We start from the raw sequence: 57,671 nt of genomic DNA on the forward strand, positions 1-57,671 counted from the left end.
GATACCTTTACCGTAGCCACCAAAATGCCCATCATGTTTTTAAAAAAAGAAGAGGATCAGCAGCGCATCTTCGATGAACAACTCGAAAAATGTGGTGTGGAGTACTTCGATTACTACCTGCTGCACAATCTCAATGTGTCCCACTACCAGATCGCGCAGAAGTTTCACAGCTTCGACTTTATCAGCCAGAAAAAGCAGAGGGGAAGATCCGCCATATCGGTTTTTCTTTCCACGACAGTGCCCAGCTGCTCGACGAGATCCTGACCGCTCACCCCGAGGTGGAATTCGTGCAGCTGCAGCTCAACTATCTCGATTGGGACAATCCCAGCATTCAGTCGGGCGCCTGCTACCAGGTAGCGCAAAAGCACGGCAAGCCGGTCATCGTTATGGAGCCGGTAAAAGGCGGTACGCTGGCCGAAGTGCCCCCCAGTGCCAAAGAGCTCTTCACCCGCTTTGCGCCGCAAAACTCGGTCCCGTCATGGGCCATCCGCTTTGCCGCCAGCTTAGAGGGGGTCATGGTGGTGCTCAGCGGCATGTCCAGCCTGCCGCAGCTGCTCGATAATACCGGCTATATGCAGCAGTTTATTCCCCTCAGCGATGAAGAGCAGGCGGTGGTGCGCCAGGCAGTAGACCTGATCAATGCCGCCATCGCCGTCCCCTGTACCGGCTGTCGCTACTGCGTCGACGGCTGCCCTAAACAGATCCCCATCCCCCAGTATTTTGCCCTCTATAACGCTGAGAAGCAGGCCCTCAATAAGGGATTTTCCACCCAACAGGTCTACTATAATAACTATACCAAAACAGCCGGCAAAGCCTCCGACTGTATCGGCTGCAAACAGTGTGAGCGCAGCTGTCCCCAGCATATCGAGATCGTGCGCCACCTGAAAGAAGTGGCGGCAACTTTCGAAAAATAAGCAGACCTGACCAACTATCTGATAAGAGGCGGCATTCCTTAGGGGGTGCCGCCTCTTGTATGCGCGCACAGATTGCGCATAGATAGAGGTATACAATACAGCCATTTTAAGGTCTCACTCGGCGGCTTGGGTGGTCTTGAGAGGGATACTGGTGATGCAAAAGGACAAAAAGCACAGCCTTGACATCAGCGTCAGATCGTTTGTCACTGCACCCATTATGCTGCTGGTGCCCATGGTGGCCACCTATGCACTGACGCTGCTTATTCCCATCGGCAGCTATCAGCAGCAAATGCAGGTGGGGCAACAGGTGATGGTGGCGGATACCTACCATCAGGTAGCAGGGAGGACTGCTCTTTTGGAGGTGACTGCTGTCGCCGCTTTTCGTATTGACGGCTCAAGGCGGTGACACCATTTTGGCTATCATCGCCTTTCTGCTCATCGTGGGCGGCACCTTCCACATCCTCGGCCAGGGCGGGATCATCTCCTATATGCTGAAAAAGATCGTGTGGCGTTACCGAGAGCCGGTAGTACACATTGCTGTGCTGTATCACCCTGTTTTTTATGGCGCTGGGGGCACTGGTGGGCAGCTTTGAGGAATGTGTGCCGCTGGTGCCTATTGCTGTGGCACTGGCGGTGTCAGTGGTGGGGATAGCCTTACCGGTATGAGCATAAGTCTGCTGGCGGTGGGCTGCGGGTATTTTTCCGGTGTCTACCACCCAGTTACGTGGGGGTAGCGCAAAGATCGGCTGGGCTACCGCTATTTTTCAGTATCAGCTTGCGGCTGCTCACCTTTTGCTCTTCTGTCTGGTTCTGTCTATCTTTCTGGTGCGCTGTGCTAAAAAGGCCAGAAAGCCCGCCCCGGGCAGTGCAGCGGCGCCACTTTTTTCTGCCAGTGGCAGATGGAACGGGGCCTGCGGACCTTCGTCGGCACATTGGCCGGCGGTGTAGCGCTCATTTTGCTCTCGCCTTTTTTCGGCGCTGCAAGTAGCGCTCATACCGTTCGTCGCGCTTGTATTTCTGGTGGTCGGTGTGCTGCCCACCAAGCCGTGCAGTATCGGCTGGGATCGGTTGGAGGGCACGATTCGCGGCGGGGCCGTAAGTATCTTGCCGGCAGTATTGCTGATCCTGATGGCCAGCTCCGCCAAATGCACCTTGACCGAGGACAAGGTGCTCGATACGGTGCTGCACCGGTCCACCGGACTGATGCAGCAGCTCCCCATAGGGGTGGCGGTGCTCTTCTTGTACCGCATCGCGCTGGTAATGGACTTTTTTATCGCTTCCGATTTAGCCAAAGCCTTTTTACTCATGCGCCTATGGCCAATCTGTGCAGTATCTCGCGGCAGCTCACCGTACTGGCTGATGCTTACGGCGATGGTTTTTCCAATGTGTTTTATGCCACGAACCCGGTGCTGCTTATCAGCTTGGGGCTGGCCGGGGTCAGCGATGGTCGCTGGGCTCGCTGGAGCGGTAAATTCCAGCAGGTAGTGCTGGAATTTACCGGCGGCCTAGTGGTCTGTTGCTATGGGGGCAGACAGTGGGGTATGCGTAAAAAATCAAAAGGCGCTTTACCCACCGGAGCAGAGCGCCTTTTGCCCTGTTTTGAGCGTTGCTGATAAGATATCGATCACCTAAAAGACGGCGTAGTCCTGATTCGGTGGAGTTTTGCGTGATAAGGTGCTAAAAAGTTCATAAAGTAGCCCTTGTAATCTACCGGATACAGGCATACAATGAAACCAGAAATTGGAAACACCTCGCCGATCCGGGGACCACCGCGAAAAGGAGGTATCACGATGGAATTCAAAAAAATGTATCCGCAATGTATGGCGTTGGGGCGAATTTACAAGATCGTCTCGCTGCGCGTACATGTGACCGGTGCAACTGCCGCCGAGTTGCAGTTTGCCGAACAGCACCCCTATCTGGCCAACACACAAATGCTGCTCTTTGCCAGAAAGCTGGGCCGCATGACCACCGATATCGATGACATCGTGGCCGACCTGCTGCTGGTGGTAGATCCCGGCGACTGGCGGGAGCTGCAGGGCCAGCCCCTGCCTCCGCCGCTGCAGCAGGCGTGGTACCAGGGGTATGTCGCCGCTTGACGGTGGCAGATCAAATGCAGTCAGGGCCCGCTCCCCAAAATGGGGAGCGGGCCCTGACTATTGAGCGTTTTAGCAGATTTTTTTGATAGCTGTGCAAAGTGGCGCTACCGGTATAAAATAGGGCATACTTACCGGTAATTCCATATCTGCTAAAACAGGGCGACAAAAAGCGACTGTTTATCTTATAATTTTTTAAGAATTGGCAAAATATCTGGCATGTCAACAGGCAAAATGCTATGATAGTAAGGCAGACATGGCTGCGATCGGCCAAGATCGGGTCTGCCGCCCGGCTATTTGGAAGTAGCGGGGCACTAATTGAGTAATGGAGTATGAAAAAGGCATGAAAGAGAAGAGGACTTTGCGCTTTATTTTTGCCCTGTGGGTGGCTAAAGCCATGAAGTTGGCCCTAAAGCTGCTGGGCCGTAACGGCACCTACCTGCCGGGCAACACCGCTATCCGCCTGTGCCCCAACTTTTTGGGGCAGGTGGGCAAACCAAAAACCGTCATCGGCGTTACCGGCACCAACGGCAAGACCACGGTTTCCAACCTGGTGGGTGATGTACTAGAAAAAAGTGGGTATACCCCCATCGGCAACCGGTTCGGCTCCAACACCAACGCCGGTATCGCCACCGTACTGCTAGATAGCTGTGGGCTTTTGGGCGGCAGCAAAAAAGAGCTGGCCGTGCTGGAGATCGATGAGCGCATGGCCCCGAAGATACTGCCCTATGTACATCTCGACTACCTGGTCATCACCAACCTGTTCCGCGACTCGTACAAGCGCAACGCCCACGTAGACTTTATCTCCTCGATCTTGCAGAGCAATATCGCCCCCGATACCAAGCTCATCTTAAACGGCGAGGATCTGGTCAGCAATCACCTGTGCCCGCAAAACAGCCGGGTGTATTTTGGCATTGCCGCCGGCGACGCCAAGAGTACCAGTCAGGGTAATATCATTCACGATATCCTGGTCTGCCCGCAGTGTGGGGCCAAGCTCCAGTTCGAGTATATCCGCTATAATCACATCGGCCGCGCCCACTGCCCCAACTGCGATTTCGGCTCGCCCGATCTCGATTATGCGGTGCAGGATATCGACTATCAGCGCCACCTGCTACAGATCGATACGCCTTCTGGCCGGCAGACCTATCGGCTGGTGGGCGACAACATCACCGACATCTACAACACCGTCACCGCCGTGGCGCTCCTGTCCGAGCTGGGTCTCAGCCAGCAAAAGATCACCGCCGCCTTCGATGCCATGCAGATCGTCAAGACCCGTTTTGAGGAGGACATCGTGGGCGATAAGCGGGTGGTGATGATGCTGGCCAAAGGCCAAAACCCCATCGCCTGCTCCCGTGTGTTCGACTTTGTGCGCCATCAACCGGGTAAAAAGGCGGTGGTGCTGCTCAACTACGATTACTTCGACAAACAGGAGACCTCCGAGAATATCGCCTGGCTGTTCGACACTGATTTTGAGTTTTTAGATCACCCCGATATAAACCAGGTGCTCTGCGTAGGGGTGCGGGCGCTGGATTACCAGCTGCGCTGCCTTATGGCCGGCATACCCGCCGACCGGGCACAGGCCTGTCCGCAGGATGAACGGGCTGCCGATATGCTGCGGCTCGACGAGGTAGACACCGTATTCATCCTAAATGATCTGTATACCTACGATGTGTCGGTGGCGCTGCAAAAAAAGATACTGGAAAAACTGCAGAAAGGGGTGGCCTGAGATGAAGATCGAAGTTCTGTTCCCCGAAATGTGCAATCTGTTCGGCGACTCCAGCAACATGAAGTACCTGCAGCAGTGTTTGCCCCAGGCCGAGTTCGTCTATACTCCGTTTGACAGCGAACCGGCTTTTGTCACCGAGGAGGTGGCGCTGGTCTATATCGGCGCCATGACCGAGCGCGCCCAGCAGAAGATCGCTGATAAACTGCAGCCCTACCAAGCGCGCATCTGTCAGCTCATCGATGGGCAGAAGACCATCTTTTTAGCCACTGGAAACGCCTGCGAGGTGTTTTTCGATTACATGGAGAACGAGGATGGCACCCGCGATCAGGGGTTGGGCATTTTCGCCGGCTTTTATGCCAAGCGCGACCTGTTTCACCGCTATAATGGTCTGGTATGGGGCACCTTCGAGGACATGGATATCATCGGCTTTAAGACCCAGTTCACCATGGCTTACGGCGACAACGAAAATTGCGCTTTCATGCCGGTCAACCGGGGCATCGGCCTCAACAAACAGTCTCGGTTAGAAGGGGTGCGCCGCGGCAGCTTTTACGGTACCTATTTGGTGGGACCACTGCTGGTGCTCAACCCGCCCTTTACCCGCTACCTGCTTGGCAAAATGGGAGTAGAACAGCCGCAGCTGGCCTACCCTGAAGTAGTGGAGCAAGCCTATCAGCAGCGCCTGGCCGAGTTTAAAGATCCCAAAGTACAGTACGAATAAAAAAGCACAGTAAGAAGCGGCAGCTCTGTACTCAGCAGAGCTGCCGCTTCTTTTCGGTCTCAGCACAAAAAATCTAAAAAGGAAATAACATAACGACTGGCAGAGCCTATGCGCGCTGTGTGGCTCTGCCGGCGGGTAGCTAATAGACCCGCCAATATCTATGCGATGGCGGCTGCTGGCAGCAAATAGATAGAGTGGTATCTGCATGCCTCTTCTCTCCCGGTCGTCTGTGCCGGCACCGGCTGCCGCGGCCACCTTGTTTTAGCATGCGAGTACCGGCCGCGCAGTGCAGGTGATCGCTGCACTTTGTCTCCACTGCGCTGCAGACGCCGGTCTGCTGCTCTGACAGCAGTATACTACCTGGAGCCCGCTCCAGGTCAAGGCCCCGCGCGCATCGTTTGCAAAAAGGTTGCGGTCTCCTCACAATTTATTAAAAAACAGGGCAAGGACCAGCGGCTCCTGCCGCCCGATCTCCGCCCTGTGGTGGTCTGTCTTTATTTGTTTTGCCGGCTGTGCCGGCGCACTGTAAACGGGTGTGGCCGCACTTTATGCGTGGTGATGTCCACCGCAGTTACACTGGCCGGTACCGGTGGGCTGCAAGCTGCCGTCGAGGTAGCCGCTCACCACCTGGTGGATGTCGCCGGTCACGCCGCCCAGCACCAAAATGCCAACAGCGGCCAGCTTGTCCCGGGCGCCTTGGCCCATGCCGCCGCAGATGACCAGGTCCACGCCATTTTGCTTGAGCATATCGCCCAGCTGATTGTGGTCGTGCACCGGGTTGATCACGGTACGGGTACCGGTCACCTGTCGGTCATCCGAGATAGAAAACAGGGTAAAATCGCGGGTCTTGCCAAAATGGGCCGAGACCTGTCCGTCTAAAGTGGGGATCGCAATGGTCATTGTCTCTAGGCCTCCTCTTTGATCAACTTTTCAGCTACGTCGCAGGCGCGCTGCAAATAGGGCATCTGCACGTACTCTACCCGGCCGGCATCGCACAGGGCGGGCACCGCGGGGTCGATGGGCAGCTGGGCCAGCAGCGGAATGCCAAACTGGTCGGCCACGTGCTGGGTGCGTCCCTCGCCGAAGATGTGGATCTTCTTGCCGCAGTCCGGGCACTCCACATAGCTCATGTTTTCGATCAGTCCCAGGGTGGGGATGTGCATGGCGCCGGCCATGTTTAGCGCCTTCGACACGATCATCGACACCAGGTCCTGCGGGGTGGTGACCACCATCACGCCGTCGACGGGGATCGACTGGAACACCGTCAGCGGCACGTCACCGGTTCCCGGCGGCAGGTCGACAAACATAAAATCTACGTCTTTCCAGATCACGTCGGTCCAAAACTGTTTGACTACGCCGGCCAGCACCGGACCGCGCCAGATGACCGGGGTGTCCTCGGTCTCCAGCAGCATGTTCGACGAGATGACCTGGGTACCTTTCTCGCTGACTGCGGGGTAGATACCGATCTCGTCGGAATAGGCGCGCTGATGGATGCCAAATACCTTGGGAATAGAGGGGCCGGTGATGTCGGCGTCCAGCACGGCGGTCTTATAGCCGCGGCGGGCCATCTCCACCGCCAGCATCGAGGTGACCAGGCTCTTGCCTACGCCGCCTTTGCCGCTGGCAACGGCGATCACTTTTTTAATAGAGCTCAGCTGATGGGGCTTCTCCAAAAAGCTGGCCGGGTCCTGTTTGCGGGAGGGACAGTTCTCGCCGCAGGAGGAACAGTCGTGGGTACAATTCTGTTCTGCCATAGTTTCATCTCCATTTTTTTACATCTCCTGCCGGCTAAAGCATCGGCAGGGGCAAGACGGCCGGTCAGAGACCCTGCCGCCCGATCTACCTCATCTGGCAAAAGGTACAGTTTTTACACATCTTTTGGCAGCCGCGGCCCTCCCGCACCAGTTCGTACTGGCCGCCCTCGATATACAGGGCCCGGGCATTGATCAGCGCGTCGGCCACCTTTTGGCGGGCCGCCGCCAAAATGCGCTGATAGGTCCCGCGGGAGATGTTCATCTCGGCCGCACCGGCTAATTGGTCCAGCCCTTCCAGGTCAGATAGGCGCAGGGCCTCGGCCTCCTCCAGCGTGATGCGCAGGGGCGTGCCCTCTGCTACGGCCGGGCCAAACTGACGGCAAGCCGGCTCAAAACAGACCCGGCGGCACTTCTTTACCGGCGGCATAGCACTCCCCCCTTATCCGTGTAAACTGCAAAATGTGCGTAGTGTGCATATGCACACTACGCACATTATACGCCGCTGCCAGATCGAAGTCAATAGGCCTGGTAGAGCCAGTTATTGGTCGCCTTTCTTCTTTTTGATCACCGCAAACACGACTCCGGCCACAATGACCACTCCGGCCACGATCAGCGCGATCACCACCGGCGACAGCCCTTTCTGCGCTGCCGCCTCGTCGCCGGTGGCCACACCGGCAGCCAGCACGCCGCTAAACAATGCCGGGCAGGCGCACCCCAGCGCCACCAGCAGGCCCATCCATCTCTTTTTCATATTGGTATCCTCCTCAATAAAAGCAGGCCCCTTCTCGTATGTCTACCAGTATAGCATCTGCCGGCATCCGGCGCAACGGCCGTGGGAACACTGCGGCCAAAAGCCGTCCATCACGCGATAAGAGGCGGTCACATCCAAATAGAAAAAGAGCCTCGGGGAGGAGACTCTTTTTCTATTTGGATGGGTGGGAAAAGAAGAGAGTGCCACCCTGCCGCATACAGGTATCGCTCTCCTGACAGGATCTCTCTAACTTTGGGGCGATATCGGGCGGCAGGCAGCCGCTTTATATACGGTAGGTTTTTACCGGTGTTTTGGGGTGCCGAACGGGGCTTTTATACGCTAAACAGCAGTTCTTCGTAGGTGGGGTAGGGCCAGCTGGTGCGGGGCAGCAGCGTCTCCATCTCGTCGGCTACCGCCCGCATCTCCTGCATGGCGGCAAACACGCTTCGGCGGTAGTGCTGGGCCAGCTCCAGCGAGTCGCTGCAGTTGCCGCCCTCCAGCAGTGCACTGTCCAGCCGCTCAACTTTGCGATAAAGGCAGTCGCTCAGCGCGCAGAGCTGGCGCAGAGTATCCTGCTCATAGGTGCAGGGCAAGCCGCCGTCTACCGCCTTTTTGGCCGCGATAGCTGCCGACAGAGTAGAGGTATAGCAGCTCACAGCCGGCAAAATATCCCGTTTGGCCATCTCCAGCATAGTCAGCGCCTCAATGCCCAACACCTTGGTGTACTCTTCCAGCATGATCTCGTAGCGGGCGCGCAGCTCACATGCAGAAAACACCTTGTGCCGGGTGTACAGCGCAACATTTTTGGGGGCTACCAATGCCGGCAGCGCGTCGGCGGTCGATTTTAAGTTCGACAGCCCGCGCCGCTCGGCCTCGTCGCTCCAGTCGCCGGTGTAGCCGTTGCCGCCAAACAAGATGCGGCCGTGTTCTTTTAAAGTGGTACGCAACAGGCTGTTGAGGGCGGTGTCAAAGTCATCGGCCTCCTCCAGCGTATCGGCAAAGCGGCACAGCGCCTCGGCCACGATGGTATTGAGTACCGTGTTGGGCCCCGAGGGGGAGATCGCCGAGCCCGGCATGCGGAATTCGAACTTATTGCCGGTAAAGGCAAACGGAGAGGTGCGGTTGCGGTCGGTGGTATCCTGTGGGATCTTAGGCAGCACGTGCACACCGGTGCGCATCACGCTGCGCTCGCTCTGCACATACCGCTCACCGCGCTCAATGGCCCCCAGTACTGCCGACAGTTCGTCGCCCACAAACATCGAGATGATGGCCGGAGGCGCCTCGTTGCCGCCCAGCCGGTGGTCGTTGCCCGCCGTGGCCACCGCGGCCCGCAACAGGTCCTGGTACTCGTCCACCGCCAAGATCACTGCACACAAAAACAGCAGGAACTGGGCATTTTCGTGGGGGGTGTCGCCCGGGTCGAGCAGGTTGATACCGGTATTGGTCGTCAGCGACCAGTTGTTGTGCTTGCCCGAGCCGTTGATACCGGCAAACGGTTTTTCGTGCAGCAGGCAGCACATACCGTGCCGGTCGGCCACCTTTTTCATATACTCCATCACCAGCTGGTTCTGGTCGGCGGCGATGTTGGCAGTGGTAAACACCGGGGCCAGCTCGTGCTGGGCGGGGGCCACTTCGTTGTGCTCAGTCTTGGCAAAAATGCCAAGCCTCCACAATTCCCGGTCCAAATCGGCCATAAAGGCGGCTACCCGCGGCTTTAGAGCGCCAAAGTAGTGGTCGTCCAGCTCCTGTCCCTTGGGCGGCTTGGCGCCAAACAGTGTGCGCCCGGTAAAGCGCAGGTCCGGCCGCCGCCAGTAGAGCGCCTTATCGATGAGAAAATACTCCTGCTCACAGCCCACCGTGGTGTTTACCCGGCGCACATCGTCGTTGCCAAACAGCTTCATTATGCGCATGGCCTGCCGGTTGAGCGCCTCCATCGAGCGCAGCAGCGGTGTTTTTTTGTCCAGTGCATGGCCGCCGTACGAGCAAAAAGCGGTGGGGATGCAGAGCGTGTCGTCTTTGATAAAGGCGTAGGAGGTCGGGTCCCAGGCGGTGTAGCCCCGGGCCTCAAAGGTGGCCCGCAGCCCGCCGGAGGGAAAGCTGGAGGCGTCGGGCTCACCTTTGATGAGCTCTCTGCCCGAAAACTCCAAGATTGGGCGCCCCGATATCCCGTCGGGGGCCAAAAAACTCTCGTGCTTTTCGGCCGTGATGCCGGTCATGGGCTGAAACCAGTGGGTAAAATGGGTGGCCCCCTTTTCGGTAGCCCAATCTTTCATGGCGTTGGCCACTACATTGGCCACGCTGCGGTCTAAACTCCGCCCGTCGCAAATGGTCCGCTGCAGAGCCCGGTAGGTCTCTTGGGGCAGTCGCTCGCGCATAGCGCTGTCGCCAAAAACCATACTGCCAAAAGTATCGCTGATATGCGCCATCGAAATTCCTCCTCGTGTGTCGCCGGCGCCTGCTTGCCGCTCTCCCCACGCAAAAAAGGCGCCGGGGCCATGCGGCCCGCAGCGCCTTTGCTGTTTTTCCATGGATGCAGTATAAACCCCGTCCGGCGCGTTGTCAACAGTTTTTTGTAGCAAAATTTCGCTATCCCTAAAGACCGTCACCCGCCCCTTTTAGGTAAAAGGCGCCGTCACTATTACACAGTTTTTTCGCATTTTTGTTGTGCAGACTTATTGACAACCGATCTTGCGGGCGGTATACTTCTGATATCGTGAATAATGTGTGGACAAAGGTGTTCATCTTAGAGGGGCAGCAGTGGCCGGTGCCCCCTGGGTGAGCACTCTTTTTTTGTGGATATAGCGCCGCTGCCGGCGGTTCATATGCAGTGTGTCGGGCAGCGCCCCGGTACAGAAAGGCGGGTAGAGAATGGATTATACCGTGCAGGAGATCTTGCAGTTCGTCGAGGAAAACGACGTCAAATTCGTGCGGCTGGCATTTTGTGATATGTTCGGCTCTCTTAAAAATATTGCCATCATGGCCGGCGAATTGCCCCGTGCCTTTGCCGACGGCATCAGCTTCGACGCCTCGGCAGTAGAGGGCTTTATGAACGTCGAGGAATCCGACCTGTTTTTGTTTCCCGACCCGTCCACCATGGCCATTTTGCCATGGAGACCCCAGCAGGGGCGGGTACTGCGCTTTTACTGTGATATCCGTCACCCCGACGGCCGCACCTTCGACGGCGACGGCCGGGCGCTGCTGAGGCGGGCGGTGGCCGATCTCGAACAGGCCGGTTACCGCTGCCAGATCGGGGCCGAGTGCGAGTTTTACCTGTTCGAGACCGACGAACACCAAAACCCCACCGGTACCCCCCACGATCGCGCCGGCTATTTCGATACCGCCCCCATGGACCGGGGGGAGAACATCCGCCGCGAGATCTGCCTCACCATGGAGGAGATGGGCCTGCGCCCCGAGAGCTCTCACCACGAGCAGGGTCCGGGCCAAAACGAGGTGGATTTTGCCTATACCGGTGCCCTGACCGCCGCCGACAATCTGGTCACCTTCAAGTCGCTGGTGCGGGTGCTGGCCGCGCAAAACGGCCTGTATGCCTCCTTTATGCCCAAGCCGCTCAAAAAGCACAGCGGCAGCGGCCTGCACGTGAATATGTCGCTGCAAAAAGACGGGCAAAATATCTTTGTCCCCGCCGGCCAGGGGCATTCTCCCCAAGCCGAGAGCTTTATCGCCGGCATTCTGGACCGCATCGCCGAGATCACGCTCTTTTGCAATCCGCTCACCAATTCCTATCGGCGCCTGGGCGCTTTCGAGGCCCCCAAATACATCAGCTGGTCGCACCAGAACCGCTCTCAGCTCATTCGCATCCCCGCCGCGCAGGGCGAGAAGGCGCGCATGGAGCTGCGCTCGCCCGATCCGTCCTGCAACCCCTACGTGGTGTTTGCCCTGCTCATCTGGGCGGGCTTGGAGGGGATCGTACAGCAAAAGCCGCTGGGCGCCCCACTCGATCTAAACACCTACAGTGCCGACAAAGCGGCCCTGAGCGGTGTGCAGCCGCTGCCCGACAGCTTGGGCCGGGCGCTGCAGCTGGCCCAACAGTCCGATTTTGTGCGCGCGCACCTGCCGGCGCGGATGATCCGCCAAATGGTAGATGCCAAGCGCCGCAGCTGGGAGGGCTGCACCAGCGCCGAGGACCGCGACCGGTACGAGCGCGACCGCTACTTCTACTATATTTAAGGGCGGTCAGCCAGCTAAAAAGGGGGGAACAGCAGATGCAGGCACTCATCGTATCCGGCGCCGACGCCCAGCGCGCCCAACCGCTCGGCGCACTGCTCAAAACAGCCGGTTATGCGCGCATCTTGGTGGCCGGTTCCGGCGGTGCCGCCCGGCGGCAGCTGGATCAGGCCGAGTTCGATCTGGTGCTCATCTGCGCCCCGCTGCCCGACGAGTACGGCCACGAGCTGGCCATACAGCTGGCCGAGAGCAGTACCGGCGGGGTAGTGCTGGCGGTCCGGCGGGAGGAGTACGGCGATATCGCCCCCCGGGTAGAGCCCTACGGTGTACTGGTGGCCGACAGCCCGCTGAGCCGGCCGCAATTTTTGCGGGTGCTGCGCATGGCCGCCGGCCAGCGCTACCGCCTGCAGGGCCTGCACCGCGAAAACGTAAAATTGCACGGTCGTATCCAGGAGATCCGATTGGTCGACCGTGCCAAATGCGCCCTGATCCAATACCTGGATATGACCGAGCCCCAGGCCCACCGCTATATCGAAAAACAGGCTATGGATCTGCGCATCACCCGCGGCCAGGTGGCCAAAAACATCCTCAAGACCTACGAGAACTGAGCGGCAGAAAGTCCGCACGGCCATAAAGGAGGGAAGCGACCATGCAGCTGCCGTTTGTCAAAATGCACGGCTGTGGCAACGACTATATCTATTTCGATTGTCTGAAACACACAGTGCCAAAACCGGCTTCGCTGGCCAAACAGCTGTCCGACCGCCACTTTGGCATCGGCGGCGACGGCATCGTGCTCATCTGTCCCTCTTCTGTGGCCGCCGCCCGCATGCGCATGTACAACGCCGACGGCAGTGAGGGGAAAATGTGCGGCAACGCCATCCGCTGTGTGGGCAAATACCTCTACGACAGCGGCTACTGCAAAAAGCGGCAGATCACAGTCGAGACCGCCAGCGGTATAAAGACACTGCAGATGCAGATCGTCGGTTCTAGGGCGGTGGGGGCCACCGTCGATATGGGCCCCCCGGTCTGGCGGCCCGAGCAGATCCCGGTCGATCTGCCCGGTGCACGGGTAGTGGGCACGCCGGTCAAGGTGGGGGGCCGCCGGTACGAGATCACCTGCCTCTCTATGGGCAACCCCCACTGCGTGGTGTTCCTGCCCGCCGTCGAGCAGCTCGATCTGGTCTCTCTGGGGCGAGATTTCGAGCGCAGCGGGCTATTCCCGCAGGGCGTCAACACCGAGTTCGTGCAGGTGCTGGGGCCTGATCTGCTGCGCATGCGGGTACACGAGCGGGGCAGCGGCGAAACGCTGGCCTGCGGCACCGGCGCCTGTGCGGCGGTGTGTGCGGCGGTGGCCGCCGGCCTGTGCGCCCGCAATACCGAGGTACAGGTGCAGCTGCGCGGCGGCGCGCTCACCGTGCGCTATGCGCCCGAGACGGTGTATATGACCGGCCCGGCAGAAGTGGCTTTCACCGGCACCGCAGAGGTATGAGCCGGTGCTCTACCGCCCAATATAACAAAGAGCCAAGCAGGCAGGGAGGAAAAGAGAAGATGGAGACAAAGTATATTTTCGTGACCGGCGGCGTGGTTTCCGGCCTGGGCAAAGGTATCACCGCCGCCTCGCTGGGCCGGCTGCTCAAGGCGCGGGGCCTGCAGGTGGCCGCCCAAAAGCTCGACCCCTATATAAATGTAGATCCCGGCACCATGAGTCCCTATCAGCACGGGGAGGTGTTCGTCACCGAAGACGGGGCCGAGACCGATCTCGACCTGGGCCACTACGAGCGGTTTATCGATGAGGATCTCAATCGCTTTTCCAATCTCACCACCGGCAAGGTGTACTGGAACGTGCTCAACAAGGAGCGCCGTGGCCAGTACCTGGGTGAGACTGTGCAGGTCATCCCCCACATCACCTCCGAGATCAAAGATTTTATCTACGCGGTAGGCCGCTCCTCATCGGCCGATGTGGTCATCACCGAGATCGGCGGCACCATCGGCGATATCGAGAGTCAGCCCTTTTTAGAGGCCATTCGCCAGGTCTCACTGGAGGTGGGGCCGCAAAACAGCCTGTTCATCCACGTCACACTGGTACCCTACCTGCGGTCCTCCGGCGAGCACAAGTCAAAGCCCACCCAGCACTCGGTCAAACAGCTCATGGGGGTGGGTATCCTGCCCGGGGTCATCGTACTGCGCTCCGACGAGCCGCTGGGCCCCGGTATCAAAGAGAAGATATCGCTGTTTTGCAATGTCGAGCCCGACTGCGTGCTCGAAAACGTCACGCTGCCCCACCTCTACCAGGCCCCCATCATGCTCGAGCAGCAGCATTTTTCCGACATCGTCTGCCGCAAACTGCACATCACCGCCCCCGCCCCCGATCTGGGCGACTGGCAGCAGATGTTAGACCGCATCGCCGCCCGCTGCGAAAAGGTCACCATCGCCCTGGTGGGCAAATACATCAAGCTGCACGATGCGTACCTCTCGGTCGTCGAGGCGCTGGCTCATGCCGGTTACGAAAATGCCGCTGAGGTCGAGATACGCTGGCTGGAAGCCGAGGAGATAACCGACCGCACCGCCGGTGAAAAGCTGCGGGGCTGCGACGGCATCCTGGTGCCCGGCGGCTTCGGCGACCGGGGTATCGAGGGGATGGTCGCCGCCGCCAAATACGCCCGCAAAAACAACATCCCCTACCTGGGTATCTGTCTGGGTATGCAGATCGCCGCCATCGAATTTGCCCGCCATGTGCTGCAGCTCGACGGGGCCAACTCCAGCGAGTTTTACCCCGATGGCCCTCACTCGGTCATCGATCTCATGCCCGACCAGCACGGCGACCTGCCCAAAGGCGGCACTATGCGTCTGGGCGCCTATCCCTGCCAGCTCTCGCCCGGCAGTCAGCTCATGCGCGCCTACGGCCAGCAGCTCATCAGCGAGCGCCACCGCCACCGGTACGAGTTCGCTAACCACTACCGCGAACAGTACGAGTCGGCCGGTATGCTCATTACCGGTACCTCGCCCGACGGCCGCCTGGTCGAGGCCGTCGAGATCCCCGCCCACCCGTTTTACGTAGGGGTGCAATTCCACCCCGAATTTAAGAGCCGCCCCAACCACGCCCACCCCATTTTTCGCGCCTTTGTCGAGGCGGCCCTACGCCGACAAAAAGCGCGGTAGCATACAGTAAACAGTAAACAGCAAACAGCACATGCCCTGCGGGCCGGAACCCGCCTACATATACCGCAGAGAGGGGAGCAACATGAAACTCAACCAGGGATACCGCCATCTACAAAACAGCTACTTCTTTTCCTCTATTGTCAAAAAGACCGAGGACTACCGCGCCCAAGATCCCAAAGCCGATATCATTCGTCTGGGTGTGGGCGATGTGAGTATCCCCCTGTGCCCGGCGGTGGTGCACGCCATGCAGCAAGCGGTACAAGAGATGGGCCGCAAAGGCACTTTTCACGGTTACGGGCCCGAGCAGGGGTACGACTTTTTGCGCAGCGCCATAAGGGGCTACTACCGCCGCTACGGGGTGCGGCTCGAGATGGACGAGATCTTTGTCAGCGACGGGGCCAACAGCGATCTGGGCAACATTCTCGATCTGTTCGACCGCGATAACACCGTCCTTATCCCAAACCCGGTATATCCGGTGTACGAGGACACCAACATCATGGCTGGCCGCAAGATCCTCTACATGCACGCCAGTGAGCAAAATGGCTTTTTACCGCTGCCGGACAAGAGCATACAGGCCGATATCATCTACCTGTGTTCGCCCGGCAATCCCACCGGGGCGGTCTATTCCCGCGCGCAACTCGAAAAATGGGTGGATTACGCCAACGACATGGGTGCTATCATCATCTTCGACGCCGCCTACGAGTCGTTCATCGCCACCCCCGACCTGCCCCACAGCATCTTCGAGATCCGCGGGGCCAAGACCTGTGCCATCGAGATCTGTTCGCTGTCAAAAACGGCGGGCTTTACCGGCACCCGCTGTGGCTATACGGTGGTGCCCCGCCGATTGGTACGTGAGGGGCTGGAGCTGCGGCGCATGTGGCTGCGCCGGCAGACCACCAAATTTAACGGCGTCTCCTACATCGTGCAGCGCGGGGCCGAGGCGGTATTCTCTCCCGAGGGGATCGAGCAGACCCGCTCGGCCATCGCCTACTACCGCGAAAACGGCCGCATCATCAAGAGCGCGCTCGAAGAGCTCGGCATCTGGCACGTGGGCGGCGAGCACTCGCCGTACGTATGGCTCAAGTGTCCCAGCGGTATGGGCTCCTGGGCGTATTTCGAATATCTGCTGCACACCTGCCATATCGTCAGCACGCCGGGGGCCGGTTTTGGCAGCAGCGGTGAGGGTTATCTGCGGCTTTCCTCCTTTGCCGGCCGCGACGATACGGTCCGCGCTATGGAGCGCTTTATACAAAAGGGGATACCCGGGCAAAGCGCGGGACAGTGAAAATAGACCGGGCAGACAGCCGATCGGCTGTCTGCCCGGTCTATCTATATAGGCGGCGTTGTACAAAACATAGGGATTTGCATAAATCACGGTTTGTAGTATACTGATTATACGAAACATACAAGTTGTGATGATTTGGGGGAAAGCATATGGAGCAGTATATCATGGCTCTGGATCAGGGGACCACCAGTTCGCGCTGCATCCTGTTTGACCGTCAGGGCCGAGTGTGCAGTGTGGCCCAAAAGGAGTATCGGCAGATCTACCCCCAGCCGGGCTGGGTGGAGCACGATCCCATGGATATCTGGTCCACACAGGTCGGTGTGGCGGGGGAGGCACTCTATAAGATCGGCGCCCAGAGCGAGCAGATCGCCGCCATCGGCATCACCAACCAGCGCGAGAGCACCATCGTCTGGGACCGCCAGACCGGCGAGCCGGTTTATAATGCCATCGTCTGGCAGTGCCGCCGCACCGCCGACTACTGCGCCCAGCTCGAACAAGACGGCTGCGGCGAGATGATCCGCCGCAAGACCGGCCTGCCCATCGACCCCTATTTTTCCGGTACCAAGATCCGCTGGATACTCGAAAACGTGCCCGGCGCCCGCGAGCGGGCCCAGCGGGGCGAGCTGCTGTTCGGCACCGTCGACAGCTGGCTCATCTGGCGGCTGTCGGGCAAAAAGGTGCATGTGACCGACTACTCCAACGCCTCGCGCACCATGCTTTTTGACATCCACACTCTGCAGTGGGACCCCGAGATACTGGCGCTGCTGGACATTCCCGCCAGCATGCTGCCGCAGCCAAAGCCCTCCAGCTGGGTCTACGGCCACACCGACCCGCGCATCTTCGGCGGCAAGATCCCCATCGCCGGTGCTGCGGGCGATCAGCAGGCGGCCCTGTTTGGGCAGGCCTGCTTTGCCGGCGGCGACGCCAAAAACACCTACGGCACCGGCTGCTTTTTGCTGATGAATACCGGCGAGAGACCGGTGGCCTCACAAAACGGGCTCATCACCACCGTCGCCTGGGGGCTCGGCGACCGGGTCACCTACGCGCTGGAGGGCTCTATCTTTGTGGGCGGCGCAGTGGTACAGTGGCTGCGCGACGAGATGAAACTGGTCGAATCCGCCGCCGACACCGCCTATTTCGCCTCCAAGGTCGAGGACACCGGCGGGGTGTATCTGGTGCCGGCCTTCACCGGCCTGGGCGCCCCCCACTGGGACCCCTATGCCCGTGGAGCCATCGTCGGCATCACCCGCGGCACCGGCAAAAACCACATCATCCGCGCCGCGCTCGAGTCTATCGCCTACCAGGTGCACGACGTGCTGCAGGCTATGGAAGCCGATAGCGGCATGCACTTAAGCCAGCTAAAAGTAGATGGCGGCGCCTCGCAAAACGACTTTTTGCTCCAGTTCCAGGCCGATGTGCTGGCCCGCCCCATCTGCCGCCCTACCTGTACCGAGACCACGGCCCTGGGTGCGGCCTACCTGGCCGGCCTGGCAGTCGGCTACTGGAAAAACGAGCAGGAGATCGTGCGCAACTGGCAGGTCCAGCGCAGCTTTTACCCCGCTATGGAGCCCGAGCGGCGGCAAAAGCTGTTGACCGGCTGGCAGCGGGCGGTAGGCCGCTCTCTGCAGTGGGAAAATAAACAGCAGCCGAAAACAAAAACATAGAAATTGCGATATATGCGACAAATTTCGCCATGTCTCTACAAAAAATGCGTCTATGATAGAGAGGCAGGAAATGTCGCCCGGGGCAGCGCTCTGTACCCGCCCATGATCACCGAGAAGGGAGCACTATGCAAACACTCAAAAACCGCGTCGGAAGAAACATCAAATCGCTGCGCAAGACCCGCGATCTCACCCAGGAAGACCTGGCCTATCGAGCCAAGATCGAACCGCGCCGCATCAGTCTGATCGAGTCGGGTAAGGCCAATCCCACCCTGGATACCATGTATCGGCTGGCCACTGCGCTGGGGGTAGATGCCAGTATTCTGTTTGGACGCAACCTCACTTTTGAGTGGGATGCCCGGGAGGAGCGCATTATGGACGAGTACCGCCAGATGAGCGAAAAAGACCGCCTGTTCATCGAGACCACCATCACCCACCTGCTGGAAAAAGACCCCGACTAATATCAAGATCGGTCATCCAGTCGGCAGCAGTGTTCGATATCTGCGAGCGGGGCGGCACCAAAGTGCCGCCCCGCTCTTTTAGATATACTTTAAAACTTGGCCAAAAAATCTACTGCGAACTGGGCATACAGTGCCGCCCCGGTGATCAGTGCGTCCTCATCCATCTGGAATTTTTCATGGTGGTGGGGGTAGGTAGACCCCTTTTCCTCGCTGCGGATGCCCACAAATGCCAAGCAGCCCGGTACCTCTTGCAGGTAGTACGAGAAGTCCTCGCCGCCGGTGATGCGCTCAAAGTGGTACAGTGCCTTTTCGCCGCACAGCGCACGCACCGCATCGGCGGCAATGGCCGAGCAGGTCTCATCGTTTACGGTGGGCCCCAGCAGCGGGGTGTAGTCTAGCCGGGCGGTGGCGCCGTAAGCCATAGCGGTAGAGGTGGCGATCTGCTCGATCATGGCCGGGAAATCCCGGCATATCTCGCTGCTAAAGGTGCGGGTAGTGCCGGTCAGCTTGGCCTCGCCGGCCAGCACGTTCCAGCGGCTGCCCCCCTCTACGGTGCCCACCGTCACTACCGCCGACTCCAGCGGGTCGGTGCGGCGGCTGGCGATCTGCTGCAGGTTCATTACCACCGCTGCTGCCGCCAGCACCGCATCCGCGCCCTGATGGGGCATCGAGCCGTGCCCGCTCTTGCCGGTGATAGTCAGTTCAAACCGATCGGCCGAGGCCATGCGCGGCCCGGCCTCTACCGAGATCTTGCCGGTGGGGATATCCGACCACAGGTGGATGCCAAAGCAGCCATCCACCCCTTCCAGCGCCCCGGCGGCGATCATCGCCTTGGCCCCCAGCCCTACCTCTTCGCCGGGCTGAAAAAACAGTTTTACCGTGCCGGCCAGCTGCTCCTCTACCTCCTGCAGAAGTTTGGCCGCCGTCAGCAGCATGGCCATGTGGCCGTCGTGGCCGCAGGCGTGCATCATGCCCGGCTGCTGCGAACAAAAATCGAGCCCGGTCTCCTCGGTCACGGTCAGGGCGTCCATGTCGGCCCGCAGCATCACCGTCTTGCCGTCGCCCCGGCCCAGGGTAGCCACCACGCCGGTGCCCGCCACCACCTGGTGGCGGATCCCCATATCCCGCAGCTCCTGGCAGATCTTAGCGCAGGTCCAGGTCTCCTGCATGCTCGCCTCGGGGTGCTGGTGAAAGGTGCGGCGCATGGCTACGGCATAGTCGCTGTAGGCGGGGGCGATCTCTTTAATGGTCTTCATAAGGTCTCCTTTGTCTAACGGTAAGTGCCGCGGCGGGCGTCAAAGTAAGCAGAGTATTATGCTACAGTATACGGGATGCCGCCGCCGCTGTAAATCACCGGCAGCGATTTTTTCCCACCCGCACAAAATGTGGCGCCAAACAGGAAAGGAAATCGTCTATTCGCAGGAGAAATACCTGCCAGCTCTGTCCTTTTTTAGCCGGTAAAAAAACCACCAGCCGCTGTCGGCTGATGGCTTTTGATATCGATACTTCTATAGCAGTTGGTCACATTCGGCCGCTGCCGGCTCCTTTTTGCCCACGGTCTGTACTTTGCCGATCAAAAATGAGCTGATCGTCACTGTGATCAGCGAGTAGGCGATGCGCCCCAGCGGAATGTAGCTCAACGACAGCAGCAGCACCGCCAAGTCGGTAGACAGGTAACAGCGCGAGATGGGCCAGCGCAGCTTTTTAGCCAGCACCATGGCCAGCGCGTCGTCGCCGCCGCAGGCGCCGCCCACCCGCACGGCCAGGCCCACGCCCACCCCTACGAATACGGCGCCAAGCACCGCTGCCACCAGCGGGTGTGCCGACAGGTCCGGCAGCAGCGGGGGAAACATCTCGTACACCCCGTACGAGAGCGCAAACGAGCAGGTAGCCACCAGCGAGTAGCGGGCGAACGCGCCGCCCAACACCTTGTAGCCGACGGCATAGCAGATGATGTCCATCACCAGTTCACCCACCGCCGGCGAAATACCAAACCAGCGGTCTAGCAGCAGGGTCATGCCCAAAACGCCGCCCTCGGTAATACCCGCCTGGCGGTGCACATTATAAATGCCGAAAGCCAAGATCGCGGCCCCCAGCATGATCGTCAAATAATTTTTCCACTCCCGGCGGAAGTTCATGCCCGTACTCCTTTTCGGTGGTATAGCGGGCAGAAGTCTCCCACCCGCCACGATTGTAGCACAGCGGCATGATAAAGTCAAATGGTCCCATATCATACCTTTTCTCTGTGCCAAGCGTTATTTTTTCCCTCTGCACGCAGCTGAGCACAAAAATATGCGCCGCCGTATTGCGCGGCACCGCGTATGCGCGCTATAGTAAGAGAAACTATATAGCGAGAGAGGCGGCAGAGAGATGATGAGACGATACGGGGTAGAATACGAGTTGGGTGTGCCCGATCCACAGCTGCGGCGGCTGGGCGACGCGGTGGGCCTGCAGGCGGCGGTGGGCACCGGCAGTCAGCCGGCAGCGAGCGATTTCGACGCGCTGCGGCCCTGGAGCGGCCTGCGCCGCTGTAATCTGTCCGACGACGGCCGGGTGCTCGCCTATGCCGGTCAACCGGCGTACCGGGATGACGGCACCGGCGGCCAGGTGATGGTCGAGATCCCGCGCTTTTACCAGCTCTACGAGCAGAGAGATGGCTGTGCCCGCTGGTGGGTGTCGCCCGACCCGGTGCCCGGTTACCGGCTGTCGCCGGCGTTCGTGCGGCCCGACGGCACACAGCGCAGCGCGGTGTATGTGGGGGCGTACCTCTGCTGCGACGACGAAAAAGGCGTCGTCGCCACCGTGTCCAGCCGCGCCGGCGGCTATGGCCGCATCCGCACCGACCGCCCCACCTGGCGCGCGCTCTGCCGCCGCCGCGGCCCCGGCTGGGAAATGGGCGATATCACCTATCTCTGCGACCTGCTGCAGCCGCTGTTTGTGGTGGAGTTCGCCACCTTAAACGGCCAGTCGGTGCTGCGGGGCATCTGCGATATGCCCTACAGTGACCGCTGGCCCATCGAACAGGTGGCCGATGGCGGCCGCCAGCTGTGGGTCGATGCCGACTATGCCTGTCAGTTCGTGCTGGGTCAGGGGGTAGCTGTGGGGCCTCAGTTGGGCGACAACGCCGCCATCCCCCACGCCACCGTCACCGCCATCGAACAAAAGCCGCAGGGCCTCTGCCGTGTCACCCTAGACTGCGGCGGACCGGCCGCATCGGGCATGCTGCTATATACCTCAGTCTGGAAAAACGGGGGCGCCGACGGGGTGGCGGCTTCCTCCGGCTCCCTCTACGGCCCGTCGAGCGGCCGGTCGCCCATCGTGTACCGGGGCATCGAAAATCCCTACGGCAACACCTGGGAGTGGCTCGACGGCGTCAACATCGCCGATCGGCAGGCCTATGTGTGTACCGACCCCCGCCATTACGACGATATCACCACCACCGGCCCCTACCAAAAGGTGGCCTACCGCAATGCGGCCGAGGACGAGTCCTACATCACCGCCCAGGGGTACGACCCGGCACTGCCCTCTGCCCGCTTTCCCACCGCCTGTACCGGCGGCAGCGCCAGTACCTATTACAGCGACTGCTACTGGCAGCGCCCGGGCCTGCGGGCCGTCATTTTTGGCGGCAGCTGGTATAATGGCAGCTATGCCGGCCCATTTTGCTTTAGCGGCTGGAGCGCCAGCGACATGATCCACGTCAATACCAGCGCCCGTCGACCGGCGGCGCCTGTCGCCATATCGCCACTTTTTGGTCGTATAGGGCGGGGTCTACCATCGCCCGGTAGCTTGCCTCCACCTCTACAAGAAGCGTCTCGTCGTCGGCATCGCCGGCACAGGGCAGGTATAAAATGTAGTAATTTACCCCAAACAGCCGGGTGTATACACCGGTGTAGCGGCAGCCGCCCCGCTGGTAAAAGCGTATGCGTCGGGTGGCCTGCTGGGGGTCAGGGGCGCTCTGCGGCTGCTCCACCTCAAAAAATATGCCCTGCAGGTCGGCCATCTGCCGGCGCAGGTCGGCCAGCAGCTGGCCGCCTATCCCGCCGCCGCGCATCTGGGGCACTACGGCAAAGTAATCTAAAAAGCCAAAACGGCGCCCCGGCAGCACCGACAGCAGTGCGTAGCCGCACAGCGCATCTTCCCGGTAAAAGCCCACCACCCGGTAAATGCCCCGGTCCACCGCCCGGTGGATCTGCCCCAAAGGCTTGCGCTCGTCGGGGGGAAAATCCCGGCACAGGTGCTCCTGGTACAACTGGTCGATCTGTTCGCCCCGCAGCGATCTGCTCTGCATAGTTCCTCCTCGTGTCACAGGTGTGTAGTACAAAATAAGACCATATAGATCTTGCTAGTGATGATACCACAGCGCACCGCTGTCGTCAACTGCCCAGCTGACAGCTGGAAGAAGTTGTGCTATACTTATATTTTATGGGAGAAAATCAGCGTATTTGCGCAGTTTGCGCGTGAAAGAGGGGATTTTTCATGTCCACATCAGGCACTGCCGCCTCCCGGCGGATGACGGCCCACTACGCCGGCTTACAGGGCACCTATTGGATGGTATTCTGCGCCATCCTCAGTTTTGCCTCGGTCTTTTTGCTCTCGCGAGACTTTGACAACACCCAGATCGGCGTAGTGCTGGCACTGGCCAACGCCTTTGGCGCCCTGCTGCAACCGGCAGTGGCCGCGCTGGCCGACCGCGCCCGCAGGGTGCCGCTGCGGCACATCGTGGCGCTGGTGGCCTTTATCACCGCGGCGCTCTCGGGGGTGCTGCTCATCATCCCCCACACCTTCTATATCACCATGGCTCTGTTTTGCCTGGTAGGTACGCTCATGTTCGTCATCCAGCCCCTGCTCAACGCCTTGGGCTTCGTGTACGAAAAGCTGGGTATCACCATCGACTTTGGCATCGCCCGCGGGGTGGGCTCGGTGGCGTTTGCCGCCGCCTCTTATCTGCTGGGGCTGCTGGTGGCCCGCTTTGGGGCCGATGTGCTGCCGGTCACTTTTATGGCCCTGTATCTACTCATCATGGTGCTGGCACTGGCCTTCCGGGCGCCGGGCCGTCCGGCCGCCGCCGCGTCCCCCCAGCAGGCCGCCGCTGTCCCGCCGCAGTCCGGCGGGCTGCTGCACTTCTTTAAAAAATACCCCGCTTTTACCGCCTTTATGTTGGGCTGCACCTGTGTATTCATCTTCCACACCATGCTCAATAACTTCTTGCTGCAGATCGTCACCTATATGGGCGGAGCCGAGACCCAGTTCAGCAGCGCGCTCACGCTGGCGGCAGTGCTGGAGCTGCCGGCTATGCTGCTGTTCTCGCGGCTGGTAAAGCGGGTGCGCTGCGATACGCTCATGCGGGTGTCACTGGTGTTTTTCCTGCTCAAAGCCGCCACCTTGGCGCTGGCCGGCAGCGTGGCGGGGGTCTATGTCAGCCAGTGCTGCCAGATCGGCGCCTATGCGCTGTTCATACCCGCCTCGGTCTACTATGCCAACGACCTGATGGAAGAGCCCGACAAGGTCAAAGGACAGGCGGTCATGACGGTGACCAACACGCTGGGCGGTGTGTTCGGCTCGCTTTTGGGCGGCTGGCTCATCGACCAGTTCGGCATCCGCATCATGCTGTACTGCGGGGTGGGCATCACCCTGCTGGGGGTGCTGGTGTCTAATATCTTTATCCAGCGCACCGGCCGTCCCCACCAGCCCGCGGCCGATACCGCCGCCTAAAAGCACATTACGAAAGAGGGTCTTGCTGCTCCATGCTGTTTTCTAATCGCGATTTAAAAAAGCTTATCCTGCCGCTGCTGGTCGAACAGCTGCTGGCCGTGTCGGTGGGCATGATCGATATCATCATGGTCTCCAGCGTCGGCGAAACGGCTGTCTCCGGCGTCTCGCTGGTCGATACCATCGGCGTGCTCATCATCTATATGCTCTCGGCGCTGGCCACCGGCGGCGCCGTCATCTCCGCCCAACACCTGGGCCGCAAAGATAACGACGGCGCCAACATGGCCGCCAATCAGCTGCTGCTCTCCACTACGGTGCTGTCGATCGTCATCATGGCCGCCGCCCTGCTGGCCCGCCGCCCGCTCCTAAATCTCATCTTCGGCAACGTCGAACCGGCCATCATGCAGGATGCGCTCACCTACTTTCAGATCACCGCTCTGTCCTATCCGTTTTTGGCCATCTATAATAGCTGCGCCGCCCTGTACCGGTCCATGGGCAACTCCAAGGTCTCCATGAAGACCTCTATCCTCATGAACGGCATCAACATCGTCGGCAACGCCATCTGCGTGTACGGCCTGCACATGGGGGTGGCCGGGGTGGCTTGGCCCACACTGCTGTCGCGGGCAGTGGCGGCGCTCTGTATGCTGCTGCTCATCAAAAACCCACAAAACACCATCCATATCGACGAGCACTTTCGCCTGGGCTTTCACCCGGCGGTCATCCGCAAGATCTTTAGTATCGGCATCCCCAACGGGCTGGAAAACGCCATGTTCCAGCTGGGCAAGATCCTGGTGGCCAGCCTCATCGCCACCTTCGGCACCACCGCTATCGCCGCCAATGCCGTCTCCAACACAGTGGCCACTTTTCAGATCATCCCCGGCTCAGCCATCGGTCTGGCGGTCATCACCGTAGTGGGTCAATGCGCCGGTGCGGGCGATTACCAGCAGGCCCGCCACTACACCAAAAAACTGCTCAAGGTCACCCATCTGGGCCTCTTGGGTCTCAATCTGCTCATCGTGCTCGTTATGCCGTTTATCCTAAAGCTCTACAGTCTGTCCAGCGCCACCGGCGAGCTGGCCAGGCAAATACTCGTCTTCCACGCTGTGGCCTGTACGGTCATCTGGCCCTCGGCCTTTATTTTGCCCAATGCGCTGCGGGCTTCCAGTGATATCAAGTTCACCATGGTCACCTCCATCCTCTCCATGTGGCTGTGCCGCATCGCCATGAGCTACGTGCTGGGCAAATACCTGGGCCTGGGCGTGTTCGGGGTATGGGTAGCCATGGTTCTCGATTGGGTGGTGCGCGCCATCTGCTTCTGGGTGCGCTACCGGGGCGCAAAATGGCAGCACCAGGTCTAGCGGCACAAATTGCATATACAGGCGTAAAAAAGAGAGGGGCGGTCCCTGTACCGCCCCTCTCTTTTTGCGCGTTTTTTACGCCCACGCGGCCTGGAAAAAGCGCCCGCCGCCTTTTTCCAGCTGCTGTTTTACCAGCGGCAGGCAAAAACTCTCACCGCCCCCGCTCTGCAGCGCCGCCTCTCGGCAGGCCGCCAAAAAGCGCAGCGTCTCCCTCTCGTCCAGACCGCGGTCGCAGCTGTACACCAGTCCGGCCATCACCGCATCGCGGTAAAAGGTGTAGCCCGCCGTACGTCCCACCGCCGGTGCGTAAACGGTATAGCCGGCACCGTCTGCCAGGCACAGCGTGCCGTCGGGCAGCGGCAGCACCGCCCGCCGAGCGCCCATTTGCATTAGTTGTCGGGCCAGCTCCCGCACGGTGCCCAAGTCGCTGCCGTCTGTCCGCTCGGCCCCGGCGGCGATACAGGCGATCTCCGGCGGTATGAGCACGGTGTGAAAGCGGTCCAGCAGCCCGATATATACCCCGGTGCGAGAGTAGGAGGTAGCGTGTAAAAACAGCGGTCTGTCACCCCACGCCGCCGTCAGGTAGCTCAGGGTCTCGGCACTCAGCTTGTCCTCGATAACGATCTGCGCCGCCTGGCTCAACACCGGTGCCTGCTGGCGCAAAAATCCCGGCGTGATCTGCTGGGCGATGTTGCGCGAGCGCAGCCCGGTGAGCACCTGCTGACCGCCGGGGTCCTGCACCTCCACGATGAGCGAGGTGCTGGCCCCCTCCAGAACCAGCGAGCTGTCAGTCACAATGCCCTGATCGCGGCACTCCTGCAAAATACTGCGGCCAAAAATGTCGCCGGCGATTGCGGCGATCATCCGCGGCGCACAGCCTAACCGCACCAGCAGTTCCGACACATTTTTGGCACAGCCGCCGTAGCGTACCGCCACCCGGCTGTCCTCAAAAATACGGCCGGCACACAGTGGTTCCGCCAGGTCTTGGGGCTGGGGCGTGGCGATAATATCCATATTTACCGCCCCGACCACCAGCGGGTAGCGCTCCCGGGCAATAATATAACCCCGCCCCCGCAAGATACCCTTTTTGGTCATGTTGTTGATGTATACCGATACCGATGAGCGGGTGATGCCCAGCATATCGGCGATCTGGTTCTGCGAGATCGTGGGGTCCTTCTCAATAATATGCAGGATCTCCGTCTCTCTGTCTGTCATGTCATACACCTCAGTATCGATAGCCGTCCCCACCGGGCCGCCCCATTTTTGCTTTCAGTATAGCATGTTTGGCCCCGAACAGCCAACTATAGCTGCCTTTGGCCGACCATTTGTGTACCTGCTGCAAAAGGGAAGAGAAATGTTGGCGGTTCTGGCACTTGACAGTAGCGTATGCTGTGCTAATATAGTAATTGCTTATTTAAACCAGCAGATGCTGTAGAGGGAGGGACTTTTATGCAGGTGCAAAAGATCGACCTGTTTCGGCTCAACTGTGCAGATACGCTCTGCCCGGTGGGCTGCCGGGTGTACACCGATACCGGCCTCTTTGGCGACGGTGAAGCTGCCCTCGGCTACGGGCGCGGTAGCTTCGCCGCGCTGGGGGCCCTGCGCGATCTGGCGCCGCTGGTACTAAAGGCCAGCCCGCTGGCTCACGAGCAGGTGTGGGAGCGGCTGTACCGGCACAGCTTTTGGGCACAAAACGGCGGCCCGGCGGTGTTCGCCGCGATCTCCGCTATCGATATGGCTCTGTGGGATATCCGCGGCAAATACTTTGGTGCGCCGGTGTGGCAGCTGCTGGGCGGTGTCAAACGACCGCTGCGGGCCTATGCCTCCCAGCTGCAGACCGGTTGGAAGTCCCACCGTCAGAGCGCCCGCACTCCGCAGCAGTACGCCGAGAACGCGCTGGCAGCGCTGGAGGACGGCTATACCGCCCTGAAGATAGATTTTTTAGAGATCGCGCCCGACGGCGGCCCCTTTGACCGCCGTGCGCTGCACGGTCCGCTGTCCCGATCTGTGGTGCGCCTGTTTTACGATCGGGTGGCGGCGGTGCGGCGGGCGGTGGGGGAGGAGATCGACCTCATCATCGAAAATCACGGCAACACCGATACGCCGGCCGCTGTCCAACTGGCCCAGGCGGTGCGCGAGCTGGGCATCTGGTTTTTAGAGGAGGGAAATACCCCCACCCCCCAACTGCTGCGCCAGCTGCACGCCGGGGCCGGGCTGCCTATCGCCCACGGCGAGCGCATCTACACCCGCTGGCAGTACGCCCCCTACCTGGCCGATGGCTCGATCCAGATCATCCAACCCGATATCGGCACCGCCGGCGGCATTACCGAGGTCAAAAAGATCTGCGATATGGCGGCGACCAGTGATGTGGCGGTGCAGCTGCATGTCTGCGGCACCGGTCTCTCTACCGCCGCCGCCCTCCAGCTAGAGGCAGCGCTGCCAAACTTTTTGGTCCACGAGCACCACATCCTGCAAGAGCGCCCTCAAAACAGGGCGCTTACCCTGTACCCGGCGTCGCCGGTACAGGGGGCGTTTTTGCCGCCCGATCGCCCGGGCCTGGGTGACAGCTGGTCGCCGCTGGCCATGGCCGACGGCCTGCACTACACCGTACAGTAAAGGGGAGAGCATAGTGAGCACAGTGAGTCACATACTGGGCATCGGGGCTGCCAACGTCGATGTCAGCGGGCACCCGCACAGCAGCCCCGTCCTGCGCGATTCCAACATGGGGCAGGTACACACCGCGGTGGGTGGCGTCACCCACAATATTCTGGCCAATTTGGCGCTGCTGGGGGCTGGGGTGCAGCAGCTCTCAGCGGTGGGCGACGATCTCTATGGCCGCGCTGTGCTGTCCGACTTGCGCGCCCGCGGCATCGATAGCCAGCAGGTGGCGGTGTTGCCGGCGTGCCACACCGCCACCCACCTAGTGGTGCTCGACGAGCAGGGCGATATGCTGGTGGCAGTCTCCGATCTGTCCATTTACCGCCAGCTGGGCCCAGAATTGCTCACCGCCGCTCAGCACGACATCGAGCGCGCCGATTGGCTGGTCTGTGACGGCAGCCTGCCCGAGGCGCTCATGGCCGTTATCTCCCGGCAAATAGCCCCCCAAAAACCGGTACTGTGGGACCCGGTCTCCACCCAAAACGCCCGCCGCCTGCGGCCCTATTTAAACGGCCTGCACACCGTCACCCCCAATGTCTACGAGCTGGCGGCGCTTACCGGGCTGCCGGTTGGCGATCGCCGTCAGCTGCAGTTGGCAGCCCAGCGCCTGTTAGATATCGGGGTACAGGCGGTGGTGGTCACGCTGGGCGCACGCGGCTGTTACTACTGCGACCGCGCTGGAAACAGTCTGTTTCGCCATCTGCCGCCAGCCAAACAGGTACACAGCGCGGTGGGCGCCGGCGATGCCTTTGCCGCCGGTCTCCTGTGGGGATACTGCCAAAAAAGCGCGCCGACGCAGTGTCTCGATATGGCTCTGGCCGCCGGACTGCTGGCCACGCAGCACCCCGATACCGTCAACCCGCACATGAGCCTCACCGCACTGCAGGCGCTGCTGCGGGCGCCGGCTGTAACCAGCTGTAATAGATAGCCACCGCTTTACAAATAAAGGAGGAAAAACATGAATCGCTATCTGCAAATGAGCACCGAAGTCCAGTCCGCCCTCAAAAACGGCGAGCCGGTGGTGGCACTGGAATCCACCATCCTGAGTCACGGGATGCCCAGCCCCGAAAACGCCGCCTTTGCCCTCGAGATCGAGCAGATCGTGCGCGGGGCCGGGGCCGTGCCGGCGACCACTGCGGTCATCGATGGCCAGCTGCGCGCGGGCCTCACCCGTGACGAGCTGCTCTATATGTGCCAGACAAAAGAAAATCAAATCGGCAAGGTCAGCCGCCGCGACCTGCCCACCTACGCCGCCATCGGCCGGGCCGGCGCCACCACCGTGTCAGCCACCATGGTCATTGCCAAAATGGCCGGTATCCGCTTTTTTGTCACCGGCGGTATCGGCGGCGTGCACCGTGGCGCCAGCCAGAGTTTCGACATCTCCGCCGACCTGCAAGAGTTGGCTCACACCGATGTGGCGGTCGTCAGCTCCGGCGCCAAATCGATCCTCGATCTAAAGCTCACACTGGAGTACCTCGAGACCTTTGGCGTGCCGGTCATCGGCTACGGCACCAGCGAGTTCCCGGCCTTTTTCAGCCGCACCAGCCATCTTCCACTCGACTATGCTGTCGCTAGTGCCGAAGAGGCGGCCCGTATCGCCAAGACAAAGTGGTCTATGGGCCTGAGCGGTGGGCTGCTCATCGCCAATCCCATCCCCGCACCGTACGCCGTCGACTACGACGAGATGGAAGTGGTCATCACCCGCGCCGTCGAGCAGTGCCGCCAGCAGGGGGTCAGCGGCAAGGAGTCCACGCCGTTTATCCTGCGGGCTATCAAGCAGATGACCGGCGGCCGCTCTTTTGTTCAGCTCTCCGAAATGGTCAAGGCAAACGCCGTCGTGGGCGCTCAGGTCGCCCGCGCATACGCTGCACTCTGATCCTGCCAGAACCAAAAGAGAAGAGCCTTTTAGGCTCTTCTCTTTTGGCGCAGACGGCGGTCCAACACCGCAGCAGTGTAAAATCGCCACAACTGGGCAGAGTATAGACAGGGGGCCAAAGGCGCTTAAAAAAACCCCGGAAATAGTTGACAGAAAAATGCCGGTATGCTATTATAATGTCTGTTACTTGCGATGGAGAGGTGTCCGAGCGGTTTAAGGAGCTGGTCTTGAAAACCAGTGACTCGCAAGAGCCGTGGGTTCGAATCCCACCCTCTCCGCCAGCCGATCCTAATAAAATAGCCCCTGTTCCTTTGACTTTGGAGATGTACTCAAGAGGTCGAAGAGGCGCCCCTGCTAAGGGTGTAGGGCGGGAAACCGTCGCGAGGGTTCAAATCCCTCCATCTCCGCCAAACCTGCGGTCCGCATTTTGCGACCGCAGGTTTTTTCTATCTTATAACTGCTGTAAAAAAAGAGAGACCGATACACCTGACGCGTGTCTGTCTCTCTTTTTGCTTTTTAGCTATATGAAAGTAGATCATTTATGATCTCAGCACCGGGCAACTGCCAGATCACAAGGTATCTTTTGGCGGGTAAAAGTCCATATACCCGACCGGCTCCGCCTTCTCTGGGCGCAGCCACAGTACGCAAGGCCTATCAAGGGTTTAAATTCAAATCCGGCTTATAGTATCCCGGCAAGAGTCATCTTATAACCAGATAGTGCCTGCGTGTAACTCTGGGCGTTTTTGCCGATCTTTTGCGGGTCATAGTCGCACATGCTAAAGATACCGGCGTAGTATACCACAACTTTTTCTAAGTTTGCCCGCAAAAAGTCCATCGGCTCCTGCTTCCAGCGAATAACAGAATGGCCGTCGACAACGGCGTTTTCCATCAGCGCCTGCAATCCGTAAACCAGTGGGGCAATAAAACCGTCGGGGCTCAGTGTCTCAACCGTTTTGGCGGTAAACGGCGCCTTTTTTTCACGGCGGTTTTCATTTAATCTCTTTACCGCAGTAATACGGCCATAACTCCCACCGGCAAAATTGTAAAATTTGGGAAACATCTCATAAATGTAATCGTATAGTTTCGGGAGCTGGACGGCAACTTCAAAGGCAGACAAAACCTCCGGGTTGTACAGCTCTCGCCTGTAGTCACTGTCTACCTCCAGAGTAACTTCAGGCGAGCTCATCAGCCGCTCAAACTGGCTCAGACAACTGCCCTTAGCCGAATATATTTTTTGCGGAGATACGGGCTCAACGGTTCTGCCGTCGCAATCTCTCACCGGGTTGATCAAACTCAGCGGAATCCAGGCCAGTGCAACGAGGTCCTGCACCTTCACTTCACCACCGTCGTTTGTCTTCCACTCAATTCGGCGGTTCACGTCGGCATCATAGCTCTCCATCAGGCTTTTCAGGGTATCAAAATACCCGCGCTGGTTGGCCTTGGCCGATACCTGCAGCTGCACATTGTTATTTCGCGCCGCGCAAATTTCAAGCAGGTCGCTCTTGAATGATTCCACACAGCCGCCGTCCTCTGCGTCCCGGGGAACCAGTAGCTCAATAGGTACGAAAAAGTTTAGCGCATCATTATCGGGTTCTCGGCGCAACATATCCAGGTACTCGTCAATAATGTCGCGGTTTTTTTGCCACAGCTCTTTAAACGCATCCCAGGTTTTGGTGTTTCGGGGTAAAGGGATTCCTTTATGCTGCATGGCTCTATTTAATATATACAGGCCAATTGCCAACGTATTGTGGCCGCCATCTAAAATCCCTTCTATTTCAGGGCTCTCCGGGGTGATCCTTATGCGATTTCTCTCCAGCCGATCGTACCGCGAAGACGCCAACAAAACACCTTTGGTCTTGAATGGAAATACCCGAGGGTCATTTTCAATAGATTCCTGTATGGCATCGGTAACCGGTCCGGTTTTTGCAGAGCGCGGATTGGCCTCTAGGTCCAGCGCGTCGATAATAGAAATTAAAAATCTGGCTCTGGTAAGACCGACAATCTTGGTGATCTCGCCAACCGTCTGTTCCCCCGAACAATCGAACTTGATAATAATACTCGGCTTTTTGATAGGCATTTGTCTCTCCTTTTCCCAGGTGGAACGCCCCGAAAATAAAAAGGGCTAACACACAGGTTAGCCCTCGAAAATCGTACAACGCAATTATTTCCAGAGCCTGTCCAGGCATATATTTTTCCGTCCGCTGTCCAGCAGACAAGTACACTTTAACACATGGGAATAATCTTGTAAAGTATATATAAAATTTTATAGAGATAGTTTGATTTGAGTATATTATGTCAGGAGTTATTTTACTCTGCCGCTATACGAACCTGGTCCGGGGCGGTTTCGCGTTTGGCCTCTCTCTTTTTAAGCACCCGTTTCATGGCCAGCAAATACACGATCATAGACACCAGCGGCCCAAAAAAGTCCGAGATCGGCTCGGCATAAAAAGCCGCCTGTGCCCCCCATATAACGGGCAGCGCAAACAGGGCGGCAAAATACACCAGCTTGCGCCAAAACGAGAGCGGCAGCGAAAAGCGCACCTGCCCAATGGCCGTAAACCCATCGACGATCTCGTACTGAATACCCAGCGGCAAAAGTGATAGCGTACATACGCGAATAGCCCACAGTGCTTTTTGTGCCACAGCCGCATCGCTGGTAAACAGCCGTACAAACCACTGTCCGCACAGCCAAGCTACCGCCGTCATGCACACCGTATAGGTCAGGCACAGTAAAAATATCTTGCGCTGTGCTGCTCGCACCCGGTCTATCTGCTGTGCCCCGTAGTTGTAGCTCAAAATGGCCTGGGTGCCGCCACTGATCCCGCTCAAAGGCATGGTCACCACCAGCATAAAACTCTGGGCGATGGTGGCACAGGTCACCAAAACATCCCCCTGTACCGCGCCCCCATACCGCTGCAAAACTGTATTCATGGCAATGATCATCATGTTGTCCACAGCAATAATAGCAAACGGCGTAAGGCCGATGACGAGCACCCGCCGTATCACCTGCCAGCTGTACCCGCCAAAGCTGATAGATACCATCGGCCGCTGTCCAAACAAAAAGGCAAGCACAAAACAGCAGCTGGCCAGCTGCGACAAAACGGTGGCGATCGCCGCTCCGGCCACCCCCATATCCAGGGCAAAAATAAAGATCGGGTCTAAAACGATATTTAATACGGCGCCCAATATCACCGCGCACATGGCGATCTTGGCGAAACCCTGACAGATGATGAACTGGCTCATACCGGTGGCCAGCAGAGCAAACAGCGTGCCGGCAATATACACTGAAAAATAGCTGTCGGCATAGGGGATCGTCGCCTTGCTGGCGCCAAAAAACAGCAGCATCGGCCGCTTTACCAAAAACAGCACCGCCACAAGTACCAGCGAGAGCACACACAGCATCATAAAGCAGTTGGCGAGTATCGCCTTGGCTTTAGCCTGTTTTCCCTCACCCAGCCGAATGCTCATCAGCGGGGCACCGCCAATGCCCACCAGCGAGGCCACCGACCCGATCATGGTGATCACCGGGCCGCACACACCCACCCCGGCCAGGGCCAGCTCTCCCACTCCGGCAATGTTGCCGATGTACATGCGGTCGACGATGCTGTATAAAACGTTGACGAACTGCGCCAGCATACTGGGCAGCGCAATGCGCAGCACCAGCTTGCCGATGGGGTCTTTGCCAAGATCATTTTCCTGTCGCATAACTACCTCTTCTACCGTCTGAATTGCAGCTTATCTCAATACGCGCTTTATATTATACGAACTTATTAAAAAAACACAAGAAAAACTTTTTATCGATATAAAATCGTGCGCTACAGACCCCGTGCAGTGCACAATAAACAGCAAGCAGAAAACAGCACTCGCTTTTTTACATGCCGGTCCACAGCGCGGCTGCGGTAATTTTACCCGCGTAAAAACATTACGCTGTCAATCAAAAAAGAGACATCGCCAAGTGCGACGTCTCTTTTTTAGTTGAGCTTATGCATGCACCTGGCCGGGGCAGACTTTCTGCCCGAAGTGCCGTACCTGCTCGGCCAGGTCCGCACCATTTTCGCGCATCTGCGGCAGGCGGCGGGCATTGGCGCCCGATGGGTGGGGCAGCCCCCGCAGGCAGGTGATGTTGGTGCGCCCCAACTCGCCGATGATGCGCTGGGCTTCTTCCTCCACTACTTTGCCCAGGGGAATGAGCAGCACCGGCTCGCGGTACACATTGAGCTCGGCGGTAAAAAATGCATCTAGGTATTTTTTCAGCAGCGGTTGGCGCATAGAAGGGTTGTATCCGGTATAGTTTTTTCCCCGTACAAATACCGGGTAGGGCAGCAGCGAAGTAGTGTGCAGCAGCCCATCTACACAGGTAAACAGTTGTGCACAGCTTTCCAGCGCCAAAATGTCCTGCAGGCCGATCTCGTCGAGCATGTGTATCAGGTTGGTGCGCATAGTACCGGCAAAGCGCGCCTCTTTTTTACAGGCTTTTAAGATCTCCTCCTGGGGCCAGTTTTCAGCCAATCCCTGCCTGGCGGTGCGAAAGGCGATCTCGGTCTGGGTCCAGCCGGGGCATATGCCCACGATGACGATCTTGGCGCTGGGGTTTTGGTAGGCGTTGTGGGGTGCGTAATAGATCTCTACCTGGCCGCTGCGCTCCAGCAAAAAGGTCTCGGTCAAAAGCTCTTTTTTAGTTAAAATTCGCCCCAAAGGCAAGTTTTTGATGGCGTTTTCATAGTTTGTTAACATATTCATTGGGCGGTCTCCCACTTTTAAATGGCTGTACAGCACGGCGCCTAACGGCAGCTGCATATTCTTTTTGACTTCTGTATCCCATTATAGCACACATGAATGGCTCAGGTTGACAGACTTGTAGGTGCACTTTATAATATACAATATTCGTATAGTTTGTTGCGCGCAACATTTTTTTCTGGCCCCGCCAGAAATGGAGGTCTAACTGTGAAAAAATACATCAATACCGCTTTTATTTATGCTGTAGCCGGGCTGGCCAGCGGCGTATTTTACCGGGAATTCACCAAGTTTTCCGGCTTTTCCGGCCGCACGGCACTGTCGTTTGTGCACCTGCATCTGCTGGTGCTGGGGATGTTGCTATTTCTGTTGGTGGCACTGTTTGTCGCCAGCACGGATGTTTCCCAACAAAAGGGCTTGGCGCTGTTTTACCGGCTCTACAACATCGGTCGGCCACTGACGGCGGTCACGCTCCTCGGGCGGGGTGTGGTGCAGGTGCGGGGTGTTGCCTTATCCAAGGTTTTTGATGCGGCACTTTCAGGGGTGGCGGGTATCGGCCACATCTTGTTGGGCACGGGTCTGGTACTGCTGTTTTGCTGCCTGCGCCGCAGCAGTTCCGCCCATCTCACCGTATAAATACGGCAATAAAAAGAGAGCACTGCCCCATGCAGTGCTCTCTTTACTATTTTTTAAAGTCTCTCTACAGACCGGCCTCTTTGGCGGCCTGCGGCACCCACTCCGGTACCGGGGGCTTTACCTCGGCGGGGATGGGGCACTTGTACTCGCCGCCAGTCACTGCCTGCAGCTCTGCTTTGGCCTTGTCGCAGATAGACGGGTCTTGCAGCACTTTGATGGCCGACAGCGCCAAGATCTCACCGGCATTCTCCACCGCCTTTTGACCGATAGAAGAGCAGGTCTGGCCGGAGATCTGCCAGGTGTGGCCGGGGGTACCCAAAGCCATACCGGCGATCATGGCCTGGGCTGTGGGCACTACATAGCTGACATCGCCCACGTCGGTAGAGCCGGGGGCGCACATGTCGGTGATGACCAGCGGCTCGATCTCGGTAGAGAGCCCCTGCGCCTGTAGCTGGGCGCCTTTTTCAGGTCCGAATTTTTTGACCAGCAACTGGGCGGTTTTCTGCTTAACATCTTCGGGCAGAGTCTTGCCAAAAGCGGCTGCCAGGTCGAAGTCTTTCTGGTCAAAGGCGGGCGCGCCAACTTCCTCCATAGCGCTGTAGAGCAGCTCGGTCAGCGTGTGGTTGGGTATGTAGTTGCTCACACCGGTACGCAGGTACCAACTGGTCTCGGTGCCGCAGATGAGCGCCGCGCCGCGGGCGATATCTTTCACCCGCTCCACGATCTCGCGCACCTGTTCGATCTTGGGTGCGCGGATAAAGTAGCTGAGCGTGGCATGGTCCTGTACCACATTGGGCGAGCTGCCGCCCACATCCAGATAGGCATAGTGCAGCCGGGCATCGGGGATCACGTGCTCGCGCAGGTAGTTTACGCCCACATTCATGATCTCGCAGCTGTCTAGCGCACTGCGGCCGTCGTGGGGGGCAGCGGCGGCATGCGCAGTGCGGCCCTTAAACGAAAATACCATGTTGATATTCGCCTGGCAGCTCACGCCCCAGGCGGCATTGTTGTCAAATGGGTGCCAGGTGAACACCGCGTCTACGCCGTCAAAACAGCCGTAGCGGGTCATAAAGGTCTTGCCGTAACCGGTCTCTTCAGCTGGGCAGCCAAACAGTTTCACGGTACCGCTGCAGCCGGTGGCGTCCAAATAATCTTTCACTGCAACTGCCGCAGCAAAAGCGCCGGCGCCCAGTGCGCTGTGGCCGCAGCCGTGGCCGTTTTCGTTGTCGGGAGTAGGCGTTTTTACCGGGCAGGCAGCCTCCTGGCCCAGCTGCGACAAGGCGTCGAACTCGGCCAAAATGCCAATTACTGGTTTGCCGCTGCCATAGGTGCCGATAAAGGCGGTGGGGATCTCGGCCACACCGCTCTCAACGGTAAACCCGGCCTCTTTTAAAGACCGGCAAAAAGCAGCGGCCGATTTTACTTCTTCATATCCAAGTTCGGCAGCCTCCCACACAGCTTTTTGCAGCTCCCAAATAGACGCCTGGTGTTTGGCAACTGCGTCTTTGACAAAATTCTTCTCGTTCAAAGGTAGCATCCTCCTTATTGTGTCTGCACACTATATAAAAAGCAGACTCTTTTCTTTTAGTGTAACACAGTCTGACAGCGGTGCAAGTAGATGGAGGCGCGAGTCTAAAAAGATTGGAGTTTTTTCTAAAACTTCTCGCTGTATTTTGCCTCTTTGCCTACAGAAAAAGCGGTTTATTCTGTGGGGTATCGGCATAGTGCGCAGCTTCTATCTGGCAATTACAGGCGGGTATAGTGCACGAAACAGGGTAGAGGGGCCGAAACACGATCGTTTCGGCCCCTCTACTTACACAAAATACGGCATTGATAGCATGGATATCTAGAAGTTAGGTACTCTTTTTGCCCAGTAGCAGGCGGGTGGTGTTGAGCACCGACAGCACAGTTACGCCCACATCGGCGAATACAGCCATCCAAATGGTGGAAAGCGAGAACAGCGACAGTACGATGACCAAAAATTTTACAGCCAGAGCAAAGACGATATTGGCCTGGATGATGCGCATGACCCGCTTGGACAGCTTTACTGCAGTTACCAGCGAGCTGGGTTTGCCAGAGACCAGTACCACGTCAGCGGCCTCGATAGCGGCCTCGGTGCCAAAGCCCATGGCGACACCTACGTCAGAGGCAGCCAGTACCGGGGCGTCGTTGATGCCGTCCCCCACAAAGGCGACCATACGGCCCTCACCTTTGATATCGGTCAGGCGCTGTACCTTATCTTGGGGCAGCAGCTCGGCATAGTAGCGATCTAGCCCCAATTCGCCCGAAATTTTGGCAGCGGCTTTTTGGCTGTCGCCGGTGAGCATGGTCACAGTCTGTACGCCGGCCGCCTTTAAGTCGGCTACCATCTGGGCGCTGTCGGGCCGCAGTGCGTCGCCCACGGTAATAGCCCCGGCCAGCTGCCCGTCAACGGCCAGCAGTACATTGGCCTCTACCCCCTGCGGCACGCGGATATCCTGATCGGCCATCAGCTTTAAGGAACCGCAAGCCAGCTGATGCTCTTTGAGCTGTACCAGCACACCTTTACCGGCTACTTCCTGGTAGCTGACGATCTCCTCCTGGGGCTTATCGGGGCACTGAGCAATGATAGAGCGGGAGATCGGATGGGCCGAAAAGCTCTCGGCCAGCGCGCTGTAGCGCAGCACCTGATCGGTAGTAAAGTCGCCAAAAGCGGTGATACCGGTCACTTTGAGCTGCCCATCGGTCAGGGTGCCGGTCTTATCGAATACAGCGTCAGTGAGTTTAGAGAGGTTTTCGATGTGCTTACCGCCCTTGATGAGCACCCCGCGCTTGGTGGCGGCGCCGATACCGGAGAAGAAACCCAGCGGGATCGAGATGACCAGCGCACAGGGGCAGGCCGAGACCACGAACACCAGCGCGGTGTAGATCCACTGCTTCCAGCTGCCCAGACCCAGCAGCGGCGGGAAGATCGCCACCAAGATAGCCAGGCCGATGATGACCGGTGTATAGACAGCGGCAAATTTGGTGATGAATTTTTGCGAGTGGCTCTTTTGAGCAGCCGATTCCTCCACCAGATTGATGATCCTGGCAGCGGTGCTCTCCTCCACGCGGGAGGTGACGGTGGCCTTGATGAGCCCAGTGAGGTTGATAGACCCCGATAGCAGTTTGTCGCCGGGTCCCACGTTGACAGGAATGCTCTCACCGGTGATGGCCGAATTGTCGGTGGCTGTGTTGCCCTCTAACACCGTGCAGTCCAGCGGGATGCGCTCAGACGGGCTGATGACGATAGTTTGGCCCACCTGCACCTCTTCGGCCCGCAGCTGGCGGGTGCTGCCATCGGGCAGCAGCACTTTGGCCGAGTCGGGCTGGATGTTGGTGATGGCGCTGATGTTTTTGCGGGTAGCGCCCACGGCTTTATCCTCTAAAAACAGGCTGATCTTAAATAGCAGGGCGACCATAGCTGCCTCGGGAAATTCGCCGATAAAGAAAGAGGCGATGATGGCGATGGTCACCAGAAGGTTCTCATCCACCCGCTTTTTGGCGATGCCGGTAATGCCCCGGTACCACACATCGTAGCTGGAAAGCACACAGGAGAGCACGAACAACACCGGCGGCAACCAGCTGATATCGAGCAGCTTGGAGGTGATAAGGCCGGCCACTGCCAGCGCCACAGAGGCGATAAGCAACACGAATGGACGTTTCTTTTCGGCTTTAGAGACTGATTTGCGGGCAGATGGAGAGGCACTTTCAGCAGAGACGGTTACCGTATCGGCAGGTATACGGCTGATATGGGTACCGGGTTCTATATCGTCATATACCTGGGCGATGAATGCGACTTCGCTGTCGGTGAGCAGGTGATCATTTTTGATGAGGATGGTCCCGCTGGCAAACGAGACCGCCGCCCGCTGGAATTTGCCCGACTGCTGCAGTTTCTCCTCGATCTTCATGGCGCAGTGGGAGCAGGAGAGACCGGTAAAATAGAGCTTTTGACTGCCGGCAAAGGCTTTTGGATCGATGGGGGCTGCCGGCTCATCTGTGTGCTCGTGGCCGCACCCGCAGCTGCCGCCGTGTTCGTGATGGTGCTCATGGTCGCACCCACAGCTGTCGCCGTGTTCGTGGTGGTGCTCATGGTCGCACCCGCAGCTGTCGCCGTGTTCGTGGTGGTGCTCATGGCCGCACCCGCAGCTGCCGCCGTGCTCGTGGTGGTGCTCATGGCCGCACCCGCAGCTGTCGCCGTGCTTGTGGTGGTGCTCATGACCGCACCCACAGCTGTCGCCGTTTGCGTGGGTTGCCGGGGTCGCATCTGGGGCAGTGGTGTTGCCGGCGGCTCGGCTGATGACGGTGCCGGGCTCGATGTCGTCGCACACCTGCTGGATATAGGACAGTTCCTGATCGGTGACCGGATGATCGTTTTCTATGAGGAGCACGCCGGTAGCAAACAGCAGCGCTATACTGTCGAATTTGTTCGAGTGCTCCAGCTTTTCTTCGATCTTCATGGCGCAGTGGGAGCAGCTCAGTCCCTGTATGGAAAGTCTGGTCTTCATGGTGTCCTCCTTTCGGATAAAAGCGCTATATCAGCGCATGTGGGCCACGTGGTTTACGGCTTGAACGATGATGGTCTTGATGTGGTCGTCATCCAGTGAGTAAAACACCGATTTTCCCTCTTTGCGGGACTTTACGATACCGGTCTGCCGCATCTGCCGCAGCTGATGCGAGATGTTCGACTGACTCGATTCGGCTACGTCGGCCAGATCGCAGACACACATCTCGGTATCGACCAGCGCCAAGATAATGCGCATGCGGGTGGGATCGGACAGGACTTTAAAGATATCGCAGAGCGGGTCCAGCTTGTCATTTTCCAATATGTGGGCCTTCGCTCTAGATACCAGACAGGTGTGTTTGTGGGGCTCCTGGCACATCTCGTCGGTGTCGGTGAGGATATCGTGTTGAGACTGGTTTTCTGTCATGGTGTGACCGCCTTTCTCGGCTGCGGGGCAAGCAGTGTATCCGCAGCATATATGAGGGCCGTTCACGGTGAAATGAAAATATGCACACATGAACAGCTGTTCATCTGTGCATATAATAATCTATTTAGAGAAAGTTGTCAATAGGTTCAACCGAAGTATTGGGAAAATAGTGAGCCAGAATATCCTGGTAGCTTGAACCCTGCCGGCCCATGTAGTCGGCCCCATACTGGCTCATACCCACACCGTGACCATAACCCTTTACGGTAAAGGTGAAGTTTCCGTCGGCAAAAGCTACTGTAAAGGCAGCGCAGCGCAGGTTGAGCGCCGTTCGGATATCGTCGCCGGTGAGTTCTTTGCCGCAGACCTTAATAGTTTTGACACTGCCGGCGGCGGTGGCAGCTGGGTCGGTAAACCAGCCAGCCGGGTCCTCGGTGAAGGCGATATCTGAAAAGGCGGTGAGCAGGTTCTCTTTTACCACGGCGGCGGTAAATACCTCTTTGGTCTCGTAGTCGGGGGCCAGCACGTCACCGGGGCTGTCGACCGATACCAGGTAGGGGACCTCCTGCCCCCAGATGTCGGCGGCAGCCTCGGTCTTGCCCGGCGAGATGGAGTGGTAGGCCGAGATGATGGGAGCTCCTTCATAAGTGAGCACCTGGTCGGCCACCGGGTCGACAGCATCTTTGATGAGGGCAAAATAGGTATCGAAGTTGTCTCCCCACATCTTTTTCATCTCGTCGGTGCTCACATAGCCCTGGTGCACCTTGGAGTCGACCGAGATATCGGCTCCTTTTAGGTCGGCGTTGGGGCTGGTCGCAGCCTGCTGCTTGAGGCGCACGGCGTAGGTGGAGCAGGCGATCGCCTGGGCCTTGAGCGCCTCCTGGCTAAAGTTGGGGGGCATTTCGGCAGCCACCGCCCCGTACAGGTAATCGCGCAGGGCCAGCTCCTGCACCTGCCCGGTAGAGCCGTCTAAAACTTTAATGGTGTGGCTCTTTTGCTGGCCTTTGTCGGCGGCGCCGCTGGTGGCGCTGCTGGTCTGTGGGGGGGCGGGGGAGGGGGTGTCTTTTTGCGCCAAAAATACGGCGAATGGGGTGCCGAATGTGACCAGCGCGAAGATGATGAGGACGGACAATTTTAATCGCATGAGGCTCCACTTCCTTTAAAATGAAATTTTTTGTTTTTGATAATTCATATTTTCGTTTGTTATTTGGGAAATAACCTATTTATCGGTGATTATTTGAAATGAAGATATGTACAAATTTCAAATTTTGCGGGTTTTTTATTGACTTTTGCCGGGGGCCAGAGTAGAATAGGTACATTCTAAAAAGGGGAACAGCCCCGCCCGGTGCTGACCAGCCGCTGCCCGGCAGCGGCTGCAAATGTTAACAAACGATGAATTCGGGCCTTTTTGGACCTGAAATTCACATAAATGGCCGCCTTTTGGGCTGCTGGAAGGCCCGGGGCCTTTCGCGACATTTAAGAAAGCAGGTGCATCTACATGGCATTACACATGTCCTACGAGAAACAGCAGGCTATCAATAGACTATGTGAGCAGTTTCGCAAGTATAACTTCATCGACCCCTCGGACTGCGAGAAGCTGGGGGTAAAGCGCGGCCTGCGCAACGCCGACAACACCGGCGTGCTGGCCGGCCTGACGCTGATCTGCGACGTGGTGGGCTACGATATGGTAGACGGGGTAAAGACCCCGGCCGAGGGCAAGCTGTACTACCGCGGTATCGATCTGGAGGATTTTGTGCAGGGCATTTTGGCGCAGGACCGCTACGGGTTTGAAGAGCTGAGCTATCTGCTTCTGTTTGGCATTTTGCCCACTGCCCGCCAGCTGGAGGGATTTTGCGACACGCTGGCCGACTTTCGCGACCTGCCGCCGTATTTTGTAGAGGACATGATCATGAAGGCCCCGTCGCCCAACGTGATGAATAAATTGGCCCGCAGTATACTGGCCATGTACTCCTACGACGACAACGCCGATGACGTGAGCATGGAAAATGTGATGCGCCAATGCATCGAGCTCATCGCCTGCACCCCCACCATCATCACCAATGCCTACCAGGTAAAGCGGCGGCAGTACGACAAGAAAAGCATGTACTTCCACATGCCCAAGCGCGGCATGTCGACGGCGCAGACCATTATGCGCACCATCCGCCCCGACAAGCGCTTTACCGAGGAGGAGGCCAAGCTGCTGGACCTGTGCATGATCTTGATGGCCGAGCACGGCGGCGGCAACAACTCCACCTTTGCCTGCAGGGTACTTTCCTCCTCGGGCACCGACACCTACGCAGCTATCTCGGCGGCGGTGGGGTCGCTGAAGGGCTTTCGCCACGGCGGCGCCAACATCAAGGTGGTGGAGATGCTGGAGTACATGAAAGAGGGGATCGCCGACTATGGCGACGACGGGCAGATCAAAGACTTTTTGGCCAAACTCATCCGCAGAGAGGCCGGCGATAAGAGCGGGCTCATCTACGGCATCGGCCACGCGGTGTACACCAAGAGCGACCCCCGCGCCCAGATACTGAAGACGCACGCCGAGAAGCTGGCGGTGGAGAAGGGTTTTGGCGACGACCTGCGACTGCTGCAGAAGGTGGAGGAGCTGACGCCGGTGGTATTTGGCGAGCTCAAGGGTATTGACAAGAATTTGTGTGCCAATGTAGACTTGTATTCGGGACTGGTATTCAAGACGCTTGGGATACCGGAGGACCTGTTTACCCCGCTGTTCGCGGCGTCCAGAATGCCGGGCTGGTGTGCGCACCGCCTGGAGGAGCTGATGTTCGGCGGCCGTATCATGAGGCCCGCATACAAGGCGCTCAGTGAAAAACGCGCGTATGTTCCCATAGAAAATAGATAGGGGATATACTTTATGAAACGGCTCGTCGCGGCGCTGCTCGCTATTTTGACGGTGGGGTTCCCCGTCGGCTACCTGGTACTGGGCCAAAAAGGCATGGTATCTTTTGAGAGAAAAGAGGTGCTGCTGCTCTACGGGGCGCTGTTGGCAGTGCTGGTAGCGGTGTCGCTGCTGGCGGTGCTGCTGGGCCGGGGGCACTTTGACAGCCGCCCCCGGCCCGCACGGGCACTGGGGGGCGCGGTGAAGCTGTGCGGCGTGCTGGCCATTGCTGTGGGCATCGCCTCGGTGCTGCTGCAATTTGTGCAGGGGTACGTGTCTATCGGGCAGCTGGGGTACAGCCTATTTGGCGCCCTGATGGGCGTGGGGCTGCTGGGGGCCGGCCAGTTTATCGGCCGCGGCGGGCCCGGCGGGCTGTCGCCGGCGGTGCTGCTGGTGGTGGTGTGGACCGGGTTTAGCCTGGTGCTGCTCATTGCCGGCAAGGCGGTATCGCCGTACCTGCCGCAGCGGGTGCTGGACTTTTTGACCAGCTGTGCTGGCAGCTTTCTGTTTTTGCAGGTGTGCTACACCTTTACCGGCGAGTTTACCGCCCGCCGGGCGCGGGCGGCCATCGGCTGGGGGTGGCGCACGCTGGTGCTGGGTGCTGTGGCCTATCTGCCCAACCTGGTGCGGCAGATGTTAAACGGCGGCCCGTTTGAGCTGCTGTCGATGCTGTCGCTGGCCACGCATCTGCTGTTTTTGGCGGCGGTGCTGGCCGTTACTCTGTGGTATATGGGGGCGTTTGACCGCTCGATGGAGCGGGTGGGGCCCCGGCACGGCGGCCAGCGGCCAGAGGAAGAGGACACAGCCGCAAAAGACGAACACCGCTCGCCGGAAAAGGGGAGCTACGTGTACCGGCCGCGGCGGGCGGGCAGTGCCCCCCGGCGCCTGCGCCGATAGCGCAAAAAAAGGCGGGCAGCTCGCAGTGAGCTGCCCGCCTTTTTGGCGGCCGTACAGAAACGGTATACTTACAGGTAGGGGAAGGTGCAGACATCGGCCAGATCGACATACAGGCTGGAGTAGCGGTTGCCGATAAAATCCTCTGCCGCCGGCGAGGAAAGGCCCGGCTGCGGCGGGGTGATGGGCAGTGAAAAGCGCACGGGCGTGCCGTCGCCGGGGGGACTGGGGAGAAAGATCTGGCCGCCCATGGCCTGGACCGCCTGACGGCAGATGGGGAGGCCCAGACCGGCTGCCTGCACGAAACCCAGCTCGGGGGCGCGGTAGGAGTAGTAGGGGTCGAACACCCGGTGCAGCACCTCGGCCGGGATACCGGCGCCGCGGTCGCGCACCGAGATGTGCAGAGCGTCGCGCACCACCTGGGCGTGCAGGTGCACGGTGTTTTGGTCGCTGGAATAGAGAAAGGCGTTGGAGAGCAGGTTGGTGATGCACCCGACGAGCAGCTGCTGGTCGATGAGCATGAACAGCTGCTTAAAATCGATCTGGTAGGTGAGCGGTACAGGGCTCTGCCGCAGCACGGTGGCCGCCCCCTGACAGAGGTCTTGCAGTAGGCGGGCCATCTCTACCGGGCGCAGCTGCAGCTGATAGGCTCCGGTCAGCAGCTGCGAGGCCTGCTCGATATTTTTCCCCAGCCGCAGCAGGCGATAGGCGCTGCGGTTGATCTGGTCGAGCATTTTTTGCCCCTCGTAGTCGGCGTACTCCTCGAACTTGCGGGCCAGGGGCGAGAGGGCCGAGAAGATGGCGGTGAGGTTGGTGCGGCTGGCGGCCGAAAAAGCGGTGCTGACCCGGTCGATCTGCCGGCGGGAGCCCTCGGTGAGGGAGCTGCTGGCCACCGGCAGCATGAGCGTGACCAGCTGCAGCTGGCCCTGGGCGCCCAGTACCGGGATCAGGTGCAGCTGCAGCGGGCTGCCGCCGGCCGGCAGCTGCGGGGACGGCAGATAGACGTCCAGCCCCTTTTGCAGCTGCGCCAGAATACTGCCGAGATCGCCGGTGGGCAAAAGACCGGCGGCGCTGGGGTAGCCGGTGAGACCGTGGATATAGACCTCGGCACAGCTGTTGTGCCAGAGGATGAGCATCTTTTTATCGCACACGAGCACCGGCAGGTGGGCGTGCTCGAAGATGGACTGCGCCGCCGCCAGGTATTGGGTTTCATTACAGATTTCCATTTAGAACCTACCGTAATTCGATAAATTTCGACTTGTTTTCATATAGTATACTATGGTTTTTGTGCCAATGCAAATACTGGCAGCAGATCTTACTGAAATTGGTACCAAGGACCCGGGTGGGGAAAAAGTGAATTTTTGAATTGTGTGAAAACTTCTGGTTAAATTCCTGACAAACTCTTGCTATAGATAGCTTTTTGTTATAAAATACAGATAGACTATAATAAATAGGAGGCTATCCCTATGGCTATCAAAATTGGTATCAATGGCTTTGGCCGCATCGGCAGACTGGTCTTCCGTGCCGGTTTGGACAATCCCGACTACGAGTTCGTGGGCATCAACGACCCGTTCATGACCCCCGACTACTGCGCTTACATGCTGCGCTACGACACGGTCCACGGCCAGTACAAAGGCGAGATCAGCTACACCGATGACGCCATCGTCGTCAACGGCAAAGAGATCAAATTCTACGCTGAGATGGATCCCGCCAACATTCCCTGGGGCGAGTGCGGTGCCGACTACGTGGTAGAGTCTACCGGCGTGTTCTGCACCACCGAGAAGGCTTCTGCCCACATCAAAGCTGGCGCCAAGAAAGTTGTCATCTCCGCTCCTGCCAAGGACAAAGAGACCCCGACTTTTGTTTGCGGTGTCAACCTCGAGACCTACACCAAAGACATGATGGTCGTCTCCAACGCCTCCTGCACCACCAACTGCCTGGCTCCCATCGCCAAAGTCATCAACGACAACTACGGTATCGTTGAGGGCCTGATGACCACCGTTCACTCCACCACCGGTACCCAGAAGACCGTTGATGGCCCCTCCAAGAAAGACTGGAGAGGTGGCCGTGCTGCTGCCGGCAACATCATCCCCTCTTCGACCGGCGCTGCCAAAGCGACCGCTCTGGTCATCCCCGACCTGGCCGGCAAACTGACCGGTATGTCCATGCGTGTTCCCACCCTGGATGTATCTGTTGTTGACCTGACCGTTAAACTGGCCAAGCCCGCCACCTACGAGGACATCTGCGCCAAGATGAAAGAGGCCTCTGAGACCTATCTGAACGGCGTACTGGGCTACACCGAGGACGCTGTTGTCTCTTCCGACTTCTACGGCGACCCCAGAACCTCCATCTTCGACGCTAAGGCCGGCATCATGCTCAACGATACTTTCGTAAAGCTGGTCTCCTGGTACGACAACGAGTGGGGCTACTCCAACAAAGTGCTGAAGCTGATCTCTCACATGGCTGAGGTCGACGCTCAGTAAGCAAAACGCACAGAAGGTGCCCGGTATAGGGTACATGAGAGAGCAGTGGCTTTTATGCCGCTGCTCTTTTTTTGTGCCCTAAAATAGTGAGCCCCAAAGGAAGACCGGCGTTTTTGGTACGGAGAACTGCGGTATACGCAGAGGATATTCAGGTGCGGGGGCCAAAACCATGCCGAGACGGGTAAAACTTGCCGAACCGCCGGGGGAGTATCAGCGCAGGGAGATACACACGGATATCTTGGCAGTTGGAATATTGAGCCGGTAGGTCTTGGGCTTAATATCCGATCGACCGGCAAGATGGGGGGCCGCTGTGCCGGGCAAAGCGCGGGGGCGTGGTAGAACGAGCGGGAACAAGGGCAGGAAATGCCGGCAGGGAGCGCTGTTTTCTGTTTTGAACTGGGGCAGTATTATAGATATCGGATGGTGTGGACCCCATGCGTATCTTGCCATTTAAAAACAGTACAGATATTGCGCTCCGTTAGTTTTTCCCGGTGGCAGCTGTTCATACACGATACACCCAAAAGAGGTGCAGGCACCGAAACGGTTTTTTGTTTGCAAGCTGAAAATGTTGTGCTGCGCCGCCTGATGGCCGGCCGCCAGACAAGCGGGGAGAGACGGTGTGAAAATAGGACCGCCCTTTGAGAAGACAGCGGCTGTTTTGGGCTGGAACAGAGATAGGACCGAGCGATCTTGAGAAATTAGTGCGTTTGGGGCATATGAACCGGCCTGGAAATGGTCTGGAGTTGAGCAAGGTTGGTCGTTGTTGGTTTTAGGCTGGTCTTAGGTCGGTCCAGGGAGCTAGAGTTGGTCTGGAAGTGATCCGAAGCTGATTTGGGGCTGATATGAACTGCGCCTATTGGCGCTCTATCAGCGATCAGAGCGGCAGAAATCCTGTGAGCAGAGTGAACTTATGGGAATTGCGGTAAGGTAGGACCGTATACATGGTGTTTATCCTCCTGACAGACGGTGGCTCGAGATAGCATGCGCGGCAGATTGCAGAATACACATCTGCGTTTTGCCGCAAAACGCGCGCGGTCAAAATCGCAAAAGGGATCAGCGTGGAGAGTATTTATCTGTGCTCTATGCTCTATGCATGGGGCGTGTGGGGCGCACCGGTGTATAGCTTGCAAAAATATGGGGCGTTTACGCATCGATCGTGGCGGGGTCCGGTGGGGCGGTGGCTTAAAAATGAGAAGATAACTCCTAAGGTAGAAAAACATAAGAACGCCGAACAGCGGCTATCTGTTTTGGAGGAGTAGGCCGATCGGTGCGCCCAGCTCAGGTCTCGATGTGGTTGACACGCCAAAATGTGCAGTGGGGAAAGAGGGACAAAAAAGGAACGGTGGGGATGATAGCGCCATCTTTTTGTATTCGAGGGACAGTATCGTTTGGGATATGGGCAACAAAAAAGCCAGCGCAGTCTGGGCGCTGGCCTGTATTTTCGTTTCATGGCGGATACTTATAAGGTGGGGGGGACACGGCCTGTTTAAAGCGGATGCGGGCGGCTATTCCCGGATAGCTGCCATGGGTGGTGGGGCCTATCCTTTTAAGACCGGGTGGCCCGACGGGTGTAGTAGAGCAGGCCGCCGCCCAGCAGCAGTGCACAGAGCAGCGCGTAGGGGAAGAAGGCCGGGTTTTGTGCGCCGCCGTAGAGGATGATGAGCGAGCCCAGGCTGGCCAGCAGCGGTACCAGTACGCCCCGTATTTTGCCGGGGATGCGACCGGACCGGTGCAGCGAGATGACTTTGCCGTAGAAGAACACGTACAGCAGGTAACTGATGGCCACCGGTACCTCGGACACGTCGGAGTTGGGCAGCAGACCGAATTTTTGGGTGAGATAGTGCAGCAGGAACCAGCCGCTGGCCAGTAAAAACGCCATCAGTCCCGAGCGCAGGGGCATATCGAACTTTTTGCTGACCTGCTGCAGTTTGGTGGCGCCGGGGACCATACCTCGCAGTGAGAGCGCATAGGGCATGCGGATGCTGCCCAGCGTGAGGCCGTTGACGGTGCCCATGACCGAGATGATGACAAAGATCAGCACCAGCTTGGAGCCGGTCTTGCCCAGCACCTGAATAGCCAGCTGGTCGATGTGGGCATCGCCCATGGCCATGACCTGTTCGGGCCCCAACAGGGTAGAGACCCCCACAAAGTACAGCAGGTAGGCAAGCAGGATGAACAGCGGGCCCATGACCAGCGCCCGGCGCAGATTGCGCTTGGAGTCGCGTATCTCGTGGGCGATAGAGGTGGCCACGATCCACCCGTCAAAAGAAAAGGCGATAGGGGCCAGCGCTGCCAGCCAGCTAAAGCTGGCCAGGCTGCGGCCGGTACCGGCGGGGATGATGGTGGTGGGATCGCCGAAGATGACCCCGATCAGGGCAAAGGCGATGAGCGGCAGCAGCTTGGCCACGGTGGAAAAGCGCTGAAAAATGCCGCCAAAGCGGGGGGAGAAGGTGTTGTAGAGATAACAGACGGCACAGAAACCAAAGCCGATGAGCATTTGCCCCTCCAGTGGCAGAGCGAGCCCGAACAGCAGGCCGGTGTATACCCCCACCACCCAGGACACCACAGCGATGAGGCTGGGGTAGTAGATAAAGGTCTGGAACCAACCTACCACACAGGCCGCCCTGGAGGTGGAGAACTCGTCGGCGTAGGTGATGAGCCCGCCGGGCTTATCGGTGAGCGCGGCCAGCTCGGAGAAGGCCAGACTGCCAAAGACGATGGCAAACGCCGCCACGCAGAACGCCGCCGCCCCGAGCAGGATGTTACCGCCGGTGAGTACCAGTATATCGTCGCTCTTAAAAAAGATGCCCGAGCCGATCACGGTGCCGACGATCACGGCGACGGCGGTGACCAGACCGTATTTTTTGTGTTGTTCCTGCAAGAGAGATCGCCCCCTGTGTATGATAGTATAGTGTGGTCCGGCGCGCCGGGCGCCAGACGGCTGGCAGCGGCCGCGGCACAAAAAAAGAGACACCCGCTGCGGGATGCCCCTGGCGACGCGATCGCTGTGCATTTTTTGACGGTGTGCAAAACCGGCCGCCGCTGTTGGGCGGCTGTTGGGCGGCTGTTGGGCGGTTGTTGGGTCAGACACCCCTCTGGGCTGCCGGTGGACCCGGGCGGCGGCTGCCGCTAAGTATATGTACACGCCGTTAAAAATATGAAAAAGCCGTTTTCTTTAGAGTGAAAAAATGGTACTATATATAGGTGACAGACCCAGATATTGGGCATGCTCCTACTTGGCGGAGCGCGGCCCTACTTTTTGCCGCTGTCTTTGCCCAGTGTATCCTCGACGTTGGAGATCAGGTTTTGCAAAGAGGAGTAAAAGAGCGGATAATTCTCGGCCAGCGACTGGGTGGTGAGCTCGAAGTCGTCGCGGTCCTCCAGCGGTCTCATGTCCCCCAGATCGACGTTTTGGTCCAGGCAGTCGATATCGGCCACGCTCTCGTGCATGGCGGCGTCGCACAGCTGGCTGTAGCGCACCTTGGAGACCGAGAACATGGTGCTCTGGTTTTTGGGGGTGAGGCCGTAGAGCTTGCGGAACATCTTGTACACCGCCACCATGATGTAGCTGGAGACCTCTTTGGTGAGTGAGGCGTTGCAGCCTTTGGCCAGCATATCGAACACGATGTGCAGCGAGTTGGTAATGAGCTTTTTGTTGAGCACCGGCATGATGCTGCCGTGCTGCATGATGTTTTGCTTGCCCGGCTCATCGCTGTCGGGTATATCCTCTACGCTGAGGGTGAGGCCGGCCCGGTCGGGCGAGCGGCCCAGCAGGTAATCGCAGGAGACGCCGTAGTAGTCGGCCACCTTGACGACAAATTCGAGCCCGCACTCGCGAATGCCTTTTTCATAGTGTGACAGCAGCGCCTGAGAAATGCCCAGACTGGCTGCGACCTGCTTCTGACTGACGCCTTTTTCTTTGCGCAGCAGAGTCAGGATCCGGTGAAAATCGGCATTCATCGTCAAAACCTCCCCCTTTTTTACATAATGTAAATTATATAGCACGAAAAACCTTTTGTAAAGGCAGTTCGTGCAATTTTAAAACACATTCCCAGGATTTTAGTAGAGCAAACATAGGAGACCAGGAGATTTTATGAAAACTTACAAGATACATTTCATCCGTCATGGACTTACTGAAGGCAACATCCGCGGCCAGTATGTAGGCCGCCGCACCGACTCGCCGCTGTGTCCGCAGGGGGTGCAGGCGCTCATCGCGCTCAGGCAGCGGTATGATTATCCCGGCGTGGGCAAGCTGTATATAAGTCCCATGACCCGCTGCCGGCAGACGGCGGCGCTCCTGTACCCGGAGATGAAAAATATCGCCGAGGTAGAGCAGATCGCCGAGATGGATTTTGGCGACTTTGAGGGCAAGACGATCGCCCAGCTGCAAAACGCCCCGGCTTTTCGCTCTTTTGCCCCCGGCGCCGCCCAGGTGCAGATCCCCGGCGGCGAGAGCCTGGCCGACTTTGCCCGCCGCTGCGGCGAGGGGCTGGACCTTATCATCAGCGACATGATGCGTGCGGGCAACACCCAGGCGGCGGTGGTGACCCACGGCGGGGTGATCATGGGCCTGCTGGCGGCTTACGGCTACCCCAAGAAAAACCACGTGGAGGGGATGGCCGACAACGGCTACGGCTACACCATCCTCATCACCCCGCAGCTGTGGCAGTCGGCCCGGGCCTTTGAGATCATCGGCATCATACCCCATGGGGCCGAAGACGCCCGCGGGGCGCTGGCGGCGGCCAAATACATGCCGGAGGACGACGGCTGATGGGCGCCCAGCAGGGGCTGGTGCACATCTACACCGGCACCGGTAAAGGCAAGACAACGGCGGCGGTGGGGCTGTGCGTGCGGGCGCTGGGGGCCGGTAAGCAGGTGTACTTCACCCAGTTTTTAAAAGACGGCAGCTCAGCCGAGATAAGCCAGCTGCGGGCACTGGGGGCAACGGTGGATATCCCGCCCCAGCAGGCCAAATTTTTTGCCGCCATGACCGAGGCGGAAAAGGAGCGGTGCCGCACTGCCCAGCAGCGGGCGCTGGCTGGCGCTGTTGCGGCGGCGGCCGACTATGACCTGGTGGTGTGCGACGAGATCATGGCCGCGCTGGCGCTGGGCACGGTAAAACTGGACCAGGTGTGTGCGCTCATCGACGGGCGGGCGCCGGGCTGTGAGCTGGTGCTGACCGGGCGCGGGGCGCCGGCGGAGCTGGTAGAGCGGTGCGATTACCTGTCGGACATCCAGTGCAAAAAACACCCCTACGAGCAGGGCATAGCCGCTCGCAGGGGCATAGAATACTGATCGGGGAGGACCGGACTTTGCGACAACAGCTCAAACGCGACTCCAAAAAAATACTGCGCCACCAGATCGGCAAGGCGCTGGCTATCGCCTTTATGGTGGTGGCGGTGGTCCTATTCTTCTGGGCTATCGAGCGGCTTTGCGCGGTGACACTGGGGGTGCTGGGCTTTGAGAGCCTGCTGGCCCAGCCGCACATCGACCTGTCGTCGAGGGTGGTGCAGCTGAGCCTGCTGATCATCCTGCTCATTGCGGTGCTGCGCTTTTTTGTGCTCAGCCCCATCTATATGGGGCAGGTGAGCTGGTACTGGAACGCCGCCTGCTACCCCAACACCCCGGTGTGGGAGATGTTCAGCCAGTTCAGCTCGCTGAGGATGTTTGGCCGCTCGCTGTGGTACACGGTGAACATTTGGGCCCGCTGTGCGCTGTACACGGTGCTGTTTATGCTGCCGTCGGGCCTGCTGCTGTTTTTTGGCTACCGCGGTTACCTGGCAGCCAGCAGCAGTTGGATGATCGCCGTGGGTTCGGTGGCGCTGATGCTGTCGGTGCTGCTGTTTATCTTTACGGTGCCGCTGCTGTACTGCTTTTTGCGCCGCTACTTTTTGGCCAAGTACATCGTGGTATCGCACCCGGAGGTGACGGTGCGGCAGGCCTTTTTCATATCGGTGCGGCAGATGCACGGCCATCGGGGCGAGATCATGATGCTGGACCTGTCGTTTTTTCCGTGGTTTTTGTCCTGTATATTCATCATCCCCATCCTCTACGCAGTGCCCCACTATTTTACCGTGTGTACCCTGTATGCCCGCTGTTACCTGTACAGCACCGATTTTGCCGACTACCGGGGAAGCCGGGCGGCAGGCAAGTAGAGAAACATAAAAAACGAGCTGGCTAAGCGGTGTGCTTGCCAGCTCGTATTTTATTTGTCTTGGCGCCGAATACAGGACCTACCAAATCCCGTTTTGGGCGGTGGGGAAAACTATTTGCCGGAGCTGAGGTTCTTGGCGCAGTCGGCGCACACGTATTTGCCCATGTAGCTGGTGAGGTGCTCGCTCTCTTTGCCGCAGAACACACAGCCGTTGCCCGCCTTTTTGAGACAGATCATATCTTTATCGGTAAAGATCTCGATGTGAGAGCCCTTTTCCATAGACAGGGTGCGGCGGAGTTCTTTGGGGATGACAATGCGGCCAAGTTCGTCCATTTCTCTGATTATACCTGTAGATTTCATGTTTGTCCTCCGTTTCGCGTGGATGGTTGGGGAGAATACGGATATTTTGTTCTGATCCGTAATTTCTAGTATATTATAGTAGTCTTACGTCGATTTGTCAAATATTACAAGTAAAATTTTGGAAGAAATCATGACGGCTGGGCACGGCGCATAAGTATAGCCCAGGAGGTGGCTGCCATGATGACCTATATCTGGTCGGGACTGGTGGTGCTGTCGGTGATCTTTGGCGCACTGACCGGTCGCATCGATGCGGTGAGCACCGCGGCGCTGGGCGAGTGCCTGAAGGCGGTGGAGCTGTCGGCCACGCTTTTAGGCGGGCTGTGCCTGTGGGGCGGGGTGATGAAGATCGCCGAGAAGTCGGGCCTGTCGGAGAAGATATCGGGGCTTTTGTACCCGCTTTTGGGCAGGATCTTTCACGGGCTGCGGCGGGGCAGCGCGGCGTTTGCCGCCATCGCCATGAACCTGATGGCCAACTTGCTGGGGCTGGGCAACGCCGCCACACCTCTGGGCCTGGCGGCGATGACCCAGCTGCAAAAAGAGAACCCCGACCCCGAGACGGCCACCGACAACATGATCTTATTCGTGGTGCTCAACACCGCCTCGCTGCAACTCATCCCCACCACTACCGCCACACTGCGGTTAAAGGCCGGCAGCCAGGCCCCGATGGAGATACTGCCCTGCGTGTGGCTGGCGTCGATCTTGTCGGTGACGGTGGGGCTGACGGTGGCCAAGCTGGGCTGCGCGCTGCACAGGAGGCGGCGATGACCGGCTATGCGGTGCCCTGTTTGCTGGTGGGTTTTATACTGTACGGGCTGTACCGGGGCGTGCCGGTGTTCGACTGCTTTGTAGAGGGCGCCGGTGAGAACATGAAGGTGATCTTAAAGATACTGCCTTCGCTGGTGGCGCTGATGACGGCGGTGGGGATGTTTAAGGCCTCGGGCGGGCTGGATCTGCTGACGGCGGGGCTGGCCCCGCTGGCAGAGCTGCTGGGTCTGCCCAAGCAGGTGCTGCCGCTGGCGCTGCTGCGCCCTATATCGGGCAGCGGAGCTATGGTCATCTTTCAGGATATCCTGCAGAACTTTGGGCCCGACGGGACCATCGGCCGGGTGGCCAGCGTGCTGATGGGCTCTACCGAGACTACTTTTTACACATTGGCGCTGTACTACGGGGCGATCGGCATCAAAAAGACACGGCACACGCTGCCGTCGGCGCTGTCGGCCGACATGACCGGCTTTGTGTGCAGTGCGCTGCTGGTGCATCTGCTGCTGGGGAGATAGTTGCGGCGGGAAAGAGACAGGAAAAAGAGAGCTGCCGCGGCAGCTCTCTTTTTGATCGCCCCTTTATATAGGAGGCGAAACGATGGGCTATCTGCTGGTCTGGGCGCTCCGCCAAAACGGCCGGGCGCACGGCGCGCTGACTGTTTTGTGCAGTTACAGCGTGCCGTTGGCTTTTTGCAGTTCGATGACGATGTGGTTGACTGCCTCGATCTGGCTCTCGGTCAGGTTGGTCGAGGAGACGCGCACGTCTTCATTGATCCCCAGCAGCCAGTCGGTAGAGACGCGGAAGGTGGTCGCCAGTTTGATCAGGTTTTGGTAAGTGGGTTGTCTGGCTCCTGTCTCGTAGGAACTGATGACTGATTTAGTGGTCCAGAGCCGCTCAGCCAACTGCTCTTGTGTGAGGCCATAGCTCTGTCTGAGTAATTTGATTTTTGCCGATAATTGCGAGAGTTCTGCCATAGGGCACCTCCAATACTCCGTCTTTTACAAATGCTTCCCAACTCCCACCCAACACAGCCCTGATCTCCTACCGACACACCCGGGCTCTATACAGCGGAAATATATATACACATAGTGTACCGAATGTGCGTACTCATATAGACGATAAATACTTCGAATAGAGGGTTTTTCTGCTATCAATCTGCATTTCTCCCTATAAAATTACATGTATTTATCCAAAATTATCCAAAACTTGTAAAGAGGCCTGAGACTTTGCGATTTTGGGCGGCAAAGAAGTGTGCAAAAAGAAATATGATATGCCCATAGTGTATACGCTTTTTAAAAGAATACAAGGGAGGATGGGGCATTTGGCGGCGGTAGCTGGCGAAAAAAGGCGCAAAAAAAGACGGCGACAGCCGTCTCTTTTTAGAAGATCCATGTGGGAGCTATAGCTCGATAAAGCCAACCTTTTTGTAGACCTTGCGCAGGCATTTGGCACTTAACCGGCGAGCGCTCTCGGCGCCTTTGGTGTAGCACGCCTGCAGGTAGGCCTTGTCGCCCATCAGGCGGGCAAAGTCCTCTCGGACCGGGCGCAGGCAGTCGGCCACACATTCTCCCACGGCCATCTTAAAGTCGCCGTAGCCCTTACCGGCAAACTCTGACTCGATGGCGGCAAAGTCTTTGCCGGTGATGGAGGCGTAGATGGACATGAGGTTGTTGATACCGTCTTTGCCGGCGCGGTAGCAGACCTCGCCGTCGGAGTCGGTGACGGCGCGCTTGAATTTGCGCAGGATGGTGTCGACGTCGTCGAGGATGGAGATGTAGCCGTTGGGGTTGGGGTCGGACTTGCTCATCTTCTTCCCGGGCTCGGTCAGGCTCATGATCTTGGCCGAGGTCTTGGGAATATAGCCCTCGGGCACGGTGAAGGTGGGGGAGTACACGCCGTTAAAGCGGCCGGCAATGTCGCGCGCCAGTTCCAGGTGCTGCTTCTGATCTTGCCCCACCGGCACCAAGTCGGCGTTGTACACCAGGATATCGGCGGCCATGAGCACCGGATAGGTGAACAGGCCGGCATTGATGTTGTCGGCATTTTTTTGCGATTTATCTTTAAACTGGGTCATGCGCGAGAGCTCGCCAAACTGGGTGAAACAGCCCAGCACCCACGACAGTTGGGCGTGGGCGGGGTTGTGGCTCTGGATGAACAGGACGCTCTTTTCGGGGTCGATGCCGCAGGCGATGAGCAGTGCATAGCACTCCAGCGACTGGCGCCGCAGCTTGGCCGGGTCTTGCCGGACGGTGATGGCGTGCTGGTCGACGATGGAGTAGATACAATCATACTCATCCTGCAGCGGACCCCAGTTCTTGATGGCGCCCAGATAGTTGCCCAGCGTGAAGATGCCGGTGGGTTGGATGCCGCTGAATATCCGCTTTTTGGGAGCTGCTTGTTCCATAGAGAATTCTCCTATACTAAAAGTAAATTTAAATTAAAATATTACATTGTAGCGCTTGATACGACAGAAAAGAATATACGTATCGTATATTATAGGCTATTTTCTACGATCTTTGCCAATATCTGCACACCGTCGACGATCTGCTGGTCGGTGGGAGTGGAGTAATTGACCCGGAAGCTGTGGCAGGTTTCTTCCTCGTTTACGTAAAAGGCGTTGCCGGGGACCACGGCCACACCGGCCTTGACCGCCTCTTTACAGAAGGTGGGCATATCGATCTGCTCTGGCAGGGTGCACCAGATAAACAGGCCGCCCTGTGGCCTTTGGTAGGCGACCTTACCGCCCAGATAGGTGTCGAGCGCACTGCACATGACACCGGCTTTTTTGCGGTATACTTCCTGCAGCAGGGCGATGTGGTCGTGCACGTCCCAGCGGGTCAGGAACTCGGCGCAGATGATCTGGGCCAGCGAGTTGGAGTGTACGTCGGTGGTCTGCTTGGCCACCACCAGTTTGGCCATCAGGACGTCGTCGGCCACGGTGTAGCCCACCCGCAGGGCCGGGGCCAGCAGTTTGGAAAAGCTGCCCAGGTAGATGACGTCGCGGCCGGTCTCATCCAGCGACTTGATGGTGGACACTGGCTGGCCGCTGATGCGCAGATCGCCGTAGGGGTTATCTTCGAGCACCAGCACGCCGTAGCGGCGGCAGATCTCGAGAATGCCCTGACGCTTTGCCAGCGAGGTGATGATGCCGCTGGGATTTTGGAAAGTGGGGATGACGTAGAAAAAACGCGGGTTGTGGGACGAGCGGATAGCCTGCTCTAGACTGGCCAGATCGACGCCGTCGTCCTCCATTTCCACCCCCACCAAGTTGGCGTTATAAGAGCGGAAGGTGTTGAGCGCACCGAGGAAGGTGGGCTTTTCGACGAGGATGGTATCGCCTTCGTCGACCAGGCACTTGGTGACCAGATCGATGCCCTGCTGGGCGCCGGAGGTGACGAGCAGCGAGTTGTGGGAGAAATTGATGCCATAATCCTGCCCCAGCCATCGTACCAGCTCCTCCCGCAGCGGGGGATAGCCCTCGCTCACCGAGTACTG

Annotated in this window: 50 protein-coding genes, 2 tRNA genes and 1 pseudogene (2 of these 53 running past the window's edge); 30 read left to right on the forward strand and 23 right to left on the reverse strand. The window is 58.5% G+C overall.

The genetic code is table 11. From position 1 onward, the window contains the following. From C6Y32_RS00625 to C6Y32_RS00660, 7 genes and pseudogenes are all read left to right on the forward strand, one after another. Positions 1-914: pseudogene (locus C6Y32_RS00625) on the forward strand (aldo/keto reductase); it begins 213 nt to the left of the window's first position. Positions 915-1,068: 154 nt separating this feature from the next. Further along, the gene (locus tag C6Y32_RS00630) at positions 1,069-1,320 is read left to right on the forward strand and encodes a hypothetical protein (protein WP_105203230.1); all 252 of its coding nucleotides are present in this window, start codon (positions 1,069-1,071) and stop codon (positions 1,318-1,320) included. A 7-nt stretch (positions 1,321-1,327) separates the two neighbouring features. Beyond that, positions 1,328-1,507 (forward strand): hypothetical protein, encoded by a 180-nt coding sequence (locus C6Y32_RS00635; protein WP_105203231.1) that lies wholly within the window; start codon positions 1,328-1,330, stop codon positions 1,505-1,507. Between the two features lie 535 nt (positions 1,508-2,042). Continuing rightward, complete coding sequence (locus C6Y32_RS15820) at positions 2,043-2,399, forward strand: hypothetical protein (protein ID WP_370738800.1); 357 nt, start codon at positions 2,043-2,045, stop codon at positions 2,397-2,399. A gap of 305 nt (positions 2,400-2,704) precedes the next feature. Then, positions 2,705-3,010 (forward strand): hypothetical protein, encoded by a 306-nt coding sequence (locus C6Y32_RS00650; RefSeq protein ID WP_105203234.1) that lies wholly within the window; start codon positions 2,705-2,707, stop codon positions 3,008-3,010. 322 nt (positions 3,011-3,332) lie between these two features. Next, positions 3,333-4,733, forward strand: a complete 1,401-nt coding sequence (locus tag C6Y32_RS00655; protein ID WP_105203235.1) for a MurT ligase domain-containing protein — start codon at positions 3,333-3,335, stop codon at positions 4,731-4,733. 1 nt (position 4,734) lies between these two features. Continuing rightward, positions 4,735-5,451 (forward strand): hypothetical protein, encoded by a 717-nt coding sequence (locus C6Y32_RS00660; protein WP_105203236.1) that lies wholly within the window; start codon positions 4,735-4,737, stop codon positions 5,449-5,451. A gap of 546 nt (positions 5,452-5,997) precedes the next feature. On the opposite strand, the gene C6Y32_RS00665 is transcribed toward C6Y32_RS00660, so the two are convergent. From C6Y32_RS00665 to C6Y32_RS00685, 5 genes are all read right to left on the reverse strand, one after another. Further along, positions 5,998-6,351, reverse strand: coding sequence for a NifB/NifX family molybdenum-iron cluster-binding protein (locus tag C6Y32_RS00665; protein ID WP_105203237.1), 354 nt, complete (start codon positions 6,349-6,351; stop codon positions 5,998-6,000). Positions 6,352-6,356: 5 nt separating this feature from the next. Further along, on the reverse strand, positions 6,357-7,205 hold the full coding sequence (locus C6Y32_RS00670) for an Mrp/NBP35 family ATP-binding protein (protein ID WP_105203238.1): 849 nt from the start codon (positions 7,203-7,205) through the stop codon (positions 6,357-6,359). A gap of 85 nt (positions 7,206-7,290) precedes the next feature. Then, positions 7,291-7,632: a DUF134 domain-containing protein gene (locus C6Y32_RS00675; protein WP_105203239.1), complete on the reverse strand. Its 342-nt coding sequence runs from the start codon at positions 7,630-7,632 to the stop codon at positions 7,291-7,293. Positions 7,633-7,743: 111 nt separating this feature from the next. Then, entirely contained in the window at positions 7,744-7,956 is a 213-nt protein-coding gene (locus C6Y32_RS00680; protein WP_105203240.1) for a hypothetical protein, read from the reverse strand. Positions 7,957-8,288: 332 nt separating this feature from the next. Next, complete coding sequence (locus C6Y32_RS00685; RefSeq protein ID WP_105203241.1) at positions 8,289-10,382, reverse strand: glutamine synthetase III family protein; 2,094 nt, start codon at positions 10,380-10,382, stop codon at positions 8,289-8,291. 442 nt (positions 10,383-10,824) lie between these two features. Between C6Y32_RS00685 and C6Y32_RS00690 the strand changes: the two genes are divergently transcribed. From C6Y32_RS00690 to C6Y32_RS00720, 7 genes are all read left to right on the forward strand, one after another. Then, a complete protein-coding gene (locus C6Y32_RS00690) occupies positions 10,825-12,144 on the forward strand; it encodes a glutamine synthetase family protein (protein ID WP_105203242.1) in 1,320 nt (439 codons plus the stop codon). A gap of 35 nt (positions 12,145-12,179) precedes the next feature. Next, the gene (locus C6Y32_RS00695) at positions 12,180-12,749 is read left to right on the forward strand and encodes an ANTAR domain-containing response regulator (RefSeq protein ID WP_105203243.1); all 570 of its coding nucleotides are present in this window, start codon (positions 12,180-12,182) and stop codon (positions 12,747-12,749) included. A gap of 41 nt (positions 12,750-12,790) precedes the next feature. Then, positions 12,791-13,630 carry a diaminopimelate epimerase gene (gene dapF, locus C6Y32_RS00700; RefSeq protein ID WP_105203244.1) on the forward strand — a complete coding sequence of 280 codons (840 nt, stop codon included), beginning with the start codon at positions 12,791-12,793 and terminating at the stop codon, positions 13,628-13,630. 59 nt (positions 13,631-13,689) lie between these two features. Beyond that, positions 13,690-15,300, forward strand: coding sequence for a CTP synthase (locus tag C6Y32_RS00705; RefSeq protein ID WP_105203245.1), 1,611 nt, complete (start codon positions 13,690-13,692; stop codon positions 15,298-15,300). An 82-nt stretch (positions 15,301-15,382) separates the two neighbouring features. After that, a complete protein-coding gene (locus C6Y32_RS00710) occupies positions 15,383-16,585 on the forward strand; it encodes an LL-diaminopimelate aminotransferase (RefSeq protein WP_105203246.1) in 1,203 nt (400 codons plus the stop codon). A gap of 149 nt (positions 16,586-16,734) precedes the next feature. Continuing rightward, complete coding sequence (gene glpK, locus C6Y32_RS00715; protein WP_105203247.1) at positions 16,735-18,249, forward strand: glycerol kinase GlpK; 1,515 nt, start codon at positions 16,735-16,737, stop codon at positions 18,247-18,249. Positions 18,250-18,374: 125 nt separating this feature from the next. Continuing rightward, on the forward strand, positions 18,375-18,707 hold the full coding sequence (locus C6Y32_RS00720) for a helix-turn-helix domain-containing protein (RefSeq protein WP_105203248.1): 333 nt from the start codon (positions 18,375-18,377) through the stop codon (positions 18,705-18,707). A gap of 89 nt (positions 18,708-18,796) precedes the next feature. On the opposite strand, the gene C6Y32_RS00725 is transcribed toward C6Y32_RS00720, so the two are convergent. From C6Y32_RS00725 to C6Y32_RS15825, 3 genes are all read right to left on the reverse strand, one after another. Beyond that, a complete protein-coding gene (locus C6Y32_RS00725) occupies positions 18,797-19,963 on the reverse strand; it encodes an amidohydrolase (protein ID WP_105203249.1) in 1,167 nt (388 codons plus the stop codon). Between the two features lie 252 nt (positions 19,964-20,215). Then, positions 20,216-20,845, reverse strand: coding sequence for a DUF6198 family protein (locus tag C6Y32_RS00730; protein WP_105203250.1), 630 nt, complete (start codon positions 20,843-20,845; stop codon positions 20,216-20,218). A 1,559-nt stretch (positions 20,846-22,404) separates the two neighbouring features. Next, the gene (locus C6Y32_RS15825) at positions 22,405-22,995 is read right to left on the reverse strand and encodes a GNAT family N-acetyltransferase (protein WP_105203253.1); all 591 of its coding nucleotides are present in this window, start codon (positions 22,993-22,995) and stop codon (positions 22,405-22,407) included. Positions 22,996-23,183: 188 nt separating this feature from the next. Between C6Y32_RS15825 and C6Y32_RS00750 the strand changes: the two genes are divergently transcribed. After that, a complete protein-coding gene (locus C6Y32_RS00750) occupies positions 23,184-24,419 on the forward strand; it encodes an MFS transporter (protein ID WP_105203254.1) in 1,236 nt (411 codons plus the stop codon). 35 nt (positions 24,420-24,454) lie between these two features. Continuing rightward, positions 24,455-25,774 (forward strand): MATE family efflux transporter, encoded by a 1,320-nt coding sequence (locus tag C6Y32_RS00755; protein WP_370738801.1) that lies wholly within the window; start codon positions 24,455-24,457, stop codon positions 25,772-25,774. Positions 25,775-25,849: 75 nt separating this feature from the next. Here the strand turns inward: C6Y32_RS00755 and C6Y32_RS00760 are convergent, their stop codons facing one another. Then, entirely contained in the window at positions 25,850-26,989 is a 1,140-nt protein-coding gene (locus tag C6Y32_RS00760; protein WP_129589352.1) for a PfkB family carbohydrate kinase, read from the reverse strand. Between the two features lie 234 nt (positions 26,990-27,223). Here C6Y32_RS00760 and C6Y32_RS00765 point away from each other — a divergent pair, with 234 nt between their 5' ends. The 5 genes from C6Y32_RS00765 to C6Y32_RS00785 all read left to right on the forward strand — a co-directional run bounded on the left by C6Y32_RS00765 (position 27,224) and on the right by C6Y32_RS00785 (position 30,718). Beyond that, positions 27,224-28,390, forward strand: a complete 1,167-nt coding sequence (locus tag C6Y32_RS00765; protein ID WP_105203257.1) for a mandelate racemase/muconate lactonizing enzyme family protein — start codon at positions 27,224-27,226, stop codon at positions 28,388-28,390. Positions 28,391-28,403: 13 nt separating this feature from the next. Further along, positions 28,404-29,360 (forward strand): carbohydrate kinase family protein, encoded by a 957-nt coding sequence (locus tag C6Y32_RS00770; protein ID WP_164998054.1) that lies wholly within the window; start codon positions 28,404-28,406, stop codon positions 29,358-29,360. A 30-nt stretch (positions 29,361-29,390) separates the two neighbouring features. Beyond that, positions 29,391-30,308, forward strand: coding sequence for a pseudouridine-5'-phosphate glycosidase (locus C6Y32_RS00775; RefSeq protein WP_105203259.1), 918 nt, complete (start codon positions 29,391-29,393; stop codon positions 30,306-30,308). A gap of 194 nt (positions 30,309-30,502) precedes the next feature. After that, a tRNA-Ser gene (locus C6Y32_RS00780) sits at positions 30,503-30,589 on the forward strand. A 38-nt stretch (positions 30,590-30,627) separates the two neighbouring features. Next, positions 30,628-30,718: transfer RNA gene (locus C6Y32_RS00785), tRNA-Ser, on the forward strand. Positions 30,719-30,987: 269 nt separating this feature from the next. On the opposite strand, the gene C6Y32_RS00790 is transcribed toward C6Y32_RS00785, so the two are convergent. From C6Y32_RS00790 to C6Y32_RS00800, 3 genes are all read right to left on the reverse strand, one after another. Continuing rightward, the gene (locus C6Y32_RS00790; protein ID WP_105203260.1) at positions 30,988-32,385 is read right to left on the reverse strand and encodes a hypothetical protein; all 1,398 of its coding nucleotides are present in this window, start codon (positions 32,383-32,385) and stop codon (positions 30,988-30,990) included. A gap of 230 nt (positions 32,386-32,615) precedes the next feature. Beyond that, positions 32,616-34,013, reverse strand: a complete 1,398-nt coding sequence (locus C6Y32_RS00795) for an MATE family efflux transporter (RefSeq protein WP_105203261.1) — start codon at positions 34,011-34,013, stop codon at positions 32,616-32,618. A gap of 276 nt (positions 34,014-34,289) precedes the next feature. Continuing rightward, on the reverse strand, positions 34,290-35,048 hold the full coding sequence (locus C6Y32_RS00800) for a hypothetical protein (protein WP_105203262.1): 759 nt from the start codon (positions 35,046-35,048) through the stop codon (positions 34,290-34,292). A gap of 96 nt (positions 35,049-35,144) precedes the next feature. Here C6Y32_RS00800 and C6Y32_RS00805 point away from each other — a divergent pair, with 96 nt between their 5' ends. Further along, positions 35,145-35,678 (forward strand): DUF2871 domain-containing protein, encoded by a 534-nt coding sequence (locus C6Y32_RS00805; protein WP_306418958.1) that lies wholly within the window; start codon positions 35,145-35,147, stop codon positions 35,676-35,678. Positions 35,679-35,742: 64 nt separating this feature from the next. On the opposite strand, the gene C6Y32_RS00810 is transcribed toward C6Y32_RS00805, so the two are convergent. The 4 genes from C6Y32_RS00810 to spoIID all read right to left on the reverse strand — a co-directional run bounded on the left by C6Y32_RS00810 (position 35,743) and on the right by spoIID (position 41,768). Further along, the gene (locus C6Y32_RS00810) at positions 35,743-37,206 is read right to left on the reverse strand and encodes an amidohydrolase (protein WP_105203264.1); all 1,464 of its coding nucleotides are present in this window, start codon (positions 37,204-37,206) and stop codon (positions 35,743-35,745) included. A 325-nt stretch (positions 37,207-37,531) separates the two neighbouring features. Further along, positions 37,532-40,204, reverse strand: coding sequence for a heavy metal translocating P-type ATPase (locus tag C6Y32_RS00815; protein ID WP_105203265.1), 2,673 nt, complete (start codon positions 40,202-40,204; stop codon positions 37,532-37,534). 30 nt (positions 40,205-40,234) lie between these two features. Next, entirely contained in the window at positions 40,235-40,627 is a 393-nt protein-coding gene (locus C6Y32_RS00820) for an ArsR/SmtB family transcription factor (RefSeq protein WP_243562422.1), read from the reverse strand. 124 nt (positions 40,628-40,751) lie between these two features. Then, entirely contained in the window at positions 40,752-41,768 is a 1,017-nt protein-coding gene (spoIID, locus tag C6Y32_RS00825) for a stage II sporulation protein D (RefSeq protein ID WP_105203266.1), read from the reverse strand. 354 nt (positions 41,769-42,122) lie between these two features. On the opposite strand from spoIID, the gene C6Y32_RS00830 reads away from it, so the two are divergent. Together C6Y32_RS00830 and C6Y32_RS00835 are read left to right on the forward strand one after the other, a co-directional pair. Continuing rightward, a complete protein-coding gene (locus C6Y32_RS00830; protein ID WP_105203267.1) occupies positions 42,123-43,487 on the forward strand; it encodes a citrate synthase in 1,365 nt (454 codons plus the stop codon). Between the two features lie 12 nt (positions 43,488-43,499). Continuing rightward, positions 43,500-44,420, forward strand: coding sequence for a hypothetical protein (locus tag C6Y32_RS00835; RefSeq protein WP_105203268.1), 921 nt, complete (start codon positions 43,500-43,502; stop codon positions 44,418-44,420). 68 nt (positions 44,421-44,488) lie between these two features. On the opposite strand, the gene C6Y32_RS00840 is transcribed toward C6Y32_RS00835, so the two are convergent. Then, positions 44,489-45,643, reverse strand: a complete 1,155-nt coding sequence (locus C6Y32_RS00840) for a sensor histidine kinase (RefSeq protein WP_105203269.1) — start codon at positions 45,641-45,643, stop codon at positions 44,489-44,491. 240 nt (positions 45,644-45,883) lie between these two features. On the opposite strand from C6Y32_RS00840, the gene gap reads away from it, so the two are divergent. Beyond that, positions 45,884-46,900, forward strand: a complete 1,017-nt coding sequence (gene gap, locus C6Y32_RS00845; protein WP_105203270.1) for a type I glyceraldehyde-3-phosphate dehydrogenase — start codon at positions 45,884-45,886, stop codon at positions 46,898-46,900. Between the two features lie 1,546 nt (positions 46,901-48,446). Here the strand turns inward: gap and C6Y32_RS00850 are convergent. Next, positions 48,447-49,781, reverse strand: a complete 1,335-nt coding sequence (locus tag C6Y32_RS00850; protein ID WP_243206158.1) for an APC family permease — start codon at positions 49,779-49,781, stop codon at positions 48,447-48,449. A gap of 371 nt (positions 49,782-50,152) precedes the next feature. After that, positions 50,153-50,860 carry a helix-turn-helix domain-containing protein gene (locus C6Y32_RS00855; RefSeq protein ID WP_105203272.1) on the reverse strand — a complete coding sequence of 236 codons (708 nt, stop codon included), beginning with the start codon at positions 50,858-50,860 and terminating at the stop codon, positions 50,153-50,155. Between the two features lie 133 nt (positions 50,861-50,993). Here C6Y32_RS00855 and C6Y32_RS00860 point away from each other — a divergent pair, with 133 nt between their 5' ends. From C6Y32_RS00860 to C6Y32_RS00870, 3 genes are read left to right on the forward strand one after another with little or no spacing between them, the layout of a single operon-like run. Continuing rightward, entirely contained in the window at positions 50,994-51,671 is a 678-nt protein-coding gene (locus tag C6Y32_RS00860) for a histidine phosphatase family protein (protein ID WP_105203273.1), read from the forward strand. Further along, complete coding sequence (locus C6Y32_RS00865) at positions 51,671-52,195, forward strand: cob(I)yrinic acid a,c-diamide adenosyltransferase (protein ID WP_105203274.1); 525 nt, start codon at positions 51,671-51,673, stop codon at positions 52,193-52,195. The genes C6Y32_RS00860 and C6Y32_RS00865 overlap by 1 nt, the downstream gene beginning before the upstream one ends. Before the next feature lie 17 nt (positions 52,196-52,212). After that, on the forward strand, positions 52,213-53,055 hold the full coding sequence (locus C6Y32_RS00870; RefSeq protein WP_164998055.1) for a DUF975 family protein: 843 nt from the start codon (positions 52,213-52,215) through the stop codon (positions 53,053-53,055). 110 nt (positions 53,056-53,165) lie between these two features. On the opposite strand, the gene C6Y32_RS00875 is transcribed toward C6Y32_RS00870, so the two are convergent. Then, complete coding sequence (locus C6Y32_RS00875) at positions 53,166-53,414, reverse strand: AbrB/MazE/SpoVT family DNA-binding domain-containing protein (RefSeq protein ID WP_105203276.1); 249 nt, start codon at positions 53,412-53,414, stop codon at positions 53,166-53,168. Between the two features lie 177 nt (positions 53,415-53,591). On the opposite strand from C6Y32_RS00875, the gene C6Y32_RS00880 reads away from it, so the two are divergent. Both C6Y32_RS00880 and C6Y32_RS00885 read left to right on the forward strand, forming a co-directional pair. Continuing rightward, the gene (locus C6Y32_RS00880; RefSeq protein WP_164998056.1) at positions 53,592-54,179 is read left to right on the forward strand and encodes a nucleoside recognition domain-containing protein; all 588 of its coding nucleotides are present in this window, start codon (positions 53,592-53,594) and stop codon (positions 54,177-54,179) included. Next, positions 54,176-54,691, forward strand: coding sequence for a spore maturation protein (locus C6Y32_RS00885; RefSeq protein WP_105203277.1), 516 nt, complete (start codon positions 54,176-54,178; stop codon positions 54,689-54,691). The genes C6Y32_RS00880 and C6Y32_RS00885 overlap by 4 nt, the downstream gene beginning before the upstream one ends. Positions 54,692-54,844: 153 nt before the next feature. Here the strand turns inward: C6Y32_RS00885 and C6Y32_RS00890 are convergent, their stop codons facing one another. The 3 genes from C6Y32_RS00890 to C6Y32_RS00900 form a co-directional block, all read right to left on the reverse strand. Further along, the gene (locus tag C6Y32_RS00890; RefSeq protein ID WP_105203278.1) at positions 54,845-55,150 is read right to left on the reverse strand and encodes a helix-turn-helix domain-containing protein; all 306 of its coding nucleotides are present in this window, start codon (positions 55,148-55,150) and stop codon (positions 54,845-54,847) included. 425 nt (positions 55,151-55,575) lie between these two features. Beyond that, positions 55,576-56,580 carry a tryptophan--tRNA ligase gene (gene trpS / locus C6Y32_RS00895; protein ID WP_105203279.1) on the reverse strand — a complete coding sequence of 335 codons (1,005 nt, stop codon included), beginning with the start codon at positions 56,578-56,580 and terminating at the stop codon, positions 55,576-55,578. Positions 56,581-56,669: 89 nt separating this feature from the next. Next, positions 56,670-57,671, reverse strand: the 3' portion of a protein-coding gene (locus C6Y32_RS00900) for an aminotransferase-like domain-containing protein (protein WP_105203280.1). The gene runs 189 nt beyond the window's last position; 1,002 of the gene's 1,191 nt are visible here — the last part of the coding sequence; its start codon lies beyond the right edge, outside the window — the gene reads right to left on this strand; it ends in the stop codon at positions 56,670-56,672.

Origin of the sequence: Neobittarella massiliensis (ex Bilen et al. 2018) (assembly GCF_900289145.1) — a bacterium.
Classification (GTDB): Bacteria; Bacillota; Clostridia; order Oscillospirales; family Ruminococcaceae; genus Neobittarella; species Neobittarella massiliensis.

Excerpts from the sequence above, each read along its gene's own strand:
- C6Y32_RS00630 (WP_105203230.1), top strand. The coding sequence starts at position 1,069 with ATGCAAAAGGACAAAAAGCACAGCCTTGACATCAGCGTCAGATCGTTT.
- C6Y32_RS15820 (WP_370738800.1), top strand. The coding sequence starts at position 2,043 with ATGGCCAGCTCCGCCAAATGCACCTTGACCGAGGACAAGGTGCTCGAT.
- C6Y32_RS00650 (WP_105203234.1), top strand. The coding sequence starts at position 2,705 with ATGGAATTCAAAAAAATGTATCCGCAATGTATGGCGTTGGGGCGAATT.
- C6Y32_RS00655 (WP_105203235.1), top strand. The coding sequence starts at position 3,333 with ATGGAGTATGAAAAAGGCATGAAAGAGAAGAGGACTTTGCGCTTTATT.
- C6Y32_RS00660 (WP_105203236.1), top strand. The coding sequence starts at position 4,735 with ATGAAGATCGAAGTTCTGTTCCCCGAAATGTGCAATCTGTTCGGCGAC.
- C6Y32_RS00665 (WP_105203237.1), bottom strand. The coding sequence starts at position 6,351 with ATGACCATTGCGATCCCCACTTTAGACGGACAGGTCTCGGCCCATTTT.
- C6Y32_RS00670 (WP_105203238.1), bottom strand. The coding sequence starts at position 7,205 with ATGGCAGAACAGAATTGTACCCACGACTGTTCCTCCTGCGGCGAGAAC.
- C6Y32_RS00675 (WP_105203239.1), bottom strand. The coding sequence starts at position 7,632 with ATGCCGCCGGTAAAGAAGTGCCGCCGGGTCTGTTTTGAGCCGGCTTGC.
- C6Y32_RS00680 (WP_105203240.1), bottom strand. The coding sequence starts at position 7,956 with ATGAAAAAGAGATGGATGGGCCTGCTGGTGGCGCTGGGGTGCGCCTGC.
- C6Y32_RS00685 (WP_105203241.1), bottom strand. The coding sequence starts at position 10,382 with ATGGCGCATATCAGCGATACTTTTGGCAGTATGGTTTTTGGCGACAGC.
- C6Y32_RS00690 (WP_105203242.1), top strand. The coding sequence starts at position 10,825 with ATGGATTATACCGTGCAGGAGATCTTGCAGTTCGTCGAGGAAAACGAC.
- C6Y32_RS00695 (WP_105203243.1), top strand. The coding sequence starts at position 12,180 with ATGCAGGCACTCATCGTATCCGGCGCCGACGCCCAGCGCGCCCAACCG.
- dapF (WP_105203244.1), top strand. The coding sequence starts at position 12,791 with ATGCAGCTGCCGTTTGTCAAAATGCACGGCTGTGGCAACGACTATATC.
- C6Y32_RS00705 (WP_105203245.1), top strand. The coding sequence starts at position 13,690 with ATGGAGACAAAGTATATTTTCGTGACCGGCGGCGTGGTTTCCGGCCTG.
- C6Y32_RS00710 (WP_105203246.1), top strand. The coding sequence starts at position 15,383 with ATGAAACTCAACCAGGGATACCGCCATCTACAAAACAGCTACTTCTTT.
- glpK (WP_105203247.1), top strand. The coding sequence starts at position 16,735 with ATGGAGCAGTATATCATGGCTCTGGATCAGGGGACCACCAGTTCGCGC.
- C6Y32_RS00720 (WP_105203248.1), top strand. The coding sequence starts at position 18,375 with ATGCAAACACTCAAAAACCGCGTCGGAAGAAACATCAAATCGCTGCGC.
- C6Y32_RS00725 (WP_105203249.1), bottom strand. The coding sequence starts at position 19,963 with ATGAAGACCATTAAAGAGATCGCCCCCGCCTACAGCGACTATGCCGTA.
- C6Y32_RS00730 (WP_105203250.1), bottom strand. The coding sequence starts at position 20,845 with ATGAACTTCCGCCGGGAGTGGAAAAATTATTTGACGATCATGCTGGGG.
- C6Y32_RS15825 (WP_105203253.1), bottom strand. The coding sequence starts at position 22,995 with ATGCAGAGCAGATCGCTGCGGGGCGAACAGATCGACCAGTTGTACCAG.
- C6Y32_RS00750 (WP_105203254.1), top strand. The coding sequence starts at position 23,184 with ATGTCCACATCAGGCACTGCCGCCTCCCGGCGGATGACGGCCCACTAC.
- C6Y32_RS00760 (WP_129589352.1), bottom strand. The coding sequence starts at position 26,989 with ATGACAGACAGAGAGACGGAGATCCTGCATATTATTGAGAAGGACCCC.
- C6Y32_RS00765 (WP_105203257.1), top strand. The coding sequence starts at position 27,224 with ATGCAGGTGCAAAAGATCGACCTGTTTCGGCTCAACTGTGCAGATACG.
- C6Y32_RS00775 (WP_105203259.1), top strand. The coding sequence starts at position 29,391 with ATGAATCGCTATCTGCAAATGAGCACCGAAGTCCAGTCCGCCCTCAAA.
- C6Y32_RS00790 (WP_105203260.1), bottom strand. The coding sequence starts at position 32,385 with ATGCCTATCAAAAAGCCGAGTATTATTATCAAGTTCGATTGTTCGGGG.
- C6Y32_RS00795 (WP_105203261.1), bottom strand. The coding sequence starts at position 34,013 with ATGCGACAGGAAAATGATCTTGGCAAAGACCCCATCGGCAAGCTGGTG.
- C6Y32_RS00800 (WP_105203262.1), bottom strand. The coding sequence starts at position 35,048 with ATGAATATGTTAACAAACTATGAAAACGCCATCAAAAACTTGCCTTTG.
- C6Y32_RS00805 (WP_306418958.1), top strand. The coding sequence starts at position 35,145 with ATGGCTCAGGTTGACAGACTTGTAGGTGCACTTTATAATATACAATAT.
- C6Y32_RS00815 (WP_105203265.1), bottom strand. The coding sequence starts at position 40,204 with ATGAAGACCAGACTTTCCATACAGGGACTGAGCTGCTCCCACTGCGCC.
- C6Y32_RS00820 (WP_243562422.1), bottom strand. The coding sequence starts at position 40,627 with ATGACAGAAAACCAGTCTCAACACGATATCCTCACCGACACCGACGAG.
- spoIID (WP_105203266.1), bottom strand. The coding sequence starts at position 41,768 with ATGCGATTAAAATTGTCCGTCCTCATCATCTTCGCGCTGGTCACATTC.
- C6Y32_RS00830 (WP_105203267.1), top strand. The coding sequence starts at position 42,123 with ATGGCATTACACATGTCCTACGAGAAACAGCAGGCTATCAATAGACTA.
- C6Y32_RS00835 (WP_105203268.1), top strand. The coding sequence starts at position 43,500 with ATGAAACGGCTCGTCGCGGCGCTGCTCGCTATTTTGACGGTGGGGTTC.
- C6Y32_RS00840 (WP_105203269.1), bottom strand. The coding sequence starts at position 45,643 with ATGGAAATCTGTAATGAAACCCAATACCTGGCGGCGGCGCAGTCCATC.
- gap (WP_105203270.1), top strand. The coding sequence starts at position 45,884 with ATGGCTATCAAAATTGGTATCAATGGCTTTGGCCGCATCGGCAGACTG.
- C6Y32_RS00855 (WP_105203272.1), bottom strand. The coding sequence starts at position 50,860 with ATGAATGCCGATTTTCACCGGATCCTGACTCTGCTGCGCAAAGAAAAA.
- C6Y32_RS00860 (WP_105203273.1), top strand. The coding sequence starts at position 50,994 with ATGAAAACTTACAAGATACATTTCATCCGTCATGGACTTACTGAAGGC.
- C6Y32_RS00865 (WP_105203274.1), top strand. The coding sequence starts at position 51,671 with ATGGGCGCCCAGCAGGGGCTGGTGCACATCTACACCGGCACCGGTAAA.
- C6Y32_RS00875 (WP_105203276.1), bottom strand. The coding sequence starts at position 53,414 with ATGAAATCTACAGGTATAATCAGAGAAATGGACGAACTTGGCCGCATT.
- C6Y32_RS00880 (WP_164998056.1), top strand. The coding sequence starts at position 53,592 with ATGATGACCTATATCTGGTCGGGACTGGTGGTGCTGTCGGTGATCTTT.
- C6Y32_RS00885 (WP_105203277.1), top strand. The coding sequence starts at position 54,176 with ATGACCGGCTATGCGGTGCCCTGTTTGCTGGTGGGTTTTATACTGTAC.
- C6Y32_RS00890 (WP_105203278.1), bottom strand. The coding sequence starts at position 55,150 with ATGGCAGAACTCTCGCAATTATCGGCAAAAATCAAATTACTCAGACAG.
- trpS (WP_105203279.1), bottom strand. The coding sequence starts at position 56,580 with ATGGAACAAGCAGCTCCCAAAAAGCGGATATTCAGCGGCATCCAACCC.